At 65.3% G+C, this 54,531-nt stretch carries 58 protein-coding genes and 1 tRNA gene (2 of these 59 only partly in view); 32 read left to right on the top strand and 27 right to left on the bottom strand.

What is annotated here, in order from left to right:
• The 5 genes in view from BLS11_RS08340 to BLS11_RS08320 are tightly spaced (each overlapping or abutting the next) and all read right to left on the bottom strand, a layout consistent with a single transcriptional unit that may run on beyond the window.
• On the bottom strand, positions 1-829 hold the 5' portion of the coding sequence (locus BLS11_RS08340) for an AAA family ATPase (RefSeq protein WP_092535867.1). It extends 122 nt beyond the left edge of the window; the window shows 829 of its 951 coding nt (coding positions 1-829); its start codon is at positions 827-829; the stop codon falls past the left edge of the window.
• A complete protein-coding gene (locus tag BLS11_RS08335; protein WP_092535864.1) occupies positions 819-1,805 on the bottom strand; it encodes a DUF7502 family protein in 987 nt (328 codons plus the stop codon). Before BLS11_RS08335 ends, BLS11_RS08340 begins: the two co-directional genes overlap by 11 nt.
• Positions 1,805-2,431 (bottom strand): hypothetical protein, encoded by a 627-nt coding sequence (locus BLS11_RS08330; protein ID WP_092535862.1) that lies wholly within the window; start codon positions 2,429-2,431, stop codon positions 1,805-1,807. Before BLS11_RS08330 ends, BLS11_RS08335 begins: the two co-directional genes overlap by 1 nt.
• Positions 2,428-4,821, bottom strand: a complete 2,394-nt coding sequence (locus BLS11_RS08325; RefSeq protein ID WP_092535859.1) for a VWA domain-containing protein — start codon at positions 4,819-4,821, stop codon at positions 2,428-2,430. The genes BLS11_RS08330 and BLS11_RS08325 overlap by 4 nt, the downstream gene beginning before the upstream one ends.
• Positions 4,821-6,614 carry a vWA domain-containing protein gene (locus tag BLS11_RS08320; RefSeq protein WP_092535856.1) on the bottom strand — a complete coding sequence of 598 codons (1,794 nt, stop codon included), beginning with the start codon at positions 6,612-6,614 and terminating at the stop codon, positions 4,821-4,823. Before BLS11_RS08320 ends, BLS11_RS08325 begins: the two co-directional genes overlap by 1 nt.
• A gap of 314 nt (positions 6,615-6,928) precedes the next feature.
• Between BLS11_RS08320 and BLS11_RS08315 the strand changes: the two genes are divergently transcribed.
• Both BLS11_RS08315 and BLS11_RS08310 read left to right on the top strand, forming a co-directional pair.
• Positions 6,929-7,900, top strand: a complete 972-nt coding sequence (locus BLS11_RS08315) for a phosphoribosyltransferase family protein (protein ID WP_092535853.1) — start codon at positions 6,929-6,931, stop codon at positions 7,898-7,900.
• A gap of 269 nt (positions 7,901-8,169) precedes the next feature.
• A complete protein-coding gene (locus BLS11_RS08310; RefSeq protein WP_092535850.1) occupies positions 8,170-8,592 on the top strand; it encodes a methylated-DNA--[protein]-cysteine S-methyltransferase in 423 nt (140 codons plus the stop codon).
• A gap of 51 nt (positions 8,593-8,643) precedes the next feature.
• Here BLS11_RS08310 and BLS11_RS08305 read toward each other — a convergent pair whose 3' ends face one another.
• Together BLS11_RS08305 and BLS11_RS08300 are read right to left on the bottom strand one after the other, a co-directional pair.
• Positions 8,644-10,050, bottom strand: a complete 1,407-nt coding sequence (locus tag BLS11_RS08305; RefSeq protein WP_092535847.1) for an arylsulfotransferase family protein — start codon at positions 10,048-10,050, stop codon at positions 8,644-8,646.
• A 207-nt stretch (positions 10,051-10,257) separates the two neighbouring features.
• Positions 10,258-10,896: a helix-turn-helix domain-containing protein gene (locus tag BLS11_RS08300; protein ID WP_092535844.1), complete on the bottom strand. Its 639-nt coding sequence runs from the start codon at positions 10,894-10,896 to the stop codon at positions 10,258-10,260.
• A gap of 146 nt (positions 10,897-11,042) precedes the next feature.
• On the opposite strand from BLS11_RS08300, the gene BLS11_RS08295 reads away from it, so the two are divergent.
• Both BLS11_RS08295 and BLS11_RS08285 read left to right on the top strand, forming a co-directional pair.
• Entirely contained in the window at positions 11,043-11,483 is a 441-nt protein-coding gene (locus BLS11_RS08295; RefSeq protein WP_092535841.1) for an ester cyclase, read from the top strand.
• Between the two features lie 472 nt (positions 11,484-11,955).
• Complete coding sequence (locus BLS11_RS08285) at positions 11,956-14,523, top strand: PKD domain-containing protein (protein WP_217628990.1); 2,568 nt, start codon at positions 11,956-11,958, stop codon at positions 14,521-14,523.
• Here BLS11_RS08285 and BLS11_RS08280 read toward each other — a convergent pair.
• A complete protein-coding gene (locus BLS11_RS08280; RefSeq protein ID WP_092535833.1) occupies positions 14,510-14,746 on the bottom strand; it encodes a hypothetical protein in 237 nt (78 codons plus the stop codon). The genes BLS11_RS08285 and BLS11_RS08280 overlap by 14 nt on opposite strands.
• 317 nt (positions 14,747-15,063) lie before the next feature.
• On the opposite strand from BLS11_RS08280, the gene BLS11_RS08275 reads away from it, so the two are divergent.
• On the top strand, positions 15,064-15,552 hold the full coding sequence (locus BLS11_RS08275; protein WP_092535829.1) for an Lrp/AsnC family transcriptional regulator: 489 nt from the start codon (positions 15,064-15,066) through the stop codon (positions 15,550-15,552).
• Positions 15,549-16,712 carry a pyridoxal phosphate-dependent aminotransferase gene (locus tag BLS11_RS08270; protein ID WP_092535826.1) on the top strand — a complete coding sequence of 388 codons (1,164 nt, stop codon included), beginning with the start codon at positions 15,549-15,551 and terminating at the stop codon, positions 16,710-16,712. The genes BLS11_RS08275 and BLS11_RS08270 overlap by 4 nt, the downstream gene beginning before the upstream one ends.
• Positions 16,713-16,847: 135 nt before the next feature.
• Here the strand turns inward: BLS11_RS08270 and BLS11_RS08265 are convergent, their stop codons facing one another.
• Positions 16,848-17,315, bottom strand: a complete 468-nt coding sequence (locus tag BLS11_RS08265; protein WP_092535823.1) for a response regulator — start codon at positions 17,313-17,315, stop codon at positions 16,848-16,850.
• Positions 17,316-17,386: 71 nt separating this feature from the next.
• Positions 17,387-18,865, bottom strand: a complete 1,479-nt coding sequence (locus tag BLS11_RS08260) for a sensor histidine kinase (protein WP_092535820.1) — start codon at positions 18,863-18,865, stop codon at positions 17,387-17,389.
• A 127-nt stretch (positions 18,866-18,992) separates the two neighbouring features.
• Between BLS11_RS08260 and BLS11_RS08255 the strand changes: the two genes are divergently transcribed.
• Positions 18,993-19,778 carry a DUF7504 family protein gene (locus BLS11_RS08255; protein WP_092535817.1) on the top strand — a complete coding sequence of 262 codons (786 nt, stop codon included), beginning with the start codon at positions 18,993-18,995 and terminating at the stop codon, positions 19,776-19,778.
• A 61-nt stretch (positions 19,779-19,839) separates the two neighbouring features.
• Complete coding sequence (locus tag BLS11_RS08250) at positions 19,840-21,999, top strand: hypothetical protein (protein ID WP_092535814.1); 2,160 nt, start codon at positions 19,840-19,842, stop codon at positions 21,997-21,999.
• A 3-nt stretch (positions 22,000-22,002) separates the two neighbouring features.
• Here the strand turns inward: BLS11_RS08250 and BLS11_RS19375 are convergent, their stop codons facing one another.
• From BLS11_RS19375 to guaB, 4 genes are all read right to left on the bottom strand, one after another.
• Positions 22,003-22,149, bottom strand: coding sequence for a DUF7503 family protein (locus tag BLS11_RS19375; RefSeq protein WP_175454410.1), 147 nt, complete (start codon positions 22,147-22,149; stop codon positions 22,003-22,005).
• Between the two features lie 223 nt (positions 22,150-22,372).
• Positions 22,373-22,969, bottom strand: coding sequence for a HalX domain-containing protein (locus BLS11_RS08245; RefSeq protein ID WP_092535811.1), 597 nt, complete (start codon positions 22,967-22,969; stop codon positions 22,373-22,375).
• Positions 22,970-23,169: 200 nt separating this feature from the next.
• Complete coding sequence (locus BLS11_RS08240; protein ID WP_092535808.1) at positions 23,170-24,240, bottom strand: TrmB family transcriptional regulator; 1,071 nt, start codon at positions 24,238-24,240, stop codon at positions 23,170-23,172.
• Positions 24,241-24,419: 179 nt separating this feature from the next.
• Positions 24,420-25,925: an IMP dehydrogenase gene (guaB, locus tag BLS11_RS08235; RefSeq protein WP_092535805.1), complete on the bottom strand. Its 1,506-nt coding sequence runs from the start codon at positions 25,923-25,925 to the stop codon at positions 24,420-24,422.
• A gap of 331 nt (positions 25,926-26,256) precedes the next feature.
• Here guaB and BLS11_RS08230 point away from each other — a divergent pair, with 331 nt between their 5' ends.
• The 6 genes from BLS11_RS08230 (at position 26,257) to BLS11_RS08205 (ending at position 29,570) form a co-directional block, all read left to right on the top strand.
• Entirely contained in the window at positions 26,257-26,472 is a 216-nt protein-coding gene (locus tag BLS11_RS08230; protein WP_092535802.1) for a DUF8099 family protein, read from the top strand.
• A gap of 6 nt (positions 26,473-26,478) precedes the next feature.
• On the top strand, positions 26,479-27,396 hold the full coding sequence (locus BLS11_RS08225; protein WP_092535799.1) for a DUF5794 domain-containing protein: 918 nt from the start codon (positions 26,479-26,481) through the stop codon (positions 27,394-27,396).
• Positions 27,397-27,489: 93 nt separating this feature from the next.
• A complete protein-coding gene (locus BLS11_RS08220) occupies positions 27,490-27,888 on the top strand; it encodes a secondary thiamine-phosphate synthase enzyme YjbQ (RefSeq protein WP_092535796.1) in 399 nt (132 codons plus the stop codon).
• A gap of 52 nt (positions 27,889-27,940) precedes the next feature.
• On the top strand, positions 27,941-28,162 hold the full coding sequence (locus tag BLS11_RS08215) for a DUF5795 family protein (protein WP_092535793.1): 222 nt from the start codon (positions 27,941-27,943) through the stop codon (positions 28,160-28,162).
• Positions 28,163-28,223: 61 nt separating this feature from the next.
• Positions 28,224-28,402: transfer RNA gene (locus BLS11_RS19370), tRNA-Trp, on the top strand.
• Positions 28,403-28,625: 223 nt separating this feature from the next.
• On the top strand, positions 28,626-29,570 hold the full coding sequence (locus tag BLS11_RS08205) for a DUF7983 family protein (RefSeq protein ID WP_092535790.1): 945 nt from the start codon (positions 28,626-28,628) through the stop codon (positions 29,568-29,570).
• Between the two features lie 29 nt (positions 29,571-29,599).
• Here BLS11_RS08205 and BLS11_RS08200 read toward each other — a convergent pair whose 3' ends face one another.
• Positions 29,600-29,905, bottom strand: coding sequence for a DUF7526 family protein (locus tag BLS11_RS08200; RefSeq protein ID WP_092535787.1), 306 nt, complete (start codon positions 29,903-29,905; stop codon positions 29,600-29,602).
• A 340-nt stretch (positions 29,906-30,245) separates the two neighbouring features.
• Here BLS11_RS08200 and BLS11_RS08190 point away from each other — a divergent pair, with 340 nt between their 5' ends.
• Complete coding sequence (locus BLS11_RS08190) at positions 30,246-31,022, top strand: alpha/beta fold hydrolase (RefSeq protein ID WP_092535781.1); 777 nt, start codon at positions 30,246-30,248, stop codon at positions 31,020-31,022.
• Positions 31,023-31,304: 282 nt separating this feature from the next.
• On the opposite strand, the gene BLS11_RS08185 is transcribed toward BLS11_RS08190, so the two are convergent.
• Complete coding sequence (locus tag BLS11_RS08185) at positions 31,305-31,568, bottom strand: HalOD1 output domain-containing protein (protein WP_092535778.1); 264 nt, start codon at positions 31,566-31,568, stop codon at positions 31,305-31,307.
• A gap of 188 nt (positions 31,569-31,756) precedes the next feature.
• Here BLS11_RS08185 and BLS11_RS08180 point away from each other — a divergent pair, with 188 nt between their 5' ends.
• Together BLS11_RS08180 and BLS11_RS08175 are read left to right on the top strand one after the other, a co-directional pair.
• A complete protein-coding gene (locus tag BLS11_RS08180) occupies positions 31,757-31,969 on the top strand; it encodes a Sp36 family protein (RefSeq protein WP_092535775.1) in 213 nt (70 codons plus the stop codon).
• The gene (locus BLS11_RS08175; RefSeq protein WP_092535772.1) at positions 31,962-32,984 is read left to right on the top strand and encodes a DUF7972 family membrane protein; all 1,023 of its coding nucleotides are present in this window, start codon (positions 31,962-31,964) and stop codon (positions 32,982-32,984) included. Before BLS11_RS08180 ends, BLS11_RS08175 begins: the two co-directional genes overlap by 8 nt.
• Before the next feature lie 76 nt (positions 32,985-33,060).
• On the opposite strand, the gene BLS11_RS08170 is transcribed toward BLS11_RS08175, so the two are convergent.
• Positions 33,061-33,852 carry a GTP cyclohydrolase III gene (locus BLS11_RS08170; protein WP_092535769.1) on the bottom strand — a complete coding sequence of 264 codons (792 nt, stop codon included), beginning with the start codon at positions 33,850-33,852 and terminating at the stop codon, positions 33,061-33,063.
• A 73-nt stretch (positions 33,853-33,925) separates the two neighbouring features.
• A complete protein-coding gene (locus tag BLS11_RS19050; protein WP_114936164.1) occupies positions 33,926-34,213 on the bottom strand; it encodes a hypothetical protein in 288 nt (95 codons plus the stop codon).
• An 80-nt stretch (positions 34,214-34,293) separates the two neighbouring features.
• Between BLS11_RS19050 and BLS11_RS08165 the strand changes: the two genes are divergently transcribed.
• The 3 genes from BLS11_RS08165 to BLS11_RS19365 all read left to right on the top strand — a co-directional run bounded on the left by BLS11_RS08165 (position 34,294) and on the right by BLS11_RS19365 (position 36,005).
• On the top strand, positions 34,294-35,082 hold the full coding sequence (locus BLS11_RS08165) for an HAD-IIA family hydrolase (protein ID WP_092535766.1): 789 nt from the start codon (positions 34,294-34,296) through the stop codon (positions 35,080-35,082).
• Between the two features lie 54 nt (positions 35,083-35,136).
• Positions 35,137-35,727, top strand: coding sequence for a DJ-1/PfpI family protein (locus BLS11_RS08160; protein WP_092535764.1), 591 nt, complete (start codon positions 35,137-35,139; stop codon positions 35,725-35,727).
• A gap of 104 nt (positions 35,728-35,831) precedes the next feature.
• The gene (locus BLS11_RS19365) at positions 35,832-36,005 is read left to right on the top strand and encodes a hypothetical protein (RefSeq protein WP_175454409.1); all 174 of its coding nucleotides are present in this window, start codon (positions 35,832-35,834) and stop codon (positions 36,003-36,005) included.
• 127 nt (positions 36,006-36,132) lie between these two features.
• Here BLS11_RS19365 and BLS11_RS08155 read toward each other — a convergent pair whose 3' ends face one another.
• Both BLS11_RS08155 and BLS11_RS08150 read right to left on the bottom strand, forming a co-directional pair.
• Complete coding sequence (locus BLS11_RS08155; protein ID WP_092535761.1) at positions 36,133-36,531, bottom strand: OsmC family protein; 399 nt, start codon at positions 36,529-36,531, stop codon at positions 36,133-36,135.
• A 162-nt stretch (positions 36,532-36,693) separates the two neighbouring features.
• Complete coding sequence (locus tag BLS11_RS08150) at positions 36,694-37,410, bottom strand: metal-dependent hydrolase (protein ID WP_092537209.1); 717 nt, start codon at positions 37,408-37,410, stop codon at positions 36,694-36,696.
• A 105-nt stretch (positions 37,411-37,515) separates the two neighbouring features.
• Between BLS11_RS08150 and BLS11_RS08145 the strand changes: the two genes are divergently transcribed.
• The 11 genes from BLS11_RS08145 to BLS11_RS08095 all read left to right on the top strand — a co-directional run bounded on the left by BLS11_RS08145 (position 37,516) and on the right by BLS11_RS08095 (position 45,239).
• Positions 37,516-37,875 (top strand): DUF8064 family membrane protein, encoded by a 360-nt coding sequence (locus tag BLS11_RS08145; protein WP_092535758.1) that lies wholly within the window; start codon positions 37,516-37,518, stop codon positions 37,873-37,875.
• Positions 37,876-37,967: 92 nt separating this feature from the next.
• Complete coding sequence (locus BLS11_RS08140; protein WP_092535756.1) at positions 37,968-38,648, top strand: TIGR00266 family protein; 681 nt, start codon at positions 37,968-37,970, stop codon at positions 38,646-38,648.
• Positions 38,649-38,708: 60 nt separating this feature from the next.
• The gene (locus BLS11_RS08135; RefSeq protein WP_092535753.1) at positions 38,709-39,485 is read left to right on the top strand and encodes a fumarylacetoacetate hydrolase family protein; all 777 of its coding nucleotides are present in this window, start codon (positions 38,709-38,711) and stop codon (positions 39,483-39,485) included.
• Between the two features lie 62 nt (positions 39,486-39,547).
• Positions 39,548-39,940: a DUF1648 domain-containing protein gene (locus tag BLS11_RS08130; RefSeq protein ID WP_092535750.1), complete on the top strand. Its 393-nt coding sequence runs from the start codon at positions 39,548-39,550 to the stop codon at positions 39,938-39,940.
• A 103-nt stretch (positions 39,941-40,043) separates the two neighbouring features.
• A complete protein-coding gene (locus BLS11_RS08125; protein ID WP_092535747.1) occupies positions 40,044-40,994 on the top strand; it encodes an ABC transporter substrate-binding protein in 951 nt (316 codons plus the stop codon).
• A 54-nt stretch (positions 40,995-41,048) separates the two neighbouring features.
• Positions 41,049-42,146, top strand: a complete 1,098-nt coding sequence (hisC, locus tag BLS11_RS08120) for a histidinol-phosphate transaminase (protein WP_092535744.1) — start codon at positions 41,049-41,051, stop codon at positions 42,144-42,146.
• Positions 42,143-42,655: an adenylate kinase family protein gene (locus BLS11_RS08115; RefSeq protein ID WP_092535741.1), complete on the top strand. Its 513-nt coding sequence runs from the start codon at positions 42,143-42,145 to the stop codon at positions 42,653-42,655. The genes hisC and BLS11_RS08115 overlap by 4 nt, the downstream gene beginning before the upstream one ends.
• On the top strand, positions 42,652-43,251 hold the full coding sequence (locus BLS11_RS08110) for a CDP-alcohol phosphatidyltransferase family protein (RefSeq protein ID WP_092535738.1): 600 nt from the start codon (positions 42,652-42,654) through the stop codon (positions 43,249-43,251). Before BLS11_RS08115 ends, BLS11_RS08110 begins: the two co-directional genes overlap by 4 nt.
• Positions 43,252-43,309: 58 nt before the next feature.
• Entirely contained in the window at positions 43,310-43,843 is a 534-nt protein-coding gene (locus BLS11_RS08105; RefSeq protein ID WP_092535735.1) for a multiprotein bridging factor aMBF1, read from the top strand.
• 357 nt (positions 43,844-44,200) lie between these two features.
• Entirely contained in the window at positions 44,201-44,845 is a 645-nt protein-coding gene (tpiA, locus tag BLS11_RS08100; RefSeq protein WP_092535732.1) for a triose-phosphate isomerase, read from the top strand.
• Positions 44,846-44,984: 139 nt separating this feature from the next.
• A complete protein-coding gene (locus BLS11_RS08095; RefSeq protein ID WP_092535729.1) occupies positions 44,985-45,239 on the top strand; it encodes a DdfA family disk-determining factor in 255 nt (84 codons plus the stop codon).
• Between the two features lie 62 nt (positions 45,240-45,301).
• On the opposite strand, the gene BLS11_RS08090 is transcribed toward BLS11_RS08095, so the two are convergent.
• The 7 genes from BLS11_RS08090 to aroC all read right to left on the bottom strand — a co-directional run bounded on the left by BLS11_RS08090 (position 45,302) and on the right by aroC (position 53,845).
• A complete protein-coding gene (locus BLS11_RS08090; RefSeq protein ID WP_092535726.1) occupies positions 45,302-45,610 on the bottom strand; it encodes a hypothetical protein in 309 nt (102 codons plus the stop codon).
• An 8-nt stretch (positions 45,611-45,618) separates the two neighbouring features.
• Positions 45,619-47,418, bottom strand: coding sequence for an ATP-binding protein (locus tag BLS11_RS08085; RefSeq protein WP_092535723.1), 1,800 nt, complete (start codon positions 47,416-47,418; stop codon positions 45,619-45,621).
• 73 nt (positions 47,419-47,491) lie between these two features.
• Complete coding sequence (dinB, locus tag BLS11_RS08080) at positions 47,492-48,919, bottom strand: DNA polymerase IV (protein ID WP_092535720.1); 1,428 nt, start codon at positions 48,917-48,919, stop codon at positions 47,492-47,494.
• Positions 48,920-49,089: 170 nt separating this feature from the next.
• Positions 49,090-49,518, bottom strand: a complete 429-nt coding sequence (gene lrpA1, locus BLS11_RS08075; RefSeq protein ID WP_092535717.1) for an HTH-type transcriptional regulator LrpA1 — start codon at positions 49,516-49,518, stop codon at positions 49,090-49,092.
• A 105-nt stretch (positions 49,519-49,623) separates the two neighbouring features.
• The gene (locus BLS11_RS08070; protein ID WP_092535714.1) at positions 49,624-50,562 is read right to left on the bottom strand and encodes a thiamine pyrophosphate-dependent enzyme; all 939 of its coding nucleotides are present in this window, start codon (positions 50,560-50,562) and stop codon (positions 49,624-49,626) included.
• Positions 50,563-50,565: 3 nt separating this feature from the next.
• Positions 50,566-52,464 carry a 2-oxoacid:acceptor oxidoreductase subunit alpha gene (locus tag BLS11_RS08065; RefSeq protein ID WP_092535711.1) on the bottom strand — a complete coding sequence of 633 codons (1,899 nt, stop codon included), beginning with the start codon at positions 52,462-52,464 and terminating at the stop codon, positions 50,566-50,568.
• Between the two features lie 229 nt (positions 52,465-52,693).
• Entirely contained in the window at positions 52,694-53,845 is a 1,152-nt protein-coding gene (gene aroC, locus BLS11_RS08060) for a chorismate synthase (RefSeq protein ID WP_092537207.1), read from the bottom strand.
• Positions 53,846-54,110: 265 nt separating this feature from the next.
• Here aroC and nadA point away from each other — a divergent pair, with 265 nt between their 5' ends.
• Positions 54,111-54,531, top strand: partial view of a quinolinate synthase NadA gene (nadA, locus tag BLS11_RS08055; RefSeq protein ID WP_092535708.1) — the 5' end (the start) only. 719 nt of this gene lie beyond the right edge of the window; only the first 421 of its 1,140 coding nucleotides appear in the window; it begins with the start codon at positions 54,111-54,113; the stop codon falls past the right edge of the window.

Below are 54,531 nucleotides of genomic sequence, written 5' to 3'. Positions count from 1 at the left end.
AACTCACGTGCGACCGCCCGGCGAGGAACGCCCGCGCCTTCGCCGCGAGGACCAGCGACATGCTCGCGCGGGGACTCGCGCCGTACTCGATGTCGTCTGCGGTTCTGGTCGCGCGGACGAGTTCGACGGCCCTGTCGCGGACGTCGTCGGCGATGGGCACCTGCCGGGCGAGCGTCTGCGCCCGGAGGAGTTCGTCGCGACTCAGGATGCGTTCGACCTCCGGACTCGCCGCGCCCGCCGCGTAGCGGTTCACTATCTCGCTCTCCTCGTCGAAGGAGGGGTAATCGACGAGTATCTTCATCAGGAAGCGGTCGGTTTGCGCCTCCGGAAGGGGGTACGTCCCGCCTTGGTCGATGGGGTTCTGCGTCGCGAGGATGAAGAACGGACTCGGGAGTTCGTACGTGTCCCCCGCCGCAGTCACCTGCTTTTCCTGCATCGCTTCCAGCAACGCGGCCTGCGTCTTCGGCGTCGCGCGGTTTATCTCGTCGGCGAGGACGAGGTTCGCGAACACCGGCCCCTTCTCGAAGACGAACTCCCGGCCCTGCTCTGACTCGCGGATTATCTCGGTGCCGGTGATGTCGGAGGGCATCAGGTCGGGCGTGTTCTGGATGCGCGAAAAGGAGAGGTCCGTCACCTCCGCGACGGTTCGCACGAGCGTCGTCTTCCCGAGGCCGGGGTTCGATTCGAGGAGGGCGTTCCCGTCCGCGAGGACGCAGACGAGGAGTCGTTCGACCACGTCCGACTGGCCGACGATTCGCTTGCCGATTTCGCCGCGGACGCGGGAGAGCTTCGCCTGTAGTCTGTCGATGTCGTCGTCGTCAGGATTCATTGTCTTCGTCGTCTCTGTCGTCTCGTATCTGCAAGTTGTACTCGCGGATCAACTCCGCATCTTCGAGCTGTTCGTCGGGCGCGAACCCCGCCTGTTGGCTCTCCACCGCGTCACCGGAGAACCCGCCGCTATCGTAGGAGCCGGGCGACCCGGCGCCGCCGCCGCCGGAGCCGCTTCCGCCGCCTGTGCCGTCGAGCGTCGCGGTCACCGCCTCGTCCCCGGCGGAGACGTCCTCGGCGTCGCCGAGTATCTGGTCGCCGTTCTGCAGGTCCGTCGGTTCGTCGGGGCTGGCGCCGTCCGGTTGCTGTTGGCTGTCCGTCGCGTCGCCGCCGCCGACGCCGACGACCGACCCCGTCAGGTCGAGGTCCACGACGGCGACGTGGACGCTCGCGACGCTGAGGACGACGACGAGGAGCGTCGTCGTCACGACTCGCCGGGTGCCGACGAGTTCGACGCTCGAGGTGTCGCGGAGGCGGTCCAACACCTCCTCGTAGAGGCGGCGGGCCATCTCCGTGTTCGCGCCGTCGTCAAGCGAATCGCGGGCGGTCCGGAGCGCCTCGTTCACCGGAGGGTTCGCCGCCTCGAACTGCTCGACGAGGGGCCTTCGGGTGCGGAGGGCGTACTCGCCGCCGAAGGCGACGACGCCGACGAGGACGCCCAGAAGCGACGGGAACGGGAGCGAGGCGGGGACGACGCCGCCGGCACCGGCGACGGCAGAGGGGAGCGACACCGCCTCGGGGAGGGCCGGCGGGCGGACGACGCGAAAGAGGAGGTTCGTCAGGAGGGCGAGAAACGTCGCGTCGATTGCGGCGTACACGACGGCCACCTTCCGCGCCTCGCCGCGAACCTCCGCGAGTGCGGCGCGCATCCTGGCGGCGGACGACTCCGAACCCCGTTCGGCGTCCTCGTCGGTCACCGTCGGTCCGAACCCGGAGTCGGCGTCGAACTCGCGGTCCGAGTCGGGCTCGTCTGCCATCAGGAGCACTCCTCCGGTTTCGGGCCCTGTTTGGACTCGTCCCACTCGTTGCAGACGGTGCGGAGGTCGGACTTCAACTGCTCGTTCTCCGCTTCGAGCGTCGTCACCTCCGTCTCCAACGAGTTCACCGTCTCGTTCAGTTGGCGGTTCTCGCGTTCGAGGTCGTTCACCTCGTCTTCGAGCTCCGCGTTCTCCTCTTCGAGCGTCGTCACCTTCGTTTCGAGCTCGGAGATGCGCTCTCGGGCGTCTTCGAGGTTCGACTGCGCCTCGCTCAGCTGCTCTTTCTTCTGTTGGAGCTCGTCTTCGGTGTTCGCCAGTTCCTTCTCCGTGGCGTTGAGCATCTCCTCCGTCCGTTCGAGTTTGGTCGAAACCTGCCCCACGTCGCCGCGGGTCTGCGAGAGGCTCTGGTTCAACTCTTTGACTCGCTGTCGGAGGGCGCTGACGTTCTCTCTGGCGGCCGACAGCTCGTTTCGGAGCTCCTCGTTGCGTTCGCGCAACTGCTCGTTCTCCCGTTCGAGACCCCCCGCCGACGACTGGTAGAACATCGTCGCACCGACCGTACCGGTCAACAGCAGGCAGACGACGGCGACCAACGCGACGTTCAGCGGGCGACCGATGAAGCTCATGTCAATCCTCCTTCAGCCGTCGTTCCGCTGCGACGGACTTTAACCCGCCGGTAGACGACCTCAGCGACGAAGAGGAGGGCGGCGAGCAGGAGCGCGACCCACGTCCAGTCCTGCCGAACCGGGCGGACGCGGGTGGACTGCTCGCGGGCGAACTCGGCTATCTGAGCGCCCTCCGACGGTCTGAACACCTTCCCGCCGGTCCCCGTCGCCAGCGACTCCAACGCCGGGTCCGGTCCGAACCCGGCGTACTCCGCGCGGTAGTTGGCGGCGTACGTCGCCGAGAGTACGTCGTGGTAGCCCGCCTCGTCGGGCGTGACGCTCGCCTCGTAGCGCCCTTCGCCGACCTGTCTGAACTGCACGCCCTCGGCGGTCGGTCGCTCCTCGCCGCGAACGGTCACCGTCGTCGGCGACCCCACGCGCGTGTCGGAGATGCCGGTGACGCCCGTCGCCTTCCGCTCCGGGTCGCCGATGACGTAGTTCGTCGACTTCGTCAACAGGAGCGAGTCCGGCCGGGTCAACAGGCCGTCGAGCGTCCCGTCCGACCCGTAGGCGGTGATGGTTCCGACCCGCCCGAGGCCGTACCGCCACGTCGTGACGGCGGGCGTCCCGTCGTCGGCGGCGACGAGGAAGTCCGCGCCGCGGCGCACGGAGACGTCGTTGACCTCGCCGGGGTTCGACGTGAGTTCGACGCCCGAGGTGACGAAGGAGTTGGGGTCGACGACGGTGAGGCCCGACCCCTCGTACTGCTTGCTCCCGCCGAACAGGATGCTGAGTCGGTTCGTCTCCGTCGCGCGGAAGTAGTTGCCGCCGCCGGACTGCGCGATGGTCCGGAGTTTCTCCTCGTTGGGGTTCTGCCCCGCGCCGACGGTGATGACGCGGATTCCGCGGGCGCGGAGTCGTTGGGCGACGGCCGACGGCGGACCGACCTTGTCGTGGCCGTCGCTGACGAGAATCACCGTCCCGGGGTCGTCGCCGAGCATCTCGCCCGCGCCGCGGAGGCCCGCGGCGATGTCCGTCGCGCCGCCGCTTTGCAGTCGCCGCACCCTGTCCTCTAACGACGCTCGGTTGCTCCCCAGCGACTGTATCGGAGCCACCCCGTACGCGTTGTGGTTGAAGCCGACGATGCCGACGCGGTTCTCGTCGCCGAGTTGGTCGAGGGCCGAGAGGGTGACGGCCTTCTGGACGCGCATCCCGTTCTCGGAACTACCCGAAACGTCGATTGCGAACACGAGGTTCGTGCTCTGACTCGTCCCCTCGCCCGTCGAGACGGGGAGCATCGACGCCAGCGACGACCCCTCGTAGCCGCCGTTCTCGAAGGAGTTGCGCCCGCCGACGACGAGGAGGCCGTTGCCGTCGATGACGAACTCCTGGAGGGCGTCGACGTTTCCGACGCTTCCCGCGGGCGCGTCCTGCAGGACGACGGCGTGGTACGGCGAGAGGTCCTCGGGCACCGACGACGCCGTCTCCACGTCGTACACCTCCCCGAGATACTGCCGGAACGGGTAGTCGCCGGGCGAGACGTAGAGCACCGTCGGCTTCTCCACCACCCGAACGGTCTTTCGGAACACGTCGTTCTGCGAGTACACGTCGTCTGCATCCCCGATTTGGGCGGTGACGCGGTGCGTGCCGGTGCTCTCGAAGGTGTGGGTGAACTCGAACGCGCCGGTGCCGTTCTGCACCGTCTGTTCCGCCACCCGTTCGCCGTCCACGGAGACGGTGACCGTCGTCGGGGCGTCCGCGCGGACGCCGTCGACGCTCGCGAGGAACTTGTTCTCGACGCCGACGCTCGCCTTCGAGGGGCCGTTGAGCGTGACGTACTGCTCCCGCTGCGTCGGTTGCGGCGAGACGACGGAGACGGTGGCGTTCAGCGAACGGGCCAGTTCCGCCACCTCGGCGAGACTGCGCCCCTCCGTCACCCGGCCGTCGCTGACGAGGACGACGCTGCCGTTCTCCCGGAGGTTGGCCGCGACGGCGTCGCCGACGGGCGAGGAGTCGCCGCTTCCGATGGTCGTCGTCGTCACGGGGACGCCCGCGCCCTCGATGTCGCTCGTCAGTCGGTCGGTCACCTGCGGCGAGACGGCCGTGCTGTCGGAGCGGTCCGCGAGCACCGTCACGCGGGGGTCGCCGGGCGTCTCGCGCGAGGAGACGGTGTACGGCCCGGCGGCGGCGAGGACGACGAGGGCGACGACGAGGAGGCGCGTCGCGAAGAACCACCGCCTGCTTCGCTCGGAGGCGGTGCCCGTCGCGCCGCGCCAGACGAGCGCCCAAAGCAGGAGGACGCAGACGGGGAGAACGAGGAGGAGAAGCGGTCGCTCCACGCCCGCCGAGAGGCCCGTCGGAAGCTCGACGGACACCTGCAGGGCGGTCGAAGCGGGGAGTCCGGGCACCATCAGAGGTCACCCCGCCGACGGAGGTAGGCGACTTCTCCGAGCACCCCGACGAGGGCGGCCAACGCCACCCAGTGGTCCAGCGGGTTCGGGACGGTTCGGGACTCCTCGCGGGCGACCACGTCCGTCTTGGACGACTCCACGTCGTCGGCGACGACGTTCGACTCGGATTCGCTGAGGAGCGACGCGCTGTACCGCGTGCCGTCCGCCTCGTAGAATCCGGCGTCGTCCAACCGGACCGACGACGCCGTCACGGTGCCGCCGGGCGTCGCCACCGTCGTGCCGTTACCGAACTGGAGCCTCTCGCCCGTCTCCGCGTTCAGTTGGCTCAAGGGGGGTCGCCCGGCGAGGTGGTACACCGCGCGCTTCCAGAACACGGGGTACTGGTAGTCGTACTTGAACGCCGAGCGCTCCTCGATGTAGCCGTAGTAGAGGAGTCGCCCCTCGCCGCGCCGCGCCGTGGCGATAACGGGCGCTCCCTCGGTGGTCGAGACGAGTGCCCGGCCGTCGCGGAGCGTCCCGTTGACGTACGCCTCCGGCGGCGGGAACGAGATGCCGCGCGTCAGCGTGTCGTCTGCGGGTTGGCCGAGCGTCGGGTTCGAGCGCACCCCGTCGGCGTTCACCAACGACAGGTCGCCGTACTTGCCGGGCATCGACTCCTGCGCTTGGACGGCGACGCCGCCGCCGTCGGCGAGGAGTTCGCGCCCCGCCTCGACGTTTCCGGCGAGCAGTCTGTCGCTCTCGACGTTGCTGTAGACGATGACGTCGTACTCGCCCTCGACGGTCGTCGGCGGGTTATCGACCGTGAGTTCCACGGCGTCTACGACCGACAGCGCCGTCGTCAGGTACGTGTTCTCGTCGTTCGTCAGCACCAACACCTCTATCGTGGCGTCGTCCGGCGCGGCGACGTACGAGGTGTCGTCCGCGGGGAAGGAGTCGCCCGGCGACAGTCGGAGTTTCCCCCCGCCGGCGGGGACCGGGAGGGTGACGGAGCGGACGTCGCCGCCGCCGAGCGTCACGGACCGCCGTTCGCCGCCGAGGGCGACGGTTCTCGTCACCTCCTCGTCGCCGTAGTTCTTCACCGAGGCGGTCACCTGCCCGCCGGAGAACGACCGGTCGACGATGCCGACGTTGTCGTCGCCGCCGCCGGCGAACTGGCGGAGGTCCACGGTGAGTCCGCGACTGCGGGCGACGCGGACGGCGTCGCGCCACGGGCCGTCGTCGGCGAAGTCGCTCACGACGACGATTCGGGCGTCGGACCCGGCGACGGCGGCGGCCGTCGAGACGGCCGACCGGAGGTCGCCCGGCGATTGGGTGGGGGACAGTTCGTCTAAGACGGTTCGCGCCTCGCCGGGGTCGCCGCGTCGGAGGGCGACGGTGCTCTGTCCGTCCGCGACGACGACGGAGGTGGTGCCGGTCACCTCCTCTCGGGCGGCGGAGACGGCGCGGTCGAACCGGGTGGACCCGTCGGACTGGACGCCCATGCTGGCGCTCGCGTCCACGACGAGCACCGTCTCCTCGACGGTCGAACGCTCCGAGACGGGCACGTACGGTGTCGCCAACGCCGTCGCGACGAGGAGGACGACGAGCAGTTGGAGGAGCAACAGGACGCTCCGTTGGAGTCGCTCGAACAGGGGGTTCGACGCGTCTTCGCGCCGATCCTCCGCGAGGAAGCGGAACGTCGGGAGTTCCACCCTGCGGGGGTCCGGACGGATGAGATACAGGACGATGATGGGGACCGCGAGGAGGAGGGCGGCGAGTCCCGCGGGGGCGAGAAAGACGTCGGAGAGGGCCATCGACCGTGTACGCGTCGTCACACCTCTTGGGTCTTTTCCACCGTCGCGCTCGATGAACCGTCGTCGGAGGGTGACGTTCGACCGAAACGTACCATTTGGTGACCGCCGAGTCGAGCGGAACGTTGCCGGACGGCGGGCGACGGGAATTTATTCGAATAGTAAATCCCGAATTCAAGCCGCACGGCGGTTATCTCCGATGTGGACCCCGTCCGGTGGCCGCCGCATCTCCGGGTCCGAGGAGCGTAGATAATGGTTCGATAACCGGACGTTACTCGCTACATTTCTTTATGGGGTAATATGGTAAGAAAACGTGGATGAAATATCGGAGTGTCTCGGAACTCAACGAAGACGCACGACAGTTAGCGCAGGACCTGCCGTCTGATATCGACGTGGTTGCCGGGATTCCGAGAAGCGGGATGTTGGCGGCCGAACTCCTCTGTCTTCACCTCGACGTGCCGATGACGGACGTCGAGGGGCTCTGCGAGGGGACGGTGTTCGGGACGGGGAACCGACACGACGGCGAACCGTCGCTCGACGGCGCAGAGACGGTGCTGGTCGTGGACGACTCGGTCAACTCGGGGGCGCAGATGCGGGAGACGCAGCGACGCCTCGAAGAGGCGGACCTCCCCTTCGACGTCCGGTACGGCGCGGTGTACATCTCCACCAGCGGACACCAGTACGTCGACTACTGGAGCGAGGTGGTCCCGATTCCGCGGGTGTTCGAGTGGAACCTGATGCATCACCCGACGCTGAAGAACACTTGCGTCGATATCGACGGTGTGCTCTGTCGGGACCCGACGCCCGAGGAGAACGACGACGGCGAGCGATACCGCGAGTTCCTCGCGACCGTCGAACCGAAGACGATTCCGAACCAGCGAATCGGATGGCTCGTCACCTGCCGGTTGGAGAAGTACCGCGAGGAGACGGAGGCGTGGTTGGACGAACACGGCGTCGAGTACGACGAACTCGTGATGATGGACCTGCCGGACAAGGAGACGCGGCAGGAACGGGGCAACCACGCCGAGTACAAAGCCGACGTGTACGAAGCGACCGGCGCGAATCTGTTCATCGAGAGTTCCGAGCGACAGGCGGCGAAGATATGCGACCGGACGAAAAAGCAGGTGTTCTGCTACGAGAGCAACGAGATGCTGCGACCGGGGCGAATCCAACGGACCTACCGGAAGGGGAACGACTACCTCTCGCGTCTGGCGAAGAACCCCGTCGGCTTCACCGCGGCGGCGAGCAAGTACGTTCTCTCCCGGAGTTATCACGGGCTCAGGCGGTGATTCACGGTCGTCACCGCACTCGGAGGGGGCCAGACGACGGTACCGTGCGACGGAACGAGAGCCGAAACGGACGCGGTTCGACGTAGGCGGGCCGAACCCCCCACCGGTCCGCGCGGCGAGACTGCTATTCTCCGCGACGACGTACGGCGCTCGTGACGGAGACACCGACGCCTCTGGACGCGACCCGAGAGATACCCGAGACGGAGGAGTAGGGTTCGGACCGCCGGAAGGGTAGAGATATCTCGCCGGGCGTCCACCGGAACAGTACCGTGCAGGTTTCGATATTCGGATTCCCGGTCGAACTCGACGAATCGTACGTGGACGCGGACCCCGCCGCCGTCGAAGCGCAGATAGCGGCCTACGAACGCGGTGACCGGACGGCGTTCGACCTGCCCGTGTCCTACCCGGACTCCTTCGACGGACGGGTGATGCGCGCGATGGCGGCCGTCCCCTACGGCGAGACGCGCACGTACGGCGATATCGCGGCGGAACTCGACACGAGTCCCGTCGCCGTCGGACAGGCGTGCGGTCGCAACCCGGTCCCTCTCGTGGTCCCCTGTCACCGCGTCGTCGGGACCGACTCCCTCGGCGGGTTCTCCGCGGACGGCGGCCCCGAACTGAAGCGACGACTGCTGACGGCCGAAGGTGCGACGGAGGGCGGGCGACAGACGGGTCTCGCGGCGTTCGACTGAGGAATGTGCGGCGGCCGCGCCGCCCGCGGAGGCCGCGACGCCGAGGAGTCGCTATCGGAGGTGTTGGACGCCGCGGCGCACGCCGCCGACGACGCGCCGACGCTGATAGAGCAGTTCAGCGACGGCCCAGAGGAGGCCGACGACGAGGGCGACGGAGACGAACACGAGCGTCCACGGGGCCATCCAGACCGGCTTTATCCACTGCGAGAGGCCCTTCCACGTGTCGGCGAGTTCCGTTGCGGCCCCCTCCAACGGCGTTCCGCCGAACGTCGTCGTCAACCACTCGGGGAACGTCGCGTCGCCGTCGCCCGTGCCGGGCGTCTCGCCCGCGCTTCCGGAGAGTTCGTAGGACCCCGAGACGTTCTGGTCCTGCATCGTCGGTCCGCCGGGTTCGTTCCCGTAGGCGGCGCGTTCGGCGTCGAACGGGGCCCACGGCGTGTACACCTCCCAGACGATTTCGCCCGTCGGCGTCACCTCGATGACGCGGTGGCCGAGCGAGTCGGTGATGAGCGTGTTACCGTTCGGGAGTCGGTCGGCGTCCCGCGGCCAGTTCAACTGGTCGTTCCCGACGGTCCACACTCGCTCCCACTGGCACTCGCCGTCCGTTCGGGCGGAGCAGGCGTACTCGACCACCCGGTCGTTCTCGCTGTCGGCGACGAGAATCGTCGGCGTCCCGTTCTCGGACTCCAGATACTGTGGGTTGTGCTGTTCGTTTATCACGTCGTGATCGTCGTCCGACCCGAGTCGCATCGTGATCTCGCCCGTCGAGCGATTGACGACGGCAACTTGGTCGAAGTTCCGCGGCGAGATGAGATACTCGCCCTCTCCTATCTTGTCCACGTCGTTGACGTGCGACCAGTCCTCGGAACTGATCCCCTTATCGGTGTCCGCGGGGTAGTGGTCCTTGAAGTACCACTCCCAGACGATTTCGTCCTCCGAGAGGTCGTAGATGAAGATGCGGTCGTTGCTCGTGCCGTTCTCGGTGTTCCGCATGTTGGCGACGAGCAACTGGTCGCCGTTTATCATGTCCACGTCGTGGGTGTCCTCGATGCTGAAGTTCTGCTGCCAGACGCGTTCCCTCGTCTCCGGGTTCAGTTCGTACACCATCGTCTCGCCGGGCGCGGTGTTGACGACGAGGAGGTTCCCGTTCTCGAGCGGGTCGACGCTGTAGAACCAACTCGCGCCGTGTTTCGACCCGTTGTATATCCACTTCGGTTGGCCGTCGGGGCCCGCCGCGATGAGTCGCGCCGGCTTCTTCTCGCCTCCCTGCCCTTGGAAGTGGAAGCCTTGGACGGCGACGTACGTCGTCCCGTTCGCGGCGCTTTCGACCGTCCCGGTCTGTACCTCCGGCGGTTCGTACGCGGCGGTGAGTGCGGCACCGGCCACCAGCGATCCGACGACGACGAGTGCGAGAATCGAACGCAGAATCCACCGTGGCGTCAGAGAGAGCCGAGGCATGTGAGAGAGAAATCGACCGCCCGCGCAAAGTGTATTCTGTTCGCCGCCAATGACTGTTCGGAGTCGGTTGATATGCTACGAGAGAGCAAACGTCACTCCCGCGTCGCCGTAGTGTCGTTCGGTGACCGCCGCCCGTCTGGTCCGGGGAACAACTGCGGTCGTTCGACACCACGGGATACGGCCAGAGCGGCCTCCGATCCGGCGCTCCTACCGGACGGCGTCGTCGAGGGAGTGGGTTATCAACCGGCTTTCCGCACGCTGTCGAAGTCTACTAGCCGCGGACTTGTGGATGCCGAGCGTCTCCGCGAGTTCGGTGAGAGTACACGTTCTGGGGTCGTCGTAGAACCCCCGTTCGATGGCGGTTTCGACGAACTCTCGCTGTCGGGCCGTTAGTACGGCGGCGGCGGCCTCGTGAGAGTGGGTGAGAGAGCTCACCCGATACGGGATTTCTGCCGCCGCGAGCTCTTCGAGGTAGGCGGAGAGGCTATCGTGACCGGCGACGACGTGTACGGAGAATCGCCCGTTCCGGAGAATCGTCGGGTAGATGGAGATGCAACCGGAGTCGTAGAGCGGATCGTAAGCCTTCGAGCTTCCGGTCAGGAACTGGAGCAGTACGACCTCTGAGTCCGTATGAAGCGTTTCGAGCTCAATTACCTCGGGTGCCGTTTCGAATCTCCGGACGACGTCGCCACCGTCGGCCGTCCGAACTTCGAGCGTGACAAGCGCGCCTTGGTCGCGGAGTTGCGTCGCCAAGAGCCGAAACTCGTCGCCGGGGAACTCCGTCGAGAGCTCCGCGAGCCACCCTCCGATCTCCTCACCGTTCAGTTCGAGCTTCAGGTGCGGCATCGACGGACGGTACTCCGGAGGAGTATTTAAAAGGAGCAACATGTTTCTGGACAAATCTACGCCGGTCGGGGGCCTCGTTCCGTCGTGGTAGAACCGACACACAACTCGACGACCGATTCGCCGACTCGCGGGGGGAAGGCCCGGAGATGACCGATTCGCTTACTCCCCGAGAACGGGAGAACGAGCGCACCGCCCGTCGAATTCCGGAGGAGGTCTTCGGTGACGGCGACCTCGACTTGCTCGACGACTTGTACGCGCCGGACGCCGTCGATCACAACCCCTTCGGGTCCGAGGAGGGGACGGAGGCGATTCGGGAGTCTTACGAGTCGTTCCTCTCGGCGTTCCCCGACGTCGCGCAAACGGTCGAACGCAGCGTCGTTCGCGGGGACACGGTCGCCCTCCACATCACGAGTCGAGGAACGCACGAGGGGGTCCTCTGGGGCATCGAACCGACGGGGAACGAGATAGACGTTCAACAGATGGCGTTCTTCCGTCTCGAAGACGGACTCATCGCCGAGCGATGGTTCCTCTCGGACAATCTGACGTTGCTCCGGCAACTGGGTGCGGTGGACTTCTCTACCAAGTGACGGACGCCCGTCCGAACTCCCTCGTTCGGTGAGGGGGAGACGACGGTTCGTCCGGGCGGACCCTCGAATCCTCGAACCGTCGCACCCGCGATTCGCTCACCTCCGCCGAATTCTGCCGGAGTCAACGCATCCTCCGCCTCGTGTAGCACAACCTCGGAGGATGGGTTTGATGCGTGGCTTATTTTGCGCCCGAGTCAGATGCGAACCACTCTACGCAAATGGACACGCCGAACTCGCTCAGTTGTCGCTCAGGGGCGCGATCGTCGAAACTACGACAAGTTCCTACTCGGACATTCAAGCGGCAGAGACCGCCCAGCAAGTAGACGAGTTACTCGATAAATGAGCCAACTCCTATTCGCTTGAGTCTAGCTGTCAGAACCTCTATCTGTTATATTTTGTCACAGGAACGGTTTGAAGCAAGTGCTTTGTAGTCAAGCTTTGAACCGGCGCATGCATGCGTCGACGAACATTCATGACTGCGTTAGTAACGGGTGCCGCGGCAGTCTCCGGAGCGGAACTGACCGAGGCTCAAACTGCCGACAGCTCAGAGACGATTCAACCGCTGATGTTCGACTCAACGGCGAGTATCTTGAGCAGTGAGAGCGAACCGCTGACTGGCGACTCACTGGTCGCGGTGTGGGCTGAGTCAACCGCCTACAATGGCGACGAAGACGGGGACGGCGATGCCGTTTCCTACTCCGAAGGTACCCAGATCCCGCTCGTTGTGAGCGCAGACAACCTCGTTGCATTCGGTGCCCCGATCGGACAAAATGACACCGACTTTAATTACGGCAATGAGGAGTTCCTGCTCAACGTCCTCGATGCAGAGGTCGATGGTTCGACCATTCTGTTCGACGAGGGCCACGGGCAGTTCTACGACACCGATGCGTTCTCGACAGTTATCGAATACGTCGAGAACAACGGATACAACATCAACGCGACCACGAGTCTCGCTGCCAACCTCGAGGGAGCGGACGCAGCGATCGTCACCTCGCCCTCGGAGGCATTCTCGGCTACGGAACGTGATGCACTCGCTAGCTTCGTCACGAGTGGTGGAACGCTTCTGCTGTTCGATCAGTCCGACTTCAGCAACTACGACGCGACGGACAATCTCAACGAGATCACGACGGCTGTCGACGCTCCCTTCCGATTCAACGACGATCAGGTGTACGACCCCCAGAACAACGCCTCCGCCGAGTTCGTCCCGACGACATCGAACTTCAACACCTCGTTCGAGTACTTTGAGAATCGGGAGGGGCTTGGCCTCGAGCTCAATCGCGACGAGACGTATACTGTCGAGGTTGTGGAAATCACCGACGGCGACACTATCGATGTAGCCTTCGACGGTGGCCAGGAGGAAGCTATCCGGATCCTCGGTATCGATACACCCGAAACGGGGAGTGCAACTAGTACCGAACGCGCTGAGGAATGGGAGGGTATCGAGTCCTACGACTACCTCGAAGCGGCTGGTGAGGCTGCAACAGCGTTTGCCCAAGAGGAGTTGTCTCCTGGCGATACCGTCGAACTCTCGTTCGATGGAACTGAGCCCGTTCGTGACGAGTACGGACGCGTACTCGGCTATCTCACCTACGACGCCTCCGGTGACGGCGACCGCAACACACTGTACAATCGTCGGGTGGTCGAGGCCGGTCATGGCCGCGTCTACGGCTCTGGGTTCAACCGTCACGACGACTTCCTCGCCGCGGAGTTCTCCGCTCGCGACGCTGGTCTTGAGGTCTGGTCCGAGAGCGATCCCTACGGCTCCTCCCCCATCCGTGATCGCCCCGCAGAGGATCTATTCTTCCCGAACCCGACGAGTATCGTCACGACATCGGGGCCCGTCTCCTCTGAGCGCGTCCCGGTATTTGCGGCTCCAAGCGCGACACGAAGCGGTGCCGAGACGACCTACGAAGAGGACGTTCCGCTGGGTGCTGTCGACTACGACTCCCGGCTGGTGTACCTCGGTGCTCCGATCATCAGTGAAACGTACGAGGCGGCCGAGGGTTATCCGGTCGACACCTCGACGTACGAAAACTTCGCCTTCGTAACCGAACTCATCAATGATATGAGCGACCGCGAGGACGGCCCGGTCCTGATCGAGGGTGGACACGGCCAATTCAATCTCGGGTACTCGCTATCGAGCGAGGACGCGGCATACTACCAGCGGTACCTCGAAGGTCAAGACATCCTCTTCGAACAAGTGAACGACGTGACGACGACGACCGCTAATGAGCGACTCGCCGCAGCCCGAGCGCTCATCATCACGACTCCGGCGTCCGCTTTCTCGGATGGGGAACTCGCCGCCGTTAGGTCGTTCGCTGAGGCAGGCGGCACAGTTGTTCTGATGGGGAGTGCCAGCGCATCCGACGCCCAGCGTGAATATCTCAACAGTATCGCTGCGGGGATAGACTCCGATCTACGACTCGGTAGGGGCTCTGTTACCGACCCCGAGTCGAACCTCAACGACGAAGCGACGATTCCGGTAACGACCAACCTCAACGAAACGGAAGCGCCCTCTGACCAACCTCCGATCGCGCGTATCGATCTCAAAGTAACTGATGTCACCGTCGGTGAACGGCTCGCCTTCCGAGTTGAGGATACGTCGGACAACGAGCGTTGGATCGACTCGCTGGAGTGGACGTTCGGCGACGGAACGACAGCCGAGGGGTGGTTCAACGCCCACCGTTACGACGAACCCGGCGAGTATACCGTGACACTGACCGCCACCGACAACACGGGGACGAAAACTACCGACACCATCACGATCACGGTTAAGGAGCTGGCAGATCCGATCGCACGTATCATACCAAGTACGACTGAGCCCTCTGTCAACGACCGCGTTACGTTCCGGGTTGAGGATACGTCGGGCAACGAGCGTTGGATCGACTCGCTGGAGTGGACGTTCGGCGACGGAACGACAGCCGAGGGGTGGTTCAACGCCCACCGTTACGACGAATCAGGCGAATATACCGTGACACTGACCGCCACCGACAACACGGGGACGAAAACTACCGACACCATTACCGTTACTGTCGAGTAGACGTTGTCATCCCCCATTCAGCTATACCGGCGCTTGTGTGGATACGGGCAACGACGTCGTGCGGTATCCGAAGGTAGTCGACATCATCGACCGTGAGCGGGTACTCGGCCTCGATGCGCGAGGTTAGTTGATGGACGAGTACATTGATTGAGTTGACGTCATACTGATCTTGGAGTATTTGGGCGTGCTGCTCTGCTTCTCTATACGGCGATTCGATCTCCATGGGTCTACTTATCGTCTTATATGGATAGGTCGGTGAAGTAACTATAGACGGTAGTACCGGAAGCTACTGGCATTGAAGGTCTCGTTTCGGTAGGTGTGGCAATTACCGCCTACGGTGTGAACCGCTGAATACTCCGCCTGTACGTAGCAACTCCAGGCCACATCTCCATCAGGAAGCGATCGGAGAGTCCCATCCTCCGAGGTTGTGCGTGTAGAGATCCACGAAATTCTGTATCGTCGCATACGGTTCACGGACCGGGTGCGAGTCGGTCGCGCGGTTGGGTAAACCCTATCAACGGGGACTGCTACCACTGCCGTATGGACGAGAAGCGGGAACTACTCGACCTGTTGCTTCGCAACGCTCGCGAGAGCGTCGACGACCTCGCGCGACAGACCGGACTCGAAGCGGCGGAGGTCGAAGCACTCGTCGAGGAGTTAGAGGACGAGGGCGTCATCCGCGGCTATCAGGCCATCGTCGATTGGGACCGCGTCGACGAGGAGTACGTGCAGGCCGAGGTCGAACTGAACGTCGAACTCGACCGGGAGACGGGGTACGAGGAGATAGCCCGTCGAATCGGCAAGTTCCCCGAAGTCGCGTCGCTCCGTCTGGTCTCCGGCGACTACGACTTCGCCGTGGACGTGGTCGGCGACTCGATGCAGGACGTCTCGAACTTCGTCTCCGAGCAGATAGCCCCCGTCCCGGAGGTCACCCAGACGGTGACCCACTTCGTCATGGAGACGTACAAGGAACGGGGCGTCGAACTCGGCGACGGCGACGAAGACGACCGGTTGTCGTTCTCGCCATGACGGACCGTCTCTCCGCGCGGGCCCGCGAGACGCCGCCGTCCGGCATCCGTCGGTTCTTCGAGTTGGCCGAGGAGATGGACGACGTCATCTCGCTGGGCGTCGGCGAACCCGACTTCTCCGCCCCGTGGGCGGCCCGAACCGCCGCCATCGACTCGCTGGAACGCGGTCGGACCTCCTACACCGCAAACAGGGGGATGCGCGAACTCCGCGAGGCCATCGCGGACCGCGCGACGACGTACGACCTCGAATACGACCCCGACGAGGAGATACTCGTCACCGCGGGCGCGAGCGAAGCCGTCGACTTGGCGATGCGGGCGTTGGTGGACCCCGGCGACACCGTCGCCGTCCCCCAACCCTCGTACATCTCGTACGTGCCGACGGTGACGTTCGCCGGCGGCGACGCCCTCCCGGTGCCGACGTCCGTCGAGAACGACTTCGCCCTCACGTACGAGGACTTAGAACGCGCGGGCGCGGCGGACGCCGACGTACTGGTGCTTTGTTACCCGAACAACCCCACCGGCGCGGTGATGACCGAACGGCAACTGGCCGACGTGGCGTCGTTCGCGCGCGAACACGACCTGTTCGTCCTCTCGGACGAGATTTACGCCGCCCTCCGCTACGAGGACGAACACGTCTCCATCGCCACGTTGCCGGAGATGCGGGACCGAACCGTGGTGTTCAACGGGTTCTCGAAGGCGTACGCCATGACCGGCCTACGTCTGGGGTACGCACTCGGCCCGGCCGACGTCATCGACGCGATGAACCGCATCCACCAGTACACGATGCTGTCGGCGCCGACGACGGCGCAGTACGCCGCCCTCGAAGCCCTCGACTCCTGCGAGGACGAAGTCGAGGAGATGCGGCGCGCCTACGACAGGCGGCGGCGGTACGTCATCTCGCGGTTCAACGACATCGGGATGGACTGCTTCGAGGCGAAAGGCGCGTTCTACGTCTTCCCCGAGTGTCCCCCGGGGTGGGAGGACGACGAAGCGTTCGCGGAGGAACTCCTCCAAGCGCAGAACGTCGCACTCGTCCCCGGAAGCGCCTTCGGCGAGGGCGGGCGCGGCCACCTCCGCGTCTCCTACGCCACCGGGATGGCCGAACTCAAGGAGGCGTTGAACCGAATCGAGGCGTTCGTCGAGGCCGAGGCGGAGCGATAAACCCTCCCCCGCGATACGGATTCTGCCGGTCGTCGCTATCGCTTCGACTCTCGCGGCCGGCCGCGCCGCTACTCGCCTGTTCGGACCCGCGGCTAGCGGTTGCACGGTCGAACACCCGAACCGCGGAGAACACGCCTACGCGAACTCGCGAAACTCGCCCGGAGGGAGTCGTTCCGAGTCGGCGGCCGACTCCCCGATGTCCTGGACCGTCTCGATGAATCGGTCGGGGTCGGCCGGTTTGACGAAGTAGCCTTCCGCCCCGAGTTCGTACGTCTCGCGGATGTCGTCGGGCGACCGCGACCCCGAGAAGACGACGACGGGCGGCGAGTACAGGTCCGAATCGTTCGTTATCCTCTCGAGGATGGTTCTCCCGTCGATTTTGGGCACGTTGAGGTCCAAAATCGTGAGGTCGAGGCCCCCCGCGCCGTCCCCGAGGCGTCGAAGGAGGAAGTCGAGTGCCTCCGCTCCGTCGGTGAGGTACGTCACCGAACTCTCGACGTCGAGTTCCTCGAACGCTTCCTCGATTAGCCACACGTCCCCGGGATTGTCCTCTACGACGAGCACTCGCAGGGGTTCGTCTCCGGGATTGGAATTTGGACTCACGTGTTCACCACTCGGTCGGGGCTGTGCGAACCAGTAGTCACCCTCACCGTATAAACTCCCCTTCGAACGCCTTAGGCTCTCTCCGTCGGAAGGGTGAAGTAGAACGTCGTCCCCTCGCCCGGTTCGGAATCGACCCAGATGTCGCCGCCGTGGTGGTTGACTATCTTCCGACAGAGGGTGAGGCCGATGCCCGTCCCGCGGTACTTCTCGTTCGAGTGCAGTCGGTTGAAAATCTCGAATATCTGGTCGAGGTACTCCGACTCGATGCCGATTCCGTCGTCGGCGACGGAGAACACGCACCGGTCGCCCCGCCTCTCGGCCGTGACGTCCACGCGCGGGGGGTCGTCGCTGTACTTGATGGCGTTCGAGATGAGGTTCGAGAACACCTGCTCCAGTTGGTTGGCGTCGCCGACGACCGTCGGCAGTTCGTCCGCGGAGACGACCGCGTCGCTCTCTTCGACCCGTATCCGCAGGTCGTTCAACGCGTCCTCGAGGACGGCGTTGCAGTCGACCGGTTCGAATGCGGGGTCGTGCATGTCGATTCGGGAGTACGAGAGCAACCCCTCGACCATGTCGCGCATCCGGTCTGCGCCGTCGACGGCGAAGTCGATGTACTCCCGCGCGTCCTCGTCGAGTTCGTCCGCGCGCCGCCTCTCCAGCAGCCGGAGGTAACTCGAAATCATCCGCAACGGCTCCTGTAGGTCGTGGGAGGCGACGTAGGCGAACCGCTTGAGCCGTTCGTTCGACTCCTCTAACTCCTCGATAGTCTCTGCGAGAGTCACCTTCGCTTTGGTCCGGTCCACCAGCGTTCCGAGCATCCGCTCGACTTCCCGCGCGGGTTCGTTGGGCTCGAAGTACTCCTCGGGCGGCGTGTAGTAGAAGTTGTGACAGAGCGTCCCGTCGTAGATGAGGTGCGGGTGGGTCCGGACGACGTCTCTGAGAGTCTCGGCGGGGATGGTTTCTAAATCGTACTGACAGATGGCGATGCAGTCTTCGCCCTCGAACAGTTGGTTCACTCGGCTCTCGTACTCCATGAAGTCCGGAATCTCCGTCCGTTCGTCGAGTATCCAGTTCGTGTCCGCGGTCACGCGAAACCCGGGGTAGTCCGCTTTCGCCTTCTCCAGGGCGTCGCGGTAGACGGAGAGCATGTCGTCGGGGTCGAACGTCCCGGTGCGGAGGTACGTCTCCTCTATGGTGTGGAAACTCAGCGCACCGGAGGAGAGGGCGGCGTCCACGTCGATACCGCCGTCGCGCATCGCTTCGAGGACGTCCGCCTCGGTCGGTTCGTAGATGACGTACATGACTCGTTCGCCCCGCGATAACCCCTGCCGGACGAACGGAACCATGGCCGCGAACTGTTCCTCCCGTGACTCGTAGAACAGCGCGATGTGTTGGTTCGCGTCTAAGTCCTCGAGCGGTTCGACCGGCCCCCGAAACTCCGGGCTCGACCGAAGCGCCTCCAGTCCGCTCTCCATGCGGACGGGTTCGACACTCCCGACGCCTCCGTCGCGCCCCCCGCGGTGTGAGTGACTCGTCGCCTGTTTGTCCATCGCAGTTCTTCAGACGCCACGGGATTAAGTACTCGTCGCAGTCCATACCGGTCCGATACCTCTCTCCCGGCGTTAACTGCTCGAACACACAAAGTATTATTTAACGCGGAGTCATGTCTCAATCTGAATGGTTCAGGGAGGCGAAACCGGCGCCGAGCGCTCCGACGGCGTGACGAGTTTCGCGTGCGCACTCGAGGAACTCAAAGAGCGCGGGAGCGCGTTGCTCGTCGTCGGTTCGGTGCCCGAAGAGGTGTACGCGAGGATGTCCGCCAAGATGCTCGGCGACGGCGACGCGTCCCCTCGGCGGCGTCTCCTCGTGACGCCGGTGTCGGGCGTCTCCCACAGGGACTTCAGACTCGAAGGCGTCTCCCGGCGGACGCCGGAGTGGACCCGCATCGTCCAGTACGAGTCGCACGCGCGGCACGCGGCGGCCGCCGACGCCGACGCCGCCGTCGTCTCGTCTCCCGACGGTCCGGTGGAAATCGGCGCGGCGAACGGCCACGGCGACGACCGGACGGCCGCCGACGGCCGGGACCCCCTCGCGGAAATCGTCGACGGGGAGATAATCGACCTCGGACTGGCGGTAGCCGAGACGATAGACCAGTTCGACGGCATCGCGTCGGGACTCTCCCCGGCGGAACTCCGCGTCGCGTTCGACTGTCTCCCGACGCTTCTCTCGGAGTACGACCGCGAGACGGTGTTCCGGTTCGTCCACGTCCTCGGAAACAACGTCCGGTCGGTCGGCGGGATGGCCCACTTCTGGCTCCCGCAGGGCCGGCGTTCGGAGACGGTTCGCCTCTTCGAACCGCTGTTCGACGCCACCGTCGAACTCCGACTGGACGGCCACGAACTCGCCCAACGGTGGCATTTCCGCGACGCTGACATCTCCTCGGAGTGGCTCTCGTTCGACTGAGGGTCATTTCACGGTACTGTCACCCATACGCTTTTAGTCGAGAGTGAAAACAACGTAGACAATGGACCAGTTCGGCGGTCGAACCGAGTCGGAGACGACTTCCGAGAGTCCGAACGAACACCTCCAACTCTCGTTTCGAGCGACCGACGACGGACTTCTCGTGGCCGACCCCATCGAACGGCACCAGTTTCGGCTCTCGACGCCGAGCGCCGTCTCGCCGGCCGCCTCGGACCCCACCGACTTCTGGTTTCCCGCCGACGCCGCGGTCCGCATTCGGACGGACCGAATCGACCTGCCGACCGTCGTCTCCGTCTGCGTCCGCGACGACGACGGGGAGATGCTGGCGCAGACCGAACACTTCGGCGACGAGTCGTTCGAGCGAGGAACGTACAGCGTCGAACTGTTCGCGCCGATAAAGGTGTACCTGCGGGTCACCGCGCCGTTGTCGGTCAGTTCCGACGCCGAGCAGACGACAATCGAGTTCGGCGAGGAGACGACGGTGCTCGTCGGTGCGCGGTCGCACCACAAGCGACCGGCGGCGACGATTACGGTGCCGGACGACCCTCGGGCGGTGATGGAAGCGATGTCGTATCTCGGGTCCGCGCTCAAAACAACCACCGTCGAACGGTCGTACCCGACGCTCCGGGGGCATCCGCCCCTCCTCGAACGCGGCGACTCCCTCGACGTGCCGCCCGGGTTGGAAGCGCCCGAGACGGGCGTGACGGTGGAGTTGCCCGCAGAGTACAGCTATCTCTACGTCGCCGCGCCGTTGGTGTACTACCTCGGCGCGACGGTGACCGAAGGGCCGACGCCCCGGATAGTCACCGAGAGCGGATTCGAGTACGACCTCGACGCTCCGGTCGGATTCGAACGAGAGGTCGAACGGGTGTTGAAGCGGGCGTTCTTCCTCGATTGCCTGACGCGGACAGAGGGGTACTACGACGTGGACCTCCACGAACGGCGGGCCGTCGAGGACGAACTCGACCTCGACTTCGCGGCGTTGTACGACCGGTCGCTCTCGGAGCAACTGGAGGCGTACCTCGACGTTCCGCACGGGGTCGTCGAATCGCACGTCCCCGAGTGGAAACTGACGACGCACGTCGCGCCGACGGCGGACAACCTCGAACTCGTACCGTTCGTGGCGAACGACCTCGCCGTCGTCCGGACGCCGGACGCGACGCCGGTGACGAGTTCGGCGGCGCAGGCCTCCGCGGTGGACGAGTTCCTGCGCGCCTCGCGACCGGACGGCGCGCGGGCGAACGCGGCCGGCGACTTCACCCGGAGTGCGTCGCCCGCCGCCCCGTCGCCCGAACGCGAGTACGTCCGACCGGAGCGGACGGACTCGCTCGAACAGGCGTGGATAGGCGAGGGGACGCCCATCGGCGCGAGCAAGGCGTCGCTACAGGCGTACCGTAACCGCCTCAACCGCGAACCGAGCGAGGGCGACATCGGCATCACCGTCGTCTGCAACGACCCCGAGATGGCCGAGGAACGTGACGTCGTCGAGGACGTGTACGGGTCCCGCGAGGAACTCCCGTTCGACGTACGGATGCACTACGACCTCACCGTGGACGAACTCCGCGAGGTGCTCACCGTCGGGACGGACTTCCTCCACTACATCGGTCACATCGACGACGACGGCTTCCAGTGTTCGGACGGCGCGTTGGACGTCTCCGCGGTTGACGAGGTGGGAACCGACGCGTTCCTCCTCAACGCCTGCCAGTCGTACGAACAGGGGATCCACCTCATCGACGCGGGCGCGATAGCCGGCGTCGTGACGCTGAACGACGTGGTGAACAGCGGCGCGGTGAAAATCGGACAGAACCTCTGTCGCCTCCTCAACTCCGGGTTCCCCATCCGGAGCGCACTAGAGATAGCCAAAGACGACAGCGTGATCGGAAACGACTACATCGTCGTGGGTGACGGGGGGTTGGCAATCGCACAGAGCAGTGGGGGGTTAGCTAACCTCGGCGTCATCGAACGAGCGGAGAGTGGATACACCTTCGAGTTTCGGACCTATCCGAGCAGCGAAATCGGGATGGGTTCAATCGTCATCCCACATATCTCAGAAGTCACCAGCCACTACATCGCCTCGGGGTCTGTAGATACCTTCTCGATGTCTCAAGAGGACCTACAGGAGTTTCTCTCCTTAGAGGATATTCCGATTCTCTTCGAGGGTGAGCTCCAATGGAGTACGACGTTCAGCTCGAATACGCCGTAACGTTCACGGGCCGTAGATGACGCTGTTGTTCCCCGCCACCACTGCGCCCGCCTGCGACAGGAGGACGAGGGCGGAGAACAGGACGCCCATCATGCGTGGGTGCTCGGAGAGGAACTGTGCGACCGCGCTGTTGTCGTCGTCGGGGGACATTACGGATACGGCGACGGTCCGCGAGAAGATTAATTTTTCCGAGAAAACCTGACACGTAATTAACTCAATTAAGTTCGATTACAGGTTAACAAAAACGCCAATTGCGTCGATAGGTCGTCTGACGAGACGTAACTGCGTAACAGTCTATCGGGTCGGTGTCCCGGCGGGGTCACGCCCGAGGTACGCCTCGGGGGTCGGCGAACGCGGGAGATACACGGAGAAGTTACTCGTCGGGGTCTTCGAACTCGACGTCGGAACCGAGATCGCGGTAGACGGCGGCGATGTCGCGTTCGTCGTCGAGGTTCTGGAGCGCCTCGTCGAGTTCGGATCGGAGTTCTTTGAGGCGTCCGTCGAGTTCGTTGTACTCCTCGCTGCTCTCCAAGGAGGTGGCGTCCTTCTCGGATTCGAGGAGCGCCTTCTTCGAGGCGAGCGAGAACAGTTCCTTCACGCCGTCGTCGTAGGCGTTGCGTAAGAGGAGGTTCGAGACGGTCCCTTCGAGCGCTTCCTTCGAGACTGGCTTGACGAGGTAGTCGTCGAACCCCATGGCGACGATGTCGAAGTCCGGTTCGACGGCCGTCACCATGGCGACGCGACATTCGAAGCCGCGGTCCCGTATCTCCGCAAGCGCTTCGTCACCCGAGAGGTCCGGCATGCGCCGGTCTAAGAGCACCACGTCTACGGCTTCGTCGAGTGCTTCGAGCGCCTCGCGGCCACCGTAGGCGACGCGGACTCGATACTCGTCCTTGAGCCATGTTGCGTACAGGTCTGCGAGATCCGGCTCATCTTCGACGATGAGCACGAGTGGCTGGTCAGCACTCATGTGTATCTTCGTGGTGTTCCGGGAACACTCACGTCACCGAATGTTTCGCGGGGGCATATCAATATACCCCTTATTCCGGACCGGGTGAGCGGGTTGGAGGGCGGTCGATTTCTCACCAATACCTCTCAAAGGAGGCTACCTGTTGGTATAGGTTCCGGCATGAGACGAGCGGAGGGCGACGAGTTCGGAGGGAGAAATCGTCACGCTGAGCACTCGAGGACGGTGATCCGCGTCGCTTCCACGTTTTCGAGGACGGCACCCCACCCGCCGACGGTGTACCGGCCGCCGCCGTCGCCCGTCTCGACGGTGAAGCAAACCCGACCCGCAAGTTGCGAGAGGGGGGGCGACCCCTCCGTCTCGCCCGCGCCGGCGTAGTTCACGTCGACGATCCGACCCTCGATCTCGACGGCGTCGCCGGTCTCCGTCTCGTACCCGTTCACGCGGGCGGTGATCTCCGCGCCGTCGTCCAGAAACGGCTCGATTTCGCGGATGCACCGCCGGAGGTCCGAGTAGACCAACGGCGGGTCAGTCGGGCGAACGCTGTACACCTCTTCCCACACCTCCCAGAGGCACGTCTGGAAGTACCAGTGAAACACGTAGGTCAGCGTGTAGTCGTCCACGAGGACGCCGTACTCGTTGAGCGAGTGCGAGTGCGGGGCGAAACACGTCCCGGTGCGGTCGATGAGGACGACGAACGGCGTCGGGAGGGTTCGGTGCCGCACCTCGGTCGCGGTACCGTCGAACTCCACGTCGAGCGACGCGTCGGAGTCGGTGTAGAGCGTCGCCTTGACGAGGACGTCGTTCGAGAGCGCTTCCCGGAGCGCGGGTTTCAGTTCCTCGTACTGCTTCGGCGTCGCGGCGAGTTGCACCTCGTTGTCGGCGTCCCGGATGAGCGACGCCGCGCGCTGTATCACCGTCTCGAAGCGCTTGACGATGCTCAGTTTGTGCTGGTCGACCTCCGGTTCGTCCCACCGCTCTTCTATCTCGTCGGCCGCCTCTTCGAGCATCGACGCCCGACCCCTCAGGTCTTCGAGGACGACTGCGGGGTCACACGCGCGCGCTTGTAGGCTCTCCTGTTCGTACGTCTCGATGTACCCCTTCGTCTCCAAATCGCGGAGCACGTCGTAGATACGCGCGTTCGGAACCGCACACGAGTCCGCAATCTCGGTTGCGCTCGCGGTCCCGAGTTGGAGGAGCGTGGTGTACGCCTCCGCCTGATACTGCGAGAGCCCGGCGTCCTCGAGCGCGTTCCGCAGTTCCGTCGAGTCCATCGTTCGGCGACATATCCCGACCCATTAATCAATAACCTTTGGGAACGGACCACATCCGGAGTAGTCACTCGGGAGTTCGGACGCAGAGCGGAGAGCGAATCGCGGTCGGTTCGGGCCGCGGCGTCACGTCGGCCGAACGAGTCGGCGCGTCAGGACGCGACGGACCGAGGGCGGGTCGGTTACTCGCCCTGCGGACTGTAGTTCGGCGCTTCGTCGGTTATCATCACGTCGTGGGGGTGGCCCTCGGTCTGACCCGCACTGGAGACGCGGACGAACCGGGACTCGCGCTTGAACTCCGGAATCGTCTCCGAACCGACGTAGCCCATCCCGGAGCGCATCCCGCCGACGAGTTGGTGGAGTTCGGAGGCGAGCGTCCCCTTGTACGGCGTCGCCGCCTCGACGCCCTCGGGGACCATCTCCTCTTCTTCGTCCTCGTCTACGTCCTTGAGGTAGCGGTCGCCGCCGCCGGACTTCATCGCGCCGACCGACCCCATGCCGCGGTACTGCTTGTACTTCTTCCCGTTCATCGTGATGACGCGGCCGGGAGCCTCGTCGGTGCCCGCGAAGTACGACCCGAGCATGACGGCGTCCGCGCCCGCGGCGATGGCCTTGATGGCGTCGCCGGAGTAGCGGATGCCCCCGTCCGCGATGACGGGGACGTCCTGCTCCGCGGCGACGTCCGCGACTTGGGCGACGGCGGTAATCTGCGGCATGCCCGCGCCGGTGACGACGCGCGTGGTACAGATGGAACCGGGGCCGATGCCGACCTTCAGGCCGTCGGCGAAGTCCACGCAGGCTTCGGCCGCCTCGCGGGTCCCGATGTTGCCGACGACGACGTCGGCGTCGACGGACTCCTTGATGTCGCGTGCGCTGTCGAGGACGTTGAGGTTGTGCGCGTGCGCGCAGTCGATGAACAACACGTCGGCGCCCGCTTCGTCGGCGGCGGTGGCGCGGTCCATCTCGAACGGGCCGACGGCGACGCCGACGCGGAGGCGGCCGTCCTCGTCGCGCGCGGCGTTCTCGTGTTCGCGGCGCTGGAGGATGCCCTGCATCGTCACGAGTCCGACGAGGTGCTTGTCGTCGTCGACGATGGGAACGCGCTCTATCTTGTGGTCGTACATGAGTTCGAGCGCTTCGCGGGCGGTCACGTCGCGCGGCGCGGTGATGACCTCGTCGGTCATCGCCTCGCGCACCTCGTCGGACTCGCCGACTTCGAGGTACGGACGGATGTCCGTCCCGGAGATGATGCCGAGGACGGTGTCCTCTTCGTCGACGACGGGCGCGCCCGAGACGCCGCGGTGTTCCATCATCTCGTCTACCTCGCGTACCGTCTGGTCTGGGTTCGCGGTGACGACGTTGTCCCGTCTGATGACGAGTTCGTCGGCGCGCTTTACGCGTTCTATCTCCGCGACCATGCCCTCTACGTCCATGTTGCGGTGGAGGACGCCGAGACCGCCCTCGCGGGCCATCCCTATCGCCATCCCGCTCTCGGTGACGGTGTCCATCGCCGCCGACAGAACGGGGACGTTGAGTTCGACGTTCTTCGAGACGCGCGTGGACACGTCCGCGTCGTCGGGTTCGACGCGGCTCTCGGCGGGTCTGAGTAGCACGTCGTCGAACGTCAGCGCCTCCGGCACCTGCAGTTTCTCTGAGAAAGACTCTCGCTCGGGAACGTCGTTCGCCATGTAAATCGTCCATAGTCCTGCGACAAAAGGGTTCCGAGACGGCACGCCCGTGCAGAAGGTTGGCAAGCAGATACCCTACCCTATACACGATAGTGCTATCCGACCTCTCTAAAAGAACGGTTCGTCGCGTACGAGGCGGAGACGCTCGGTACCCGGTGAACGTTCGTGCAAAATTCGCCCGATACGCCAGCCGATTTCGACGATTCGTCAACTTATCCCTGGTTCGCCGAAAGACCGTAGCCGGTGTTTAAGTATACACGGTGAAGGTATCTTGTACCATGTTTTCCTTTCCCACACAACGTTTAATACTTTCGTGCAATTGATTTCAGGTATGGACTCCGAGTGTCCCGCCGCATCGCGCATCGCCGGTCAGGAAATCGTCGACTCCGGCAGCCTCTTTATTACAGCGATGTGGCGGACATTTAAATTCGGGAATAAACTTCTCCCGAATCTCAATCTCCTCGGAGTGCGCGGACTCGCCGGACACGACGACGTCTCGCCCGGTTTGGGTCCGTATCGCCATTTGGCCGATGGTGACGGCCGTTAGATTCGAATGAGCGTCTCACGACATCCGGTCGCCCTCCGCTTAGAACAGCATGTGGGCGGAGCCACGCGCCTGCTGGCGACGGTCATGGCTCTGCCCCTCGTAGACGGCATCTTCCCCGCGCTCATCATCGCGGGTGCGCTGAGCAGTCCGGCCAGCATACTGGAGACGGGGCTGCTCATCTTCGGGGGGTCCGCCACGGTGGCGGTCATCCTCGCCGAGATGGAAGGCACCCGGCGCGAGCAGATAACCTCCGTGCTGCTCATCGGGGCGTTCATCATCCCCATCGCGGGCATAGAAGCGGTGTTCGCCGAGACGTTGCGGACGCTGTTGGCGTTCGAGGTGTTCCACCGCTTCGCCGGGCTGGTCATCCTCGCCGTCGCCGCGAAGACGGCGTCCTCGAAGGTGGGCGAGTACCTGCCCTCGCCGAGCATCATCATCGGACTCGGCCTCGTTGCGAGCTTCGACCCCTCGGGCGCGCGCCTCATCGTCGACCCCAACGTGACGACGATACTGCACGCCGCCGCGGCGGCCGGGACGGGCGTCGGGTTCGCCCTCCTCGTCGCCCTGTTCGCGCCCCGCCTCCGCGGGGCCGTGGACATCGACCGCTTCCGCTTCGGGAGTTCGGTCGCACTCGGCATGCTCGCCATCGACGTGTTGGGCCTCCTCCCGACGGACCGCCCCATCGCGCTGGGCGTGTTGGCCGTCACGGCCCTGTTCGCCTTCGACCCGAACGCCGGCGAGGCGGACGCCGACTCGGCCGCCGAGGAATCGGGTCCGTCCAGCGCCGCACTCGCGGACGGCGGCGACTCGGACCCCTCGCCCGCCGCCGCGGACTCTGACGACGACGCGGCCGACGCCGACCCCGACTCCGACGCCGGATACGGCTACCCCGGCGAGGACGAGTCGCGCGCGCCGTGGCTCTGAGACACGTCGGCTCCGATTTCTCCCCGGCCGACGCCGCTGCGACCGACCGCCGCTGACGCACTCTTTTGCCCCCGCCCGCCGTTCGTCTCGACCATGGGAACGGCCCGATTCGACGTCGAGACGGACGCCCGCCTCGACGTCTCGGACGTGACGGACCGAGTCGCAGATGCAGTGGACGACGCCGCCGGCACGGACGCGGACGCCTGTACGGTGTTCGTCAGACACACGACGGCGGGCGTCGTCTGCAACGAGAACGAACGCCGACTGTTGTCCGATATCGAGGAGTTGCTCGCCTCGGCCGTCCCGGACGAGGGGTGGTCACACGACGAACTCGACGGCAACGCGGACTCGCACCTCCGCGCCCTCCTCCTCGGCAACAGCGTCACCGTCCCCCTCGCGGACGGCGAGTTGGACCTCGGAACGTGGCAGTCGCTCCTCTTGGTGGAGTGCGACGGCCCTCGGACGCGAACGGTTTCGGTGGTGACCCACTGACCCCCGACGCGGACGCGGAGGACTTACCACACTCCGTATCCACGAACCCGACATGAGCAATCGCGTCGTGCAAGGTCGGATGGTGACGCCCAAACGACTCGCGGAACTCGTCGAGGGAGAGCGTCCGATGGAGGCCGAGGACATCGAAGACGCAGACAGGGACTGCCCCGAGTGCGGCGGCAACGTCCTCTCGGTCGGCTACATGCCGAGCGTCACTGAGTTCGTGACCGCTTACAAGTGCCAAGACTGCGATTGGTCGGAGACGGACCGCTGACGGACCGCCGTCAATCGAAATTCCTTTAAGTCGTATCGTCTAACTTTCGGGTGCACACACAGGGGCCGTGGCCAAGCCCGGGATGGCGACTGACTCCAGAGGCTTGGCGCCCGGTGACGACACTCCAGACTGATATACCGAGCGACCGACTGATCATCGGTCGTGTTGACGACCCTCTGGAGTACCGAGGCGCGTACCGGAGATATCAGTCGATCGGGGGTTCAAATCCCTCCGGCCCCACTTTCTCTCAGAACTCCACCCCGAGCGAGCGCTCCGTCGCTCGCGGACGGCGTGAGTTCTGTACGTCGTGTACGCCGAGGGGTTTGAATCAGAGAGCGAACAAAGTGAGCGACCGTCGTTCAATCCCTCCGGCCCCACGTCTTCTCGGAACACGTGTTCACCGGGGGAGAGATCAACAGAACTAGGCCCCACGCTTTTGCTCTCAACGGGCGAATTTTCGGACATGACGTTCGATTCCGTGTGGACCGATCTTCGCGACCGTTGTGAGGAGATCGAGTCCGACTCTGTCCTCGTGACCCCGTCGTCGGAGCGCGCGTTCGCGATCGAGTCGTCGCACGACGATCGGATCATCGTCGCGTACGTCGGAGACCGGCGAGATCGAGAGCGCCCGCTCTGGCGAAACCAGTTCGAGGTCCTGTACGACTGGCTCGAGTCAGACTCGGGTGAGTTGTCGATCGCCGAGCTTCCAGCGGGGGTCGAACCGTACGTGTCGGTAATGAGTCTCTCGGACCAGTACACCGTCGACGAATCCGAGGATACGCTCCGGCGAAGTGAGTCTAGCGAGCGAAGAGAGAGTCCCTTTCTCCGCCCGGAGTGGACCGTTCGGACGCCCCCGCAGCGTATCTACGACGACGTGGTGCTCCTCGCCGATACGCTCCAACGGCACGACCTCGACGACCCCGACTCACTGTCGTCCGAGGCGCTCGTCGATCTGTACGTGCTCCTCTCGGACGTCCAGCGGGGGGCGGATCGGCTCAGGAAAACGGTCGGAGACGCACTACTGGAGTACATCGGGCCCGATGCGGACCTCCACGGACGATTCGGGACCGTCCATCGGACGGCCCGCAAACGCCGCCACCTCAGAGACGAGAAGGCGGTTCTAAGCGTTCTCGACGAAGAGGGCGTTCCCCGCGAGTGGGTGTGGGGGATCGACCCCGAGAAGCTCGACGTGGTGCTTGCAGTCACGGATATCGACGAACAGGACGTCTATAACGTCGAAGAGCAGGTTTACGTCCAGAAAACGTCGGTAGAAGAAGCGGAAAAGCAATCGCAGTTACAGGGGCTCAAAGACCGGCTCGCCGGTCTCGACACGGAGGAGGCCGAGGATCTACGAGACGACATCGAAGAACTCGAAGAGCGCCTCGACACCGTCCTCGCAGCCGGATAACGTGGCAGGCCGCAGAGAATCGACGTCGGCTACGTCTCCGGGTCTCCTCCAGAGACTGCTGTGACGTAGACACCGGCCATGTCCGTCTTCTCGACGGTCAGCGTGACCTCCTCGTCCTCCTCGAAACGCCGGTCGGTCACGACAGTTACCGCCTCGATTGGGCTGCGGCGGATAAACGCCCAGACGAGAGCCAGTATCGAGGGGTGACCCCCTTTCCGGAGTACGATCACGTAGCGCGACTCGGCTAACTCTTGGAGGGCGGGCGTCAAGTCGTGGTCGTCCAGTTCGTCCGGAGGGATGACGTGCAAGACGTCGCCCTGGATTGTCTCGGTCACAGTATCACGGTGAGGGCTAAGAGAAGGAAAGGTGTGCTATCGAGCTTGCTATCGGTCCGACGCTCGGACATCGAAAAGCGCACTCCGATGGAGAAGGCCGCGAATGTGAGCGAGGGAGCGTTAGCGACCGAGTTCGACACCTGGCCCCGCTTCCCCTCCGGGACCACGACCGGTGAGCACCGCCTGGTGCGTGCTCGCTTCTCCTTCGAACTCTCCACCGTGGGTAGTTCTGTGTGCACCTGCGCGAGAAACGCGTTCTCGGAGGGGAGTTGAGCGACGACCACACGAAACGGCCGGACGGGGAACAGTTTAGTTGACTCACACTTTAACGCCGTACTCCATGCGGACAGTCACCTCGGCGGACGGAACGGAGATAGCCTACGAACGGGAGGGGTCGGGTCCGTCGCTCGTCCTCCTCCACGGAGGGTCGGGGACTCGTCGGGCGTGGGACAGGCTCCGACCGCACCTCGCCGACGATTTCACCCTCGTCGTTCCCGACCGGCGGGGACGAGGCGACAGCGGCGACGCCGACGAGTACCACCTCGACCGCGAAGTCGCCGACGTGCGCGCACTCGTCGACGCCGTCGACGGTGAGACGACGGTGTTCGGGCACTCCTTCGGCGGCCTCGTCGCGCTCGCAGCGGCGACCGAGGTGGACGTCGACCGACTCGTCCTCTACGAACCGGCGGTCCTCGTCGGCGACCACCGCGACGACGACTTGGCCGACCGGATGCGGGAGAGCCTCGACGCCGGCGACCGCGAGAGGGCGATGAAGCTGTTCTACCGGGACGCCGGCGGCGTCCCGAAGCCCGAGCGGTTGCCGTTCTGGCCCGAGGAGGTGAACTTCGACCTCGTCGAAACCGTGATCCGGGAGAACTACGCCGTCGAGGAGTACGACCTCCCAGAGGACATGGGCGTCGATGCTCCGACGCTTCTGCTGACGGGCGAACACGGTCCCGCGCACCTACGAGACGCCGCGTTCGAACTCGACGAACGCCTGCCGGAGAGTCGCCTCACGGAACTCGACGGCGTCGGACACGTCGCCACCGACTCGGCCCCCGACCGCGTCGCCGCGGCGATTCGAGCCTTCGTCCGAGAAACGAGGCCACGTGAGTAGGCGGTGCGAGGACTCCCGTTTTCTCGGTGCATCCGACGGTCCCGCCGACGGTTCGACGCGGGCGGTGGCCGACGAGAGCGCGGGAGAATCGAGATTCGATATTCGAAGCCCTTTGCAGTCCTATCGGCCGGCCGCCCCCTTCGCCGAGACTCCGTTCGGCGAGTCGGTTCACGGACCCGCCGGTACGCAACGCTCGCCCGCCGTAAAAGGCGAATCGACCCCCATCAGTCGCATCACCGTCTCTCACCACCGAAGTTACCCACCCCACGTACGCACCCCTAATTATTCCAGTTCGTCGAACGTCGCGCACCCGTCCTGCGTGACGGTGATGCGATACCCCTCGTAGTTGAACGTGATCTCCACGTCGGCGTCGCGCGACGGCGGCGTCGAGAAGACGGGGTCTAAGACCTGTCCGATAGTGTCCCACGCGCTCTGCAGACTCAGCGGGTCGGTCCCTTTCTGGTCGGCGACCGCCTGTACGATTTGCGCCGTGGGGTTCGCATCAGTGTCTAGTCTCCGATGGGTCGAATCTTCGTCTGCTCTCATACGTACGCCCCTCTAGAACCCGCCTCCATAATAATTCGTCAGACTAACGACAGCTAGTGAGAGAGTATCGTTTCGCTGTGTGTACTCTCTCGTGAACGTTCGTCATTCGAGACAGACCGCGCGGCCGAACGAAACTCGTCTCCTCCGGGCACCACGTTTAGCCCGGATGCCCCCGTATCCCACGACGAATGGACGCGCCGCCGCCACGCAGATGGGAGTACCGGACGTTGGAACCGCCGCGCGAGAGCACCCAGAAGGAGGCGGAGGACCCGACCGACGAACTGAACGAACTCGGTCGCGAGGGGTGGGAGCTCGTCGATACCATCGACTACACCGGCGGCGGGACGAAGTACCTCGTTCTGAAGCGACCCGCGGACACGGAGAGGGATTCGGATGAGTAACGGGGAAAACGAGACAATCGGCACGGCGAACACGATGCGGGAACGGGCCGGCGAGAGTCGGGCGAAGCTGTGGTTCCTCCTCGAAGCCAACCGATTGGCCGTCGTCGCCATCCTCGCACTCTTCGTCTTCGTCGCGTTGGTCGCGGCCAGCACGGTGCTTCAGCCGTCGTTACAGCAGAAGATTCAGACGTCCAACGCCATCGAGTGGATATTCTCCTCGATGATAGGCGTCGTCGTCACCGGCACGACGTTCGTCGTCACCATCAACCAACTCGTCCTCTCGCAGGAGACGGGGCCGTTGGGCGACCAGCGAAAGCGGATGAGCGACGCGATGGACTACCGCACGTACGCCTCGGAGCTGTTCCAAGACGCCCCGCCGGCCCACCCCTCGGAGCTCCTCCAGCAGCTCGTTCGGACGAGCAAGCAACGGGCGGCCGCACTCGACCGACTCGTCGAGGAGAGCGACGACGACGAGCTCCGCAGACAGGTCTCGGAGTACTCCGAGAGCCTACAGGAGAACGCCGAGAAGGTAGACGAACAGCTCGAAGGCGCAGAGTTCGGGAAGTTCGACGTGATGACGGCCGCGCTGAACTTCAACTACTCGTGGAAGATATACCAGATAGAGCGCATGACGGAGCAGTTCGACGAGAGCCTGAGCGACGACGAACGGGAGGCGTTCGCCCGCCTCCGGTCGGCGCTTTCGATGTTCGGCCCCGCCCGCGAGCACATCAAGACGCTCTACTTCCAGTGGGCGTTGGTGGACCTCTCGCAGTACATCCTCTACGTCGCGGTGCCGGCCATCGTCGTCTCGGGATGCATGCTCGCGTTCGTCGGCGTGGGGACGTTCCCGGGGGCGACGCTCGGAATCGACAACATCGTGTGGGTCACCGCCGGGGCGTTCACGATCACGGTGCTGCCGTTCCTGTTGTTCACGTCCTACGTGTTCCGCATCGCGACGGCGGCGAAGCGAACGCTCGCCATCGGTCCGTTAGTTCTCCGAACGCCGGGGGAGTGACCGTGGACCCACCGACCGAAGGCGACGCGTCCGCGTTCGGACGACGGCGGCGGGCGTCGGCGGGCGGTCCGGAAGTTCAGTCCTCGGCGAGGCCGATGTCGGGGCTGGGAACCTCCATCTCGACGACGGTGCCGCGGTGACGGCACTCTTCGAGGGCGTGCTTTGCGACCATCCCCGCATCTTGGACGTTGTCCGCGACGCCGACGCCGACTTTGAGTTCGACGCCGACTTCGCGTTCGACGTGGTCGATGGCCGACCGGTACGCCGCCTCGTCCATGTCGGGGCAGACCGAGATGATGTTGTCGCCGCCGACGAAGAAGGAGAGCGCACCGTGTTCCTCCCGGAGGTGGCGCATGAGCGAGGCGTACCCCTGCTCTATCTCGATGAACGAGTCGAACTCGTTGAGTCGGTCGGTGTACTTGCCCGTCGCGTCGTTCACGTCGAAGTGGGCGATTTGGACGTCCGTCGCCGTTCGGTTCCGTTCGTCGAGTGTCGTCCCGGCGAGTACCTCCCGCCGGTCGCCGTCCTGCGCGCTTCCGGCGCGTTGCAGACCCGCTGTGGCCGTCTCTAAGGCGTCGATGGGCGTCGAATCGACGCCGGTGCCGAGGCTGATAGTCACGGGGTAGCGGTTGCCGATGGACTCCTGCATGAGTTCGTGGGCGTCGCCGTCGAGTCCGTTCGTGACGGCGACCATGTTGTCGAACCGCGTGAAGAAGACGTACCCGTCCCGACTGCCGACGAACTGCGCGAGGTCCGCGAACAACCGCGACTGGAGCGTCTGAAGGTCCATCTCCCGTCGCGGTTCCGGGGTGACCGTCCACGGACCGTAGTTGTCTATCTGGATGAGCGAAAGCTGCGTGTTCGTCACACTTCGTCCGAAGGGAGACTCGCATATCGTTCTTTGGTTCTTGCACGTCGCGGAGACCGACGGGAAGCGTCGGTCACGCGGTCGTTCGGCCGAGAAGCCACAGGCGCACCGAGTCGAACAGCAACCACAGCAGCAACCACGTCAGGACGCCCGCGAACGCGATGGTCGTCGTAGAGAGGAGGGGGACGAGGCTGGCGACGGCGACCAGCACGGAGTACGCGAGGAACATCGCAAGCAGGGCCGCGCCGAGACTCACCGCGCCGCAGACGTAGTGCCCCCTTCCGAGAGCCTCGTCTCCCGCCCTCGACTCCGGCGCTCTCCCTCTCGGTCCCGCACCGCCGGGGTGGACAGCGAACAACATACGTATATGTACGTTAGCACATGACATAACTCCTCCTGCCGGCGTCGGATTCAACACCGGACCGCCCGAACGGAGGGACGATGAACTACCGCGGGGTCATCCTGGACGTGGACGGCACGGTGGTGCGGGGCGACGAACCGATACCCGGCGCGGGCGACGGACTCGACGCAGTCGCGTCGGCGGGACTCGGGCGCGTCTTCGTCTCGAACAACCCGGCGAAGCAACCGTCGGCGTACGAGGAACGGTTCGCGCGCGCCGGTTTCGAGGTGTCCGCCGAGGAAGTCGTCACCGCCGGCACCGTGACGGCGCGGTACTTCGCCGAGGAACGCCCCGACGCGGCGGTGTACGTCGTCGGCGAACCCGGACTCGTGGAGATACTCGACGACGCCGGCGTCTCCGTCGTCGAAGACGCCGACGACGCCGACGTCTACCTCGCGTCCATCGACCGGTCGTTCGACTACGACACCCTCTGTGACGCCCTCGATATCCTCTCGGACGACGGCGTCGCCTTCGTCGGCACCGACCCGGACATGGTCATCCCGGCGGCGGAACGCGACGTGCCGGGGTCCGGCGCGGTCATCAACGCCGTCGCGGGCGTCACCGAGAGAGAACCCGACGCGGTGTTGGGAAAACCCTCCGAGACGGCGAAGTCGATGGCCTTGGAGCGACTGGGCACCGACCCCGAGGAGACCCTCGTCGTCGGCGACAGACTCGACACCGACATCGCCCTCGGCGAACGCTTCGGCATGACCACCGTCCTCGTCCGAACGGGCGTCACCGACGAGGAGACGCTCTCTCGGTCCGCCGTCGAACCCGACTACGTCCTCGACTCGGTGGGCGACATCGGCCGCGTCCTCGACGCCGCGTGAGAACCCCACACAATCGTTATCACCTCTCGCGGGGAATGTTAACTCGGTGATACCATGTCCGAGAGCATCCTGATGATAGTCGGCGACTTCGGGGAGGACTACGAGATAATGGTGCCGTACCAGGCGCTGACGATGGTCGGACACGAGGTGGACGCCGTCTGCCCCGACAAGGAGGCGGGGGAGACGGTCAAGACGGCCATCCATGACTTCCGCGGCGACCAGACGTACGTGGAGTCCCGCGGACACGACTTCGAGTTGAACGCGACGTTCGACGACATAGACCCCGCGGAGTACGACGCCCTCGTCGTCCCCGGCGGACGCGCGCCCGAGTACCTCCGGACGCACGAGGAGGTTCTCGACGCCGTCCGGCACTTCTTCGAGGAGGACAAGCCCGTGGCCGCACTCTGTCACGGCCCGCAGATTCTCGCCGCCGCGGGCGTCTTAGACGGGTACGAGATGACCGCATACCCCGCCGTGCGCGCGGAAGTCGAGGCGGCGGGATGCTCGTGGGTGGACGAGGTGACGGTGGACGGGAACCTCGTCACCGGACAGGCGTGGCCCGACCACCCGGAGTGGTTGGCGGCGTTCTTGGACCTCCTCGGCACGGAGATATCCGAAACCGAACCCGCCGCCGCGGACGACTGACTGCGACGGAGGCACCGACCCGAACTCGAGACCGTTCTTTCCGACGTAAAGTGCATGGGAATGTCTGACAAAGACTTATATTATCGAGTGCGCTACCACCGAGTATGAAAGGACAGCCGAACAGCCCGTACGTCTTCGACGAAGACGTGCAAGAACCCCACGGACCGTACCTGTCGAACGACGAAATCGAAGAAGCCGACCTCAGCGACCCCGAGGGACGGGAGGTCGTCATCGTAGACGGAGAGGCGATGAGTTACCGGGCGTACCACCGCCGCTGAACCCTTCTTCTGTCGCGTCCGGTCCGTGCGGTGCGGCGAACGCGACTATCGGATACCGGAGAGTACGGGCGAGAGCGACCGCGACGAACCTCGTCGGAAAAAATGCGGGGTGTACGAGTCGTCGTCCTCAGAACGCGCCGCCGTGTACTTCGATGTCCGCGTGGAGTTCCTCGCGGAGGGCCGCGTGGACGTGGCAGATGCCCTCGGCGCGGTCGACGATCTCGTCGAACTCGCCGTCGTCGAGGTCCGCCTCCACGTGGATGGCGAAGCTGATGCGTTCGAGGTCGTCGTCGTCGTTCAGGTCGGCGTCGGCGTCGATCTGAATCTTACCGAGGTCGTCGTGGCCCGTCTGCTGGCCGCCGACGCGGAACGCGGGCAGGAAACAGGACGCGTAGTCCGCGACGAGGACCTGATTCGGGTCGGGACCATCTTCGTTCGTGGCGTCGATGGTGAGTTCGAAGTCGCCGACCTGACTCGTGGACGCGAAGCCTTCCTCGCTGACGGTGGAAGTTTGGATGTCGCTCATTGCGTTCGTGTACTCGTGTGCCTTCGTCCTAAAGGTTGCTCAAACTCGTTCTCGGAGGGTGCCTCCGTCGCTCGATTCCGAGCCGAGCGTGTCGAAGAAATAACGTCGGAACCGACGGTCACGGAACGTTGGAGGTGACCGCCTCGACCCGCCGCGGACGCGTCACTCCAGCGTGTACGACTCGTCGCCGTCGAGGACGTGGACGTCGGCGTCCGTCCCCGTCTTCTCCACCTCGTCGACGAAGTCCTGGACGTCGATTTCGATTGGCGGGAACGTGTCGTAGTGCATCGGGAACACGTGGTCGACGCCCAACCAGTCGGCGGCGACGGCGGCCTGCCACGGACCCATCGTGAAGTGGTCGCCGCACGGCAGTGCGGCGGCGTCCGGTTGCAGGAACGGCGCGATGACGTCGATCATATCCGACATCAGCGCCGTGTCGCCGGCGTGGTAGAACGCCGTCGCGCCGTCGTCCTCGTCCTGCGACGGTCTCTCGTCGCTGATGACGAAGCCGGCGGGCACGCCGATTTCGTTCTCGTAACTCGTGTTGAGGCCGTTCGTGTGGTCCGCGCGGTGCATCGTCACGAACGCGTCGCCGCACTCGGTGGTGCCGCCGAGGTTCATGCCGATGGCGTCCTCGAAGCCGTGTTCGTCCTGCATGAACGCCGTCATCTCCGGCACCGCGACCAACGTCGCGTCGGTGAACGCGTCGACGTCGGCGATGTGGTCGGCGTGACCGTGCGTCAAGAGGAGGTAGTCCGGCGTCTCCACGTCCTCGGGTTCGAGGTCGGTGTGGGGGTTGTCGAAGAACGGGTCGATGAGGAAGGTGGTCCCGTCTACGTCGACGTGCCACGTCGAGTGTCCGTGCCAAGTGAGTTCCATCGTCATGAGTCGGCGGGAACTACTCACGACAGTGCCATAAAAGATGCCGAACGCCGCACCGCCGACGACGATAGACATATCCGCGGAACGGACGTTCCGGCGAGTATGTCGCCCTCCACCCGACTCGGTAGCGGAATCAGTCGCTACCGCGCAGTCGTCGCCGCCCTGTTCACCGTCGCGGCGTCCCTGTACGTCGCGTTCGTGTCGATTCCGCCCCTAGTTGTCATTGTTGCCGTCATCGCGGTGGTGTACTCCGTCGCGAGCGCGTTCGATACTGTCCGCACTCACCCCCTGTACAATCTCGCGTCGGCGGTGTTCGCCGCCCTCCTGTTCGGACTGTGGTACGTCGCTTCCAACACCGACGGACTGTTCCTCCTCGCGTTGACCGTCCTCTCCGCGTTCGGCGTCGCCGTCGAGGCGTACAACTACCGGCACGGAACGTCGTACCTCCGCCTCGACTTCTGAGCGTCCCGGAGGAGACGGGAACGTTCTCCGAAATCTGGACGTTCTATCTTCGGCGTAATTACACTCATTTGACGACGCGACGACGGAGACGTATGGAGTACGACATCACCCACCGGCCGTCGGACTCGCTTCTGACCGTCTCCCTGTCGGCGGGCGAGGAGATACGGGCGGAGGGCGGCGCGATGGTCTCTCACGACGCGAGCGTCGAGATGGAGACGAACGCCACGGGCGGCTTTCTGAAGTCGATTCGGCGGTCGTTCGGCGGCGAGAGTTTCTTCCAGAACACGTTCCGCGCGGCGGAGGCGGGCGAGGTGTCCTTCGCGCCGCCCCTCCCCGGCGACGTGACGCACGTCGAACTGGACGGCGAGACGGTGTACGTCCAGTCGGGGTCGTACCTCGCGGGCGACACCGCCCTCGACGTGGACACGAAGTTCGGCGGGTCGCGGTCGTTCTTCGGCGGCGAGGGCCTGTTCCTCCTGAAAGTCACGGGGGCGGGGCCGGTGTTCCTGTCGAGTTACGGGGGCATAGAGGAGGTGGACGTGGGCGCGGCGGACCCGTTCGTCGTCGATACGGGCCACGTCGTCGCCTTCGAGGAGTCCGTGGACTTCACCGTGCGTCGCGTCGGCGGCCTGAAATCGACGGTTCTCAGCGGCGAGGGACTCGTCTGCGAGTTCCGCGGCGACGGGCGGGTGTGGTTGCAGACGCGAAGCGCCGACGCGTTCCTCTCGTGGCTGATACCCAAACTGCCGACGCCGCCGTCGTCGGGACAGTAACGGGGTTCGGGGGTTTCCGGGAAGGAAAGAACGAAGCGGAGGGGCGGAGACGCACCGGGTATGCATCGGGTACGCTTCCGCGACCCCGCGGGGTCCGTCCGGCGCGGCGAGTGGCACGGCGACACCGCCGAGGGAACCTCGGCGAGCAACCAGACGAAGTCTGGTGACACTGTCTCCTTCGGCGGCGAGACGTACGCCGTAGACGAGGTGGACGTGCTTCCGCCCTGCGAACCGACGAAGATAGTCTGCATCGGTCGCAACTACGCGAAACACGCCGAAGAGCGAAACGAGGACGTTCCGGACCGGCCGTTGCTCTTCCTCAAGCCGCCGAACGCGCTCGCGTCGCACGGCGACACCGTGACCCTCCCCGCCGGAAAGGAACGAGTCGAGTGGGAGGCGGAGTTGGCCGTCGTCGTGGGCGAACAGTGCCGTAACGTCTCCGAGGAGGAGGCGATGGACTACGTGGCGGGCTTTACCTGCATGAACGACATCTCGAACCGCGACGACCAGAGCCGAGAGCAAAACTGGGTTCGCGGGAAGGCGTTCGACAACAGCGCACCCCTCGGCCCGGTGCTGGCGACGCCCGACGAGGTGCCCGACGACGCGAGCATCGAACTCCGCGTCGACGGCGAGACGAAACAGGACTCCTCCATCGACGCGTTCATCTTCTCGATTCCGGAACTCGTCGCCGAGATTACGACGTACGTGACGCTCGAACCGGGCGACGTCATCTCGACGGGGACGCCCGAGGGCGTCGGGCCACTCTCCGACGGCGACACGGTCGAAGTCGAAATCGAGGGCGTCGGCGTCCTCGAACACGACGTGCGCGTCCCGTAAGAATCACCCCGGGTGACAGTCGTGACAAAGAACTAAACATCTCACGCGGCGTACCGGCGAGTATGAACGCTCGTCAGTACGACGCTCTCAGCGTCGCCCTCCTCGTCGGTAGCGCCGTCGCCGGCCTCCTCCTTCTCCCGTCGCTTCCCGACCAGTTCGCCATCCACTTCGGCACCGCGGGCGACCCGGACAGTTTCACCTCGCCCCTCGTCGGCGTCCTCCTCCTGCCGGTCATCGGCCTCGGGTCGCTTCTGTTCGTCCGCGGCATCTCCTCCGTCGCCGGGAGCGAGGACGTTCCGCCGGCGTTCGGACTCCTCCTGTCGGCGTTTCTCGCGTACGTCCAAGGGGTCGTCCTCGCGTGGAACCTCGGCTACCCAGTGGACGTGGGACTCGCCGTCCTCCCGGGCGTCCTCGTCCTCCTCGTCGTCGGGTTGGCGATAGACCGACTGTACTGAGCGTCGGTTCCCCGTGGGTTCCGCCCGTGGCGTAACTGTATCCAGTTACGTCCGCACGTGTTCGAAACCAAATTCACATATCCCCACCGACGAGTGTCGTCGTATGCGCCGACGCCGCTATCTGGAAGCACTCGGGGCGACCGGACTCGTCGCCGGGGCGGGGTGTCTGAGCGACGGGCGGGGAGACGGAAGTCGGTCGAACGTCGCCTCGGGCGGAGGGGGGCGTTCGACGGCGGAAACGGCGGACGCGGAGACGCGGACGCTGACGCTCGCCACCGCGACGACGGCGTACGACACCGGCCTGTTGGACGCTCTCCATCCGACCCTCCGCGAACGGTTCGGTCTGCGGGTGAAGGTGCTCTCTCTCGGGACGGGGGCGTCGCTCAGGAAGGGGCGCGACGGCGACGCCGACGCCGTCCTCGTCCACGCCCGCGAGGCCGAAGACGCGTTCCTGCGGGAGGGGTTCGGCGTCAACCGCCGGTCGCTGATGCACAACGACTTTCTCGTCGTCGGACCCGCCGACGACCCCGCGGGCATCGCGGGCGTCTCCGACCCCGTCGCGGCGTTCGAGCGTATCGCCCGCGCGGAGTCGCTGTTTCTCTCCCGCGGCGACGAGTCGGGGACGCACCGCCGCGAGGAGACCCTCTGGAACCGCGCCGACGCCGCGCCGGGCGGTCGGTGGCATCAGGCGACGGGCGACGGCATGGGCGACACCCTCCGGCAGGCGGGGCGACGCGGCGCGTACACCCTGACGGACCGGGGGACGTACCGCGTCTTCCGGGAGGAGATAGGACTCGACGCGTTCGTCGAGGGACCCCTCGGCGGCGGGTCGGAACTCCTCTTGAACGAGTACGGCGTCGTCCCGGTCAACCCCGCGACGCACGACGTGCGGTACGAACTCGCCATGCAGTACGTCGGCTTCCTCACCGGCCCGACCGGGCAGCGACTGATTCGGGAGTTCCGGCCCGGCGGCGACCCGCTTTTCGTCCCCGACGCCCTCTCCTCGGACCCGCAGTTCGGCCAGTACGTCCCCTCGTCGTACCGCGAGGGGTAGCGCCCCGTCCGGTGTAAGCATCCTTAAGAACCGCGGGGAGTATCGTTCGACCATATGATGCCGAGGGACCTCTCCGCGCACGAGGCGTACGTACCCGGGCGCGGGTCCGAGGAGGTGGCCCGCGAACTCGGGGTAGAGCCCGACGAGTTGACGAAGCTATCGTCGAACGAGAACCCCCACGGCCCCTCCCCCGCCGCCGTGGCCGCAGTCGAGGACGCCGCGCCCGACGTGAACGTCTACCCGAAGACGTCGCACACGGACCTCACGGAGCGACTGGCGTCGAAGTGGGACGTCTCGTCCGAACAGGTGTGGGTGAGTCCGGGCGCGGACGGTGCGCTCGATTACCTCTCGCGGGCGTTCCTCGACCCCGACGACCGGGTGCTGGTCCCGACGCCGGGGTTCGCGTACTACTCGATGTCGGCGCGGTACCACCACGGCGACGCCGCCGAGTACGGCGTCTCGAAGGCCGACGACTTCGCGCAGACGGCCGCCGGAGTGCTCGACGCCTACGACGGCGAGCGAATCGTCTACGTCACGACGCCGCACAACCCCACCGGGTCGGTGATGCCGCGCGAGGAGATAGTCGAACTGCTCGAATCGGTCGAGGACCGCACCCTCGTCGTCGTCGACGAGGCGTACGGCGAGTACGCCGAGGAACCGACCGCAATCGAACTCCTCGCCGAGTACGACAACCTCGCGGTGACGCGCACGTTCTCGAAGGCGTACGGCCTCGCCGGACTCCGAATCGGGTACGCCGTCGTCCCGGCGGCGTGGGGCGACGCCTACGCCCGGGTGAACACGCCGTTCGCCGCGAACGAACTCGCCTGCCGCGCCGCCCTCGCCGCACTCGACGACGAGGAACACGTCGAAGAGTCGGTGGAGACGGCGGCGTGGGCCCGCGAGTACTACCGCGACGAACTCGACGCGCGGACGTGGCCCTCCGGCGGCAACTTCGTCCTCGCGGAAGTCGGCGACGGGTCGGCCGTCGCGGAGGCGGCGCAACGCCGCGGCGTCATCGTCCGCGACACCTCCAGTTTCGGCCTGCCGGAGTGCGTCCGCGTCTCCTGCGGCACGCGCGAGGAGACGAAACGGGCCGTCGAAGTGCTGAACGACGTCGTCGCCGACGTCGCCGCGGAGGGGACGCGGGCGTGACGCGCGTCGCACTCACCGGCACGCCCGGCACCGGGAAGACGACGGCGAGCGAAATCGTCGCCGACCGCACGGGCGTGGACGTGATTCACCTCAACGACGCCATCCGCGAGGAGGAACTGTTCACCGAACGCGACGCCGAGCGCGATTCGCTTGTGACCGACTTAGACGCCGTCGCGGAGTGGTTAGGCGAGTGGGACGGCGTCCTCGAATCCCACCTCGCGCACCACTTCGACGCCGATATCGCCGTCGTCCTTCGCTGTCACCCCGAGGAACTCGAACGGCGACTCGAAGAACGCGGCGAGACCGAGGCGAAGGCCAGAGAGAACGCCGAGAGCGAAGCGCTCGACGTGGTTCTCGCGGAGGCGGTCGAGCGGTTCGGCGAAGACGCCGTCTACGAGATAGACACGACCGACCGAGAACCCGACGCCGTCGCCGAGGACGTCGTCGCCGCCGTCGAAGGCGAGATGGACCCGCGCGCCGGCACCGTAGACTTCATCGACTACCTATGACGCTCGACCAGTACCGCTCCGTCGCGGACCGACTGCTCGACCCCTTCGTCAGCGTCGCCGACCGCCTCGGCCTCTCGCCGGACGGCGTCAGCGTCGTCGCCTTCGGGTTCGCCGTCGCCGCCGGCGGGGCGTTCGCCGCCGCCGACCCCCTCTGGTACGCCCTCGGCGGAGTGTTCGTCTTTCTGAACGGCTGGTTGGACCTCGTGGACGGCGCACTCGCGCGGGCGCAGGGCGTCGCCAGCGAGGGCGGTGACCTCCTCGACCACGTCCTCGACCGGTACGCCGACATCGCCATGCTCGTCGGCCTCGCGGCGGGCATCGGGACGTGGGCGCTCGGCCTCGCCGCCGTCACGGGCGTCCTGATGACCTCCTACCTCGGGACGCAGATTCAGGCCGTCGGGCTCGGCAGAGAGTACGGCGGCCTCGTCGGGCGAGCCGACCGGTTGGCGCTCATCGGTATCGTCGCGTTCGTCGCCGCCGCGGTCCAGAGCCTCCTCGGCTTCCACCCCGTCGCGTTACTGCTGGGCTTCTTCGCGGTCATCGGTCACTTCACCGCGCTCCAGCGGTTCTGGGGCGCGATGAGCGACCTCTCCTGAGGGAATCCGAGTACGTCGCGTCGTGCCTTTTATATCGCGCCCTCGGCTATGAGAGTGTATGCCCCAATGCGAGATGTGCGGCAAGGAGCGGCCGTCGCTGAAGACGGTCAAGGTGGAAGGGGCCGAACTCGAACTTTGCGACGATTGCGCCGAGTTCGGTACCGAGGTCCGCACTGAATCGAGTTCCTCGTCGGCCTCGACGAAGTACTCCACGTCGAGTTCTTCGTCCTCGTCTTCGTCCAGTTCCTCCGGTTCGACCGGGGGCGGCAGTTCCGGCGGGTCGAAGCGCCGCCGCCGGGACATGTTCGACGACATGGACGAAATCGCGGCGGACTACGACGACAGAATCCGCGAGGCCCGGGAGGGTCGCGGCCTCAGTCAGGAGGACCTCGCGCAGTCGCTCAACGAGAAGGCGAGTCTCATCCGCAAACTCGAACGCGGCGACATCCTCCCCTCCGACTCCGTTCGGAAGAAACTCGAGAAGAAACTCGACATCTCCCTCGTCGAGGGCGGAGACGACGAAGAAGAGGAGTGGTCGGGCGGTTCCTCGACGACGACGACCCTCGGCGACGTGGTCAAGCGCAAGGACTGACCGCGACGCCCCGACTTCGACGATTTCTTTCGGTCTCCGAGACCGTCCAGCGGTAGCGCTCCCTTCGATATCCGAGTCATTCTTCGGCGGCAGTATCTGTTGATTTTCCGAGTAAACGCGGTATCCTAAGTGAACGCCGGTGGCAACGTATCGAAACGAAAGAGATGACGTACACGGTGATTTGCATCGAATGCGGTCTCCGACGCGAGATGGACGAGTTAGACGACGTCCTCAACTTTCGGGAAGCGCACAAGGAGCAGTACGACCGCCACCACGTCGAGTTCGAGTTGATTCAGTGACCGTCTCTCGAATCGACGAAGATTAACCTATTTCTCGGCGGAGACCCGACACGAAAGCGTGTTCATCCTCGTCAATCTCAAGGCGTACCCGTGCGACCCCATCGAAGTAGCGACCGCGGCCCGCGAGGTGTCCGAGGAGTCCGGCGTCCGCATCGCCGTCTCCCCGCAGGCCGCCGACATCGCCCGCGTCGCCGAGACGGGCGTCGAAACGTGGGCACAGCACGTGGACCCGAACGGCCACGGAAGCCACACCGGGAGCACCCTCGCCGAGGCGGCGGCCGAGGCCGGCGCGGAGGGGACGCTCATCAACCACTCCGAGAAGCGACTCAAACTCGCCGACATCGACGGCTCCGTCCGCGCCGCCGAACGCGCGGGACTCGAAACGTGCGTCTGCGCGAACAACCCGGCCCAGATCGGTGCCGCCGCGGCCCTCGGTCCCGACTCCGTGGCGGTCGAACCGCCGGAACTCATCGGCGGCGACGTCTCCGTCGCCACCGCAGACCCCGACATCGTCGAGGACGCGGTCGAGGCGGCCGCGAGCGTCGACGAAGACGTCGAGGTGTTCTGCGGCGCGGGCATCTCCTCGGGCGACGACGTCGAGGCCGCCGGTGACCTCGGCGCGACGGGCATCTTGCTCGCCTCCGGCGTCGCCAAGGCCGACGACCCCCGCGCGGCCCTCGAAGACCTCGTCGAACCGCTGTAATCGACCGCGAACGCCCCGTTCGGGCGGTCCCAGACGGGTCGCGCGTATTTCGATCGGTTGCGGAGTATAATTCTACATCCTCTTTTCAGAATACAACGTCTGACGAACGTTTATCACATGTTAGATACTGCGGGATAACGTGTCAGCATCAGAGAGTTCGAACAAGTCTGAAACGAGCACGGGGGCGACGACGCGCGCAGTCGTCGAAGCGGTCAGTTCCGCCACGGACACGCCGGCGGTCGAACTGCCGCCGTTGTACGGCGCGGTGGACCCCGACGCCTTGAACGCGCTCTTCTCCGCTCCGGGCGCGAACGGGGAGATCTCCTTCCGATACGCGGGGTGCGTCGTGACCGTCCGCGCGGACCGGACGGTGGACGTCTCGACCGGCGTCTGAACCTCGGTCCGTCGTCGGCTTCGACGCCCGCGTCGGAGTCGTCGCCCGCAGTTCGCTGATTCTCACCCGGGACAGCCCCAGAACACGCACCCGAACAGGAGGTACGTCGGGACGCACCCGACGAGTAGCGTGAGACCGAACGCGAGTAGCGACCGCGCCGTCCGCGTCGATACCCACGGGAACGGGAAGGCGACTAGAGCCGACAGCGTCGCCGCGACTCCGAGTCCGGCCATCGAGAACGTCGCGAGCACGCCGTACGGGGAGAATCGTCCGAACACCCCGAAGAACTCCAAGACGTTGACGAGGAGGACGACGAGAAGAATCTCCGCGGCCGCGACGGCCGAACGGCGAGGGCTATCGAGGAGGGACATCGTTTCGGTCAGTCGTCGGCTTCGACGTCCGCGTCGGAGTCGTCGCCGTCGGCATCGGCGTCGGCCGCGTCGCTCCCGTCCGCGTCGGCCGCGCCGGTCGGGTCGTTCTCGGCGGCGTCCTCCTCGCGCATCGTCGGGACGAACGACCGTTCGACGGCCGAGACAACGTCTCTGAGTTCGCCCTCGTCCAACCGGTCGGCGAACTCCTCGCGGACGAGTTCCGGAAGCGCGTAGGCGTACCGGCCGCGACCGACGTGTTCGACGAACCCGGCGCGGCGAAGCGGAGCGTTCCGCCCGTACGCGAGGTGTTTGTCGCCCACCTGCCCGGCGGCGACGTGGGCGTCCACCGGGTCGCAGGCGTCCACCTCGCGGTAGAACGCGAGCATCCGGCGCGAGACGGGGTCCATCGACCGGACGACCGTTCTGAGTCGCTCTATCACGTCCTCCCGGCCGGTCAGACCCGCGAGGTTCTCGTGGGCGCGTTCGGGTTCCACGTCGAACCCCGCGCCGGCGGCGTCCGTCGCCGCCGCGTCGAGTCCGGGGTACGCGCCGGCGGCCGCCGAGGTGACGACGGCGTCCTCCGCCTCGTCGTCTGCCGCGTCCGCGGGGGCCGCCTCGCCGGCGTCCGCACTCGCGCCGTCCGCCGTCGCGGCGTCGGTCGGCGCGTCGTCCGCCGCGTCGTACTCGGCGAGTGCGGCCTGCTTCTCCGTCGAACGGTTCAGGTTGCGGCCCTCGCCGCCGCGGTACGGGGCCTCCGCCTTCTGGAACATCGCCTGCGCGAACTGGTCGGCCATGTGCGAGAGGTCGCGGGCCTCCTCCAGTTCTCGCTCCAGTTCGCGAATCTTCGCCTCCTTCTTGTCTAACTCCTGTCTGAGTTCCGCGATTCGGCTCTCCCGGCGCGCCTTCTCGTCGGAGATGCTCTGGAGTTCGGAGACGAGGTTGCCGTCGACGGACTTCAGGTCGGGTCGCTCGAAGTCGTCCAGTCCGGGCGTCGCCCCCGCGTCGAACGTCTGCTTCTTCCGGAACTGGACGCGGCGGATGGACTCGGACCAGTCCGTGACGAGGAAGCCCTCGCCGTTGCCCATCTCCTCTATGGCGTCGGCGTACTCGGAGCCCAAGATTCGCCCGACGACTTTCGTGTCGTTTTGCCACGTCAGGCGGTGCCACACCAGCCAGTCGCACTGGGTGATGAAGTCCTTCTTCACGTCGGCGGGTCGTTGGCTGATGCCGACGATGCCGAGGCCGTGTTTCCGGCCCCGCTTGCCGATCTTGATGAGCATCTTCCCCGCCTCGTCCATGCCGCCGCCCTCGGGGATGTACTCGTGGCACTCCTCGACGAGCATCAAGAAGGGCTTCTTCAGCTTCTTCTCCTTGGCGAAGAGGTTCTTCGCAACCTCGGTGACGAGCTTCTGGGCGTCGTCCTCGTCGAGGTAACCCGACACGTCGAGGATGATGGGTACGTTCTGTTCGAGCGCCAGCGACGCTATCTTCTCGGCGTGCTCCGAACTCACCTGGATGTCGCACTCGTCGTCAGCGCCGGCGTGGAGCAACTCGAACTGCTCTTTGAGGCCGTAGTACTCCCCGTCGGTGTCCACGATGAGGACCGGGAAGTTGTTCGACAGCAGTTTCTCGATTATCACCGACGCGGTGTTGGACTTCCCGGATCCGGACTTCCCGGTCACGAACCCGCGGCCCGTGAGGATGTCCACCACCGGGAGGTCCACCTCGGTTCCGGGGTCGGCGTCCCCCTTGCCGCCGACGCCCTCGCTTATGTCAGCGACGGTGATCGTCTCGGTATCCTCCGTCATCTACCCGACGCGTCACCGTCGCGCCTCATAGTTCCTCCCTTCCCGTCCGCCGTCCGTCAGACGCCGGCGGGCGCTACTCGAACTGACCCAGAGACGCCTGTCCGTCGGCGTCTTCGGCGTCCTCGGAGTCGGTTTCGGGACCGAACTCCGCTTCGGCGTCCGACCCTCCTTCGCCGTTCGACCCCGCTTCGGCGTCGAAGTCGGTCAGCGTCGGCGACGCCGCAGATTCCTCCGCGTCGCGCGTCGCCGTCCCGCCGTCGGATTTCGGCGTCGCGGCGTCCGCCTCGGCTTCCCTCTCGTCTCCCGTCACCGATTCCGACTCCGACTTCGCCGACTCCCACCCGTCGAGACTCGACTGGTCGGCGTCGGTAAAGGAGAGGTTCGAGACGCGGACGCCCACCTTCCGCGCCGCCTCGTCGTCGAACTCCGAGAGGAGGTCGAGGGCCACGTCCTCGACGAGTTCCGGTTCGTCCACCGGCCCCGACAGCGACCGTTCCCGAGTGTTCACGTCGTACGGCGGGAGGACCACCTTGATGCCGATGGTGCGGTACATCGCGCCGCGACTCCGGGCGCGTTCGGACACGTCCGCCGCGAGGGCGGACACCACGTCGCGTTTCTTCTCCGCGTCGTCCGTCGCGTCCGCGAACGCCGACTCCCGCGAGAGACTCTTCGGTCGGCCCGCGGGCGTCACCTCCCTGTCGTCGTCGCCGCGGGCGCGACTGCGGAGTTCTCGCCCGCGGGACCCGAACGTCGACGCTATCTCGTCTGCGTCCGCCGCCGCCAACTCCCCCGCCGTCTCGATGCCCATCTCCGCGAGTTTTCGGGCCGTGACCGGCCCGACGCCGTGCACCTCCTCGACGGAGAGGGGCGCGAGAAACGAGCGAACCTCGCCGGGTTCGACGACGACGAGGCCGTTCGGCTTGTCGTGGTCGCTGGCCACCTTCGCGGCGGACATGTTGGGCGCGACGCCGACGCTTGCGGGGACGCCCACCTCCCGTCCGATTCGCTGTTTCACGTGGCGGGCGAACCCCTCCGCCAGCGTCCGGTCGCCGTCGGGCGTCGTCTCCCAGGAGGTTCTGTCGGTGACGTCGAGGTACGCCTCGTCGATGCTCACCTCTCGAACTACGTCGGCGCACTCGTGGAGAATCTCCTTGACCTCCGCCGCGACGGACTTGTAGTAGTCGATGTCCACGGGGCGGTAGTAGCCCGCCTCCGCGGGGTCTTCGGCCGTCTCGACGCGCGGCAGGCGGTCGAGGGCCTGCGAGATGGGCTGGGCGCTCTCGACGCCGTACTCCCGCGCCTCGTAACTCGCCGTCGCCACCGCGCCGAACGTCTCGCCGGACTCGTACCCCATCCCGACGACGAGCGGTTCGCCGCGGAGTTCGGGTTCGCGGAGGCGTTCGCAGGAGGCGTAGAAGCAGTCCATATCGACGTGGAGCACGATACGCGGCGCTTCCGACTCGCCGCCGTCGTCCACGCCGGGAAGCGTCTCCCCCGCCATCACCACCACGTCCGTACCGAAGGGTACTGAGCGTTCCCAAAGCGGAGTGAAAGTGGTCCGCGGCGACCGGTCCCCCGTCGAGAGCGTTCGCTATCGGGCCGGCGGTCGGCGAGAGGCGAGTGGGGCGTACCCGCGAGAAAGTTAGACCGGAGAATGCGGGCGTCGAATCCTCACTTCAACCGTTCCTGCAGGAACGAGGGGTGGGCGGCGGTGACGCCGTCGATGCCGAGTATCGACTCGGAGATGACGTCGCCGAGGGCGTCGCCGTCCGCGGCCCGAACCTCCGCCATCAGCATGTGGTCCCCGGAGGAGGTGTAGAGGGCGTCCACCGACTCCAATCCCTTCAGTTCCCGCGTCGCCTCGACGTAGCTGTCAGATGAGACGTCGATGCCGACGAGGGCTATCGACTGCCCGGAGAGCTTCTTCGGGTCGACGTCGGCGGAGTAGCCGACGATGACGCCCTCCTCTTCGAGCTGTTGGATGTACTTTCGCACCGTCGGTTTCGAGACGCCCGCCCTGTCGGCTATCTCGGCGTACGACGCCTGTGCGTCGTCCTCCAAGACGGCGAGGATGCGCCCCTGCGTAGACGTGGCTTCCATGGAGGTAGCTTTTGCTCCACGGAAAAAATATGTTGCGAATGCGAAAACGGTTCTCCATCCGACGGAAAACGCCGCACGGAGGGCGTCAGGGCCGCGAGCCGACCGTTACTTGTGCTTGTCGAGCCACATGTCGTGGGAGCGCTCCCACTCGTAGTCGTCGTCGAAGTACCGCTCCGCCAGCGGTTCGTCGGGCATCTCGCCGATGCGCTTCTTCTCCTGCTGGTAGGAGAGACGCTCGTCGTCGATGTAGTACCGACCGGTGAGGACGGTTCCCTCGTGGAGCGCGTTCTCCGTCTCGTACATCATCTCGGAGGCGGACCGCCGGTCGTTGACGTCGATGTCGTAGTCCTCGGACTCGTTGATGTCGATGTACGGGACGTACTGCTTTGCGTCCTTGTTCCACGTCGGACACTGCGTGAGGAAGTCCACGTGGCTGAAGCCGTCGTGTTCGATGGCTTCGACGATGATGTCCTTCGCCTGGTTCGGGTTGACGGCGGCGGTGCGGGCGATGTAGGACGCACCGGCGTTCAGGGACATCGAGAGCGGGCGGATGGGGTCCTTCGCCGAGCCGTGCGGCTGGGTCTTGGACTTGTGGCCCTTCGGCGACGTCGGGGACGTCTGTCCCTTCGTCAGGCCGAATATCTCGTTGTTGAACACGATGTGCGTGAGGTCGTGGTTCTCACGCGCCGTGTGCATGAAGTGGTTCCCGCCGATGCCGTAGTTGTCGCCGTCGCCGCCCGCGGCGATGACGGTCAGGCCGTCGTTCGCCATCTTCGCGGCGCGCGCGATGGGCAGTTCGCGCCCGTGGATGGTGTGGAACCCGTAGCTCTCGAAGTAGCTGTTCAACTTGCCCGAGCAGCCGATGCCCGTACAGACGAGCATCTCCTCGGGCGAGAGGCCGAGTTCCGCCGCGGCACCCTTCAGGGCCTTCAGGACCCCGAAGTCGCCGCACCCCGGACACCACGTCGGCTGGGGTTCGACGCCGGGCGTGTACTCGTTTCGGTCTCTCTCTTGTTCCTCTCCGATTGCGCTGAATGCACTCATTGTTTAGTCACCCGCTGCAGGGACGTATTTGGTCTCGTGGCCGGAGAGCTCTCCGCCCTCGACGATGCTCGTGATGAACCCGCTGACGATCTCGTCGGGTTCGAAGGGGTTGCCGTTGAACTTCAGGAGGCTCGACAGCTTCTCGCCGAAGCGGCCGGTCTCCTTCTGCGTCAGACCGCGGAACTGCGCCGACGCGTTCATCTCGACGACGAGACACTCGTCGACGCTCTCTAAGAACTCGCTGACCTGCTCGACCGGGTAGGGAGCCAACTCGGAGACGCCGAACGCCTTCACCGAGTGGTCCCGTTCGTTGAGTCGGTCGACGGCTTCCTCGACGGTGCCCTGCTGGGAGCCGAACGTCATGATGCCGTACTCGGCTTCCTCGGGACCGTAGTGGGTGTTGGCGCTCTCCTCTTCGCTGTCGAGTTCCTCGCGGATGTTGTCGAGCTTCCGCATGCGGCGGCCCATCTGGTGGACGCGGTTGTCCGGGTCCTCCGAGATGTGACCGGCGGGCATGTGCTCGTTACCCGTCGCGAGGTAGCGGCCGCCCTTCTGTCCGGGGATGGAGCGCGGACTGACCGCGTTCTCGCCGTCGTACTGGAAGCGGTTGAACTTGCCCGAGGCGTCGTGGGGCGCCTCTTCGAGTTCCGCTTCCGTCAGGACCGATCCCATGTCCGGGTTCGGCTCCTCGTCGAAGACGCTGGCGGGAACGTTCCGCAGTTCGCCGCCGTTCTTCTGGTCGTAGAGGACGATGGACGGAATCTGGTACTCGTAGGCGATCTGGAACGCGCGTCGCGTCTGCCGGTACGCCTCCTCGGCGTCGGCGGGCGCGAACACCACGCGGTGGGAGTCGCCCTGCGACGTGTACAGGACGTGTTCGAGGTCGCCCTGTTCGGGCTTCGTCGGCATCCCGGTCGAGGGACCGGCGCGCATCGCCTCGACGAGGACGACCGGCGTCTCGGTCATCTCGGCGAGGCCGAGCGGTTCGGACATCAGCGCGAACCCGCCGCCGGAGGACCCGGACATGGCCTTCACGCCGGCGTGGGAGGCGCCGATAGCCAGCGCCGCCGCGGCGATTTCGTCTTCGACCTGTTCGGAGATGCCGCCCACGTCCGGAAGGTTCTGCGACATGATGGTGAACACTTCCGTCCACGGCGTCATCGGGTAGCCCGCGATGAAGCGGCAGCCTTCGTCGAGTGCGCCGTAGGCGATGGCGTCGGACCCCGAGAGGAGCACCTGCTCCTCGTCGTGTTCGCCCTCCGGAACCGAGATGTCCGGGGCGTCGACGTCGTACTCCTCTTGGACGAGTTCGTACGCGTCGTCGAAGACGGTCATGTTCGGTTCGAGAATCTTCTCGGGCATCGCGTCCGACATCAGGTCCTTGATGACGTGCGGTTCGATGTCCGCGATGGCGCACGTGACGGCGACTCCGGCCGTGTTACGCATGACCTCGCGCCCGTGCTCGCGCGCGATGGTGCGCAGGTCGATGTCGTAGACGTGCCAGTCGTTCTCCTCGACTCGTTCGTCGAAGTCCTCGATCTCCGAGGCGTCGAGCAGACCGGAGTCGTAGATGATGACGCCGCCCTCTCGGAGTTCGTCGAGGTTCTCCGAGAGCGGTTTTACCTCCTCGTTGCCGTAGTAGGCGTTCTCCTGGGGGTTCCGGGCGAAGGAGTCGCCGAGCGCGAGGAGGAAGTTGTAGCCGTCTCCGCGAGACCGAACGGGCTCGTCGGAGACTCGTACTTCCGTGTACGTGTGACCGCCGCGGATGCGCGACGGGTAGTGGCGGTGCGTGAATACGTGGAGCCCCGACCGCATCAGGGCCTTCGCGAAGTTCTGGCTGGTCGAGGCGATGCCGTCCCCAGAACCGCCTGCGATTCGCCAGATGAGTTCGTGGTCAGTCATATGTTGAGCTCACGGCCCGCGAGGGCCACTACCGAAAACTTTCGCTACGAGCCGATTAAAGCCTTTGCTATGGATTAACAAGGAAAGATGATGATGGACCTAATATGTCTACGTGACGCACGCTAATTTCCTCAAAAAATGGACGTTCGTCCGGCATATTCGAAGGCGGAGGCAAAAATTGCTACTCGATTTCGGGTTACTTATCCCGCGAGTAGCGGGTTCGATTCGGTTACTCGTTGTCCGGGCTACTGGGGTGGTAGTCGGTGTCGTACTCGCCGGGTTCGTCGTCCATTCGGTCGGGATTGATGCGGCCCGACAGGAGCATGAAGTCCACGATGGTGAGGTTCAACATCGCCTCGACGACCGGGACGGCCCGCGGCGGCAGAACCGGGTCGTGGCGGCCGACGACTTGGATGTCCTTCTCCTCGCCCGTCTCCCAGTCCACCGTCTTCTGTTCCTTCGGAATGGAGGTGGGCGCGTGGAACGACACTTCGCCGTAGATGGGTTGGCCGGTGGTGATGCCGCCCTGCAGGCCGCCGTGTTTGTTGCCGACGGGGGTGGGGTCGCCGTCCTCCCCGAACTCCCAGTCCTCGTTTCGGTCGGACCCGGTCCACTCGCGGGCCTCGCGGCCGAGTCCGTACTCGACGCCCGTCGTCGCCGGGACGGCGAACATCGCCTGCCCGAGTCGCGCGGGGAAGGAGTCGAACCGCGGGGATCCGAGTCCGCGCGGGACGCCTCTTGCCTCGAAGTAGACGGACCCGCCGATGGAGTCGCCCGCCTTCTGGTACTCCTCTATCTTCTCCATCATCCGGTCGGCCGTCTCGGGGTGGGCGCAGCGAACGTCGTTCTCCTCCGCGTGTTCGAGCATCTCCTCGAACGTGACCGGCGGGGCTTCCACGTCGCCGATCTGGTTGACGTGCGCCTTCACCTCGACACCGTGTTCGGCGAGAATCTTCTGCGCCACCGCGCCCGCGGCGACCCAGTTCACCGTCTCCCGGGCGGAGGACCGTCCGCCGCCGCCCCAGTTGCGCGTCCCGAACTTCGCGGAGTAGGTGAAGTCGCCGTGACTCGGGCGCGGGGCCGTCACGTAGGGTTCGTACTTGCCGGACCGGGCGTCCTTGTTCTCGATGACCATCCCGATGGGCGTCCCCGTCGTGTACCCGTCCTGCGTCCCAGAGTTGATGACGACGGCGTCGGGTTCCCCGCGCGAGGTGGTTATCATCGACTGGCCGGGTTTCCGCCGGTCGAGTTCTTTCTGTACGTCCTCCTCGGTCAACTCCAGACCGGCCGGACAACCCGAGACGGTCACGCCCATGGCGTCGCCGTGACTCTCGCCGTAGGTCGTGACCTGAAAGAGGCGGCCGAATCGATTGCCGTTCATTACCTCGTCAGTCCGGTACCCGGGCATTTAGGTTTTGTAGAAAGGCGCAATCGTGGGACGGATATCCGACCGAGAGGCGTCTCTCCCTTCGAACCGCCCCGACGGCGTTCCTCCGTCTCTATCGTCGGAGCCATCAATCTGGACCGATGGACTACCTGAACCGACGGTTGCACCTCGTAGTGGGAATAAGCGCCCAACGGAATTGATTGAAGGAAAAATATTTTCAATACCGGCTTTGATAGACGTGTCAACGAGATTCGACAACATGCCGGAGATGGAAACCACCCAGTTCGAGACGGACCTCAGTCTGTTCAAGTACGACGGCTTAGAGCGGCTTCCGCCGTCGTACCGCGACTTAGACGAGGACGAACGGACCGAACGAATAGAGGCGGCGTTGGCGGAACTCGGCGACGACGTGGTCGTCCTCGGCCACAACTACCAGCGCCGGGAGATAGTCGAACACGCCGACTTCGTCGGCGACTCCTACCAACTGTCGAAGGAGGCGGCGAACACGGACGCCGATTACGTCGTCTTCGGGGGCGTGACGTTCATGGCCGAGTCGGCGGACATCATCACCGACGACGACCAGTCGGTGATTCTGCCCAGCATGGAGGCGTCCTGTCCGATGGCGGGGATGGCCGAGGCGCTACAGGTCGACGCCGTCTGGGCCGAAATCACCGACGCCG

This window comes from Halopelagius longus (genome assembly GCF_900100875.1).
Taxonomy (GTDB): Archaea; Halobacteriota; Halobacteria; order Halobacteriales; family Haloferacaceae; genus Halopelagius; species Halopelagius longus.
This window is presented reverse-complemented; position numbering and strand designations above follow the sequence as displayed.

What these genes read in the sequence shown, in the direction of transcription:
- BLS11_RS08335 (WP_092535864.1), bottom strand. Translation starts at nt 1,805, where the DNA reads ATGGCAGACGAGCCCGACTCGGACCGCGAGTTCGACGCCGACTCCGGG.
- BLS11_RS08330 (WP_092535862.1), bottom strand. Translation starts at nt 2,431, where the DNA reads ATGAGCTTCATCGGTCGCCCGCTGAACGTCGCGTTGGTCGCCGTCGTC.
- BLS11_RS08325 (WP_092535859.1), bottom strand. Translation starts at nt 4,821, where the DNA reads ATGGTGCCCGGACTCCCCGCTTCGACCGCCCTGCAGGTGTCCGTCGAG.
- BLS11_RS08320 (WP_092535856.1), bottom strand. Translation starts at nt 6,614, where the DNA reads ATGGCCCTCTCCGACGTCTTTCTCGCCCCCGCGGGACTCGCCGCCCTC.
- BLS11_RS08315 (WP_092535853.1), top strand. Translation starts at nt 6,929, where the DNA reads ATGAAATATCGGAGTGTCTCGGAACTCAACGAAGACGCACGACAGTTA.
- BLS11_RS08305 (WP_092535847.1), bottom strand. Translation starts at nt 10,050, where the DNA reads ATGCCTCGGCTCTCTCTGACGCCACGGTGGATTCTGCGTTCGATTCTC.
- BLS11_RS08300 (WP_092535844.1), bottom strand. Translation starts at nt 10,896, where the DNA reads ATGCCGCACCTGAAGCTCGAACTGAACGGTGAGGAGATCGGAGGGTGG.
- BLS11_RS08295 (WP_092535841.1), top strand. Translation starts at nt 11,043, where the DNA reads ATGACCGATTCGCTTACTCCCCGAGAACGGGAGAACGAGCGCACCGCC.
- BLS11_RS08285 (WP_217628990.1), top strand. Translation starts at nt 11,956, where the DNA reads ATGACTGCGTTAGTAACGGGTGCCGCGGCAGTCTCCGGAGCGGAACTG.
- BLS11_RS08280 (WP_092535833.1), bottom strand. Translation starts at nt 14,746, where the DNA reads ATGGAGATCGAATCGCCGTATAGAGAAGCAGAGCAGCACGCCCAAATA.
- BLS11_RS08275 (WP_092535829.1), top strand. Translation starts at nt 15,064, where the DNA reads ATGGACGAGAAGCGGGAACTACTCGACCTGTTGCTTCGCAACGCTCGC.
- BLS11_RS08270 (WP_092535826.1), top strand. Translation starts at nt 15,549, where the DNA reads ATGACGGACCGTCTCTCCGCGCGGGCCCGCGAGACGCCGCCGTCCGGC.
- BLS11_RS08260 (WP_092535820.1), bottom strand. Translation starts at nt 18,865, where the DNA reads ATGGACAAACAGGCGACGAGTCACTCACACCGCGGGGGGCGCGACGGA.
- BLS11_RS08255 (WP_092535817.1), top strand. Translation starts at nt 18,993, where the DNA reads ATGGTTCAGGGAGGCGAAACCGGCGCCGAGCGCTCCGACGGCGTGACG.
- BLS11_RS08250 (WP_092535814.1), top strand. Translation starts at nt 19,840, where the DNA reads ATGGACCAGTTCGGCGGTCGAACCGAGTCGGAGACGACTTCCGAGAGT.
- BLS11_RS19375 (WP_175454410.1), bottom strand. Translation starts at nt 22,149, where the DNA reads ATGTCCCCCGACGACGACAACAGCGCGGTCGCACAGTTCCTCTCCGAG.
- BLS11_RS08245 (WP_092535811.1), bottom strand. Translation starts at nt 22,969, where the DNA reads ATGAGTGCTGACCAGCCACTCGTGCTCATCGTCGAAGATGAGCCGGAT.
- BLS11_RS08240 (WP_092535808.1), bottom strand. Translation starts at nt 24,240, where the DNA reads ATGGACTCGACGGAACTGCGGAACGCGCTCGAGGACGCCGGGCTCTCG.
- guaB (WP_092535805.1), bottom strand. Translation starts at nt 25,925, where the DNA reads ATGGCGAACGACGTTCCCGAGCGAGAGTCTTTCTCAGAGAAACTGCAG.
- BLS11_RS08230 (WP_092535802.1), top strand. Translation starts at nt 26,257, where the DNA reads ATGGACTCCGAGTGTCCCGCCGCATCGCGCATCGCCGGTCAGGAAATC.
- BLS11_RS08225 (WP_092535799.1), top strand. Translation starts at nt 26,479, where the DNA reads ATGAGCGTCTCACGACATCCGGTCGCCCTCCGCTTAGAACAGCATGTG.
- BLS11_RS08220 (WP_092535796.1), top strand. Translation starts at nt 27,490, where the DNA reads ATGGGAACGGCCCGATTCGACGTCGAGACGGACGCCCGCCTCGACGTC.
- BLS11_RS08215 (WP_092535793.1), top strand. Translation starts at nt 27,941, where the DNA reads ATGAGCAATCGCGTCGTGCAAGGTCGGATGGTGACGCCCAAACGACTC.
- BLS11_RS08205 (WP_092535790.1), top strand. Translation starts at nt 28,626, where the DNA reads ATGACGTTCGATTCCGTGTGGACCGATCTTCGCGACCGTTGTGAGGAG.
- BLS11_RS08190 (WP_092535781.1), top strand. Translation starts at nt 30,246, where the DNA reads ATGCGGACAGTCACCTCGGCGGACGGAACGGAGATAGCCTACGAACGG.
- BLS11_RS08185 (WP_092535778.1), bottom strand. Translation starts at nt 31,568, where the DNA reads ATGAGAGCAGACGAAGATTCGACCCATCGGAGACTAGACACTGATGCG.
- BLS11_RS08180 (WP_092535775.1), top strand. Translation starts at nt 31,757, where the DNA reads ATGGACGCGCCGCCGCCACGCAGATGGGAGTACCGGACGTTGGAACCG.
- BLS11_RS08175 (WP_092535772.1), top strand. Translation starts at nt 31,962, where the DNA reads ATGAGTAACGGGGAAAACGAGACAATCGGCACGGCGAACACGATGCGG.
- BLS11_RS19050 (WP_114936164.1), bottom strand. Translation starts at nt 34,213, where the DNA reads ATGTTGTTCGCTGTCCACCCCGGCGGTGCGGGACCGAGAGGGAGAGCG.
- BLS11_RS08165 (WP_092535766.1), top strand. Translation starts at nt 34,294, where the DNA reads ATGAACTACCGCGGGGTCATCCTGGACGTGGACGGCACGGTGGTGCGG.
- BLS11_RS08160 (WP_092535764.1), top strand. Translation starts at nt 35,137, where the DNA reads ATGTCCGAGAGCATCCTGATGATAGTCGGCGACTTCGGGGAGGACTAC.
- BLS11_RS19365 (WP_175454409.1), top strand. Translation starts at nt 35,832, where the DNA reads ATGAAAGGACAGCCGAACAGCCCGTACGTCTTCGACGAAGACGTGCAA.
- BLS11_RS08155 (WP_092535761.1), bottom strand. Translation starts at nt 36,531, where the DNA reads ATGAGCGACATCCAAACTTCCACCGTCAGCGAGGAAGGCTTCGCGTCC.
- BLS11_RS08150 (WP_092537209.1), bottom strand. Translation starts at nt 37,410, where the DNA reads ATGGAACTCACTTGGCACGGACACTCGACGTGGCACGTCGACGTAGAC.
- BLS11_RS08145 (WP_092535758.1), top strand. Translation starts at nt 37,516, where the DNA reads ATGTCGCCCTCCACCCGACTCGGTAGCGGAATCAGTCGCTACCGCGCA.
- BLS11_RS08140 (WP_092535756.1), top strand. Translation starts at nt 37,968, where the DNA reads ATGGAGTACGACATCACCCACCGGCCGTCGGACTCGCTTCTGACCGTC.
- BLS11_RS08135 (WP_092535753.1), top strand. Translation starts at nt 38,709, where the DNA reads ATGCATCGGGTACGCTTCCGCGACCCCGCGGGGTCCGTCCGGCGCGGC.
- BLS11_RS08130 (WP_092535750.1), top strand. Translation starts at nt 39,548, where the DNA reads ATGAACGCTCGTCAGTACGACGCTCTCAGCGTCGCCCTCCTCGTCGGT.
- BLS11_RS08125 (WP_092535747.1), top strand. Translation starts at nt 40,044, where the DNA reads ATGCGCCGACGCCGCTATCTGGAAGCACTCGGGGCGACCGGACTCGTC.
- hisC (WP_092535744.1), top strand. Translation starts at nt 41,049, where the DNA reads ATGATGCCGAGGGACCTCTCCGCGCACGAGGCGTACGTACCCGGGCGC.
- BLS11_RS08110 (WP_092535738.1), top strand. Translation starts at nt 42,652, where the DNA reads ATGACGCTCGACCAGTACCGCTCCGTCGCGGACCGACTGCTCGACCCC.
- BLS11_RS08105 (WP_092535735.1), top strand. Translation starts at nt 43,310, where the DNA reads ATGCCCCAATGCGAGATGTGCGGCAAGGAGCGGCCGTCGCTGAAGACG.
- BLS11_RS08090 (WP_092535726.1), bottom strand. Translation starts at nt 45,610, where the DNA reads ATGTCCCTCCTCGATAGCCCTCGCCGTTCGGCCGTCGCGGCCGCGGAG.
- BLS11_RS08085 (WP_092535723.1), bottom strand. Translation starts at nt 47,418, where the DNA reads ATGACGGAGGATACCGAGACGATCACCGTCGCTGACATAAGCGAGGGC.
- dinB (WP_092535720.1), bottom strand. Translation starts at nt 48,919, where the DNA reads ATGGCGGGGGAGACGCTTCCCGGCGTGGACGACGGCGGCGAGTCGGAA.
- lrpA1 (WP_092535717.1), bottom strand. Translation starts at nt 49,518, where the DNA reads ATGGAAGCCACGTCTACGCAGGGGCGCATCCTCGCCGTCTTGGAGGAC.
- BLS11_RS08070 (WP_092535714.1), bottom strand. Translation starts at nt 50,562, where the DNA reads ATGAGTGCATTCAGCGCAATCGGAGAGGAACAAGAGAGAGACCGAAAC.
- BLS11_RS08065 (WP_092535711.1), bottom strand. Translation starts at nt 52,464, where the DNA reads ATGACTGACCACGAACTCATCTGGCGAATCGCAGGCGGTTCTGGGGAC.
- aroC (WP_092537207.1), bottom strand. Translation starts at nt 53,845, where the DNA reads ATGAACGGCAATCGATTCGGCCGCCTCTTTCAGGTCACGACCTACGGC.